A 54,131-nucleotide genomic window follows, 5' to 3' on the forward strand; every position below is an offset into this window, starting at 1 on the left:
CGCTGTTCCTGATCATCGTGCTCATCTGGGTGCAGACCGGTTTCGCGATGGTGATCCTCTCCGCCGCGATCAAGGGCGTTCCCACCGAGCAGATCGAAGCGGCAGAGCTGGACGGCACGAACGGCTGGCAGCGGTTCATCAACGTGATCGTCCCCGGCATCCGCGGATCCCTCATCGTGGTGCTCACGACGATCTCGATCGCCTCGCTGAAGGTGTTCGACATCGTCCGCACGATGACCGCCGGTGCCAACAACACCTCCGTCATCGCCAATGAGATGTACACGCAGCTGCGCAGCTTCGAAGCCGGCCGCTCGGCCGCCTTCGCCGTGGTGCTGTTCGTGCTGGTGCTGCCGCTGGTGGTCTACAACGCCCGGCAGCTCAAGAAGCAGAGGGAGATCCGATGACCGCCTTCACTCCCATCGACCTTCCGGTCGATGAGCAGACCCAGCGGCGACTGCGGCGCGGTGAGCGCAAGATCGAGAAGCAATCCACCGCATCGGGCGCCAAGAAGCGGCTGACATCGCGGTGGGCGACGCTGGCGGCACTCGTCATCGCCGTGCTGTGGACGCTGCCGACCTTCGGCCTGTTCGTCTCGTCGTTCCGGCCGCGCGAGCTCATCCAGACCACCGGCTGGTGGACCGTCTTCTCCAACTGGGGATGGACGCTGGACAACTACGGTGAGGCGCTGCAGGCCGGCAACAGCCAGCTGAACATGGCGGGAGCGTTCGTCAACTCGATCGCCATCACGCTGCCGGCGACCATCATCCCGATCTCCATCGCGCTGCTGGCGGCCTACGCCTTCGCGTGGATGAACTTCCGCGGCAAGAACATCCTGTTCATCCTGGTGTTCGCGCTGCAGATCGTGCCGATCCAGATGGCGCTGATTCCGCTGCTGCAGCTGTTCTCCAACGGCACGCTGTTCGGGTTCCCGGTGATCGACGGGATCGGTCAGGCCGGCTACGCCCAGGTGTGGATCGCGCACACGATCTTCGCGATGCCGCTGACGATCTTCCTGCTGCACAACTTCGTCTCGGAGATCCCGGGCGAAGTCATCGAGGCGGCGCGGGTGGACGGTGCAGGGCACGGGCAGATCTTCTTCCGGATCATCCTGCCGCTGACGATGCCCGCGATCGCGTCGGTGGCGATCTTCCAGTTCCTGTGGGTGTGGAACGACCTGCTCGTGGCGCTCATCTTCGCCGACGGCGCGGTGGGTCCGATCACGAAGCTGCTGGCGGAGATGACCGGAAGCCGCGGTCAGGACTGGTATCTGCTCACGGCGGGCGCGTTCATCGCGATCATCGTGCCGCTGATCGTGTTCCTCGCCCTGCAGCGCTACTTCGTCCGCGGCCTCCTGGCCGGCTCGACGAAGGGCTGACCCGCGCGGCGGCGCCACGCCGCCGACCGCTGAGACGAAAACTGACGGCCGAGATGGTGGGTATCACCCACTGTCTCGGCCGTCGGCATTCGTCTCACGGGGTGTCAGGGGGCGGGGCACCCCAGCCGCTGCTGGGCGGCGGTCATCGCGTCGATCTCGAACAGCTGGGCTTCGCGCATGCGCGCGGCGGCGGCCAGCGTGCGCGGCTCCGAACCGAGCTCCAGCACCGCTTCGGTCATCGGGATCGCCGCCTCGTGGTGGCGGACCATCAGCGACAGGAAGAGACAGTCCGCAGCGGTCCCCTCGGCTTCGGCCAGCGCCGTCAGCTCGGCGGCAGAGGCCATGCCCATCGCCTCGCGCTCCTCTTCGGCGGTGAGCGGCTCGGTACCGGTGAGCCCGTGGTCGTGACCGGCATCGGATGCCGCCATCCACGCCATCGCCGGGCCGCCGGCCTGCGGCAGCCCCCACTTGACCAGCCAGTCGAACATCTCGCCGCGCTGTGCGGCCTGGCCGGTGGCGATGTCGTACGCGAGCGCCCGGATCTCGTCATCGGCGGTCTTGCGGTGGATGGTCATGGCCATGTCGACCGCCTGCTCGTGGTGGTACTGCATGTCGCGGGCGAACCCGGCCTCGGCCGAGTCCGTGGTCGGCAGCGCCGGTCCCGACGCGCCGAACGTGGAGAAGCGCCCGGCGGCGAAGGCGACCGCGGCGACGGCGACCGCGACGAGCAACATCGCGACCCACCGCCGCCGGGGCGCCTCGGTCACGACAGCTTGCCCGGCGCGTCGAAGGCTCCGGCGCACGCGGCGTTGGGCTCGGGCGCGTTGAGGCTGCGCCAGTAGGCGGTGAGGAAGTCATCGAGGCGGGGGTCATCCGCCGAGTCGAGTTTCAGCTGCGCGTTCCAGGCGCTGGCCACGACCGGTGCATCGAGACCCTCGTGGGGCGAGAGGATGACGTAGCTGTTCGGCAGCTTGGCCCGGATGGCGTCGACGGCGGTCTGATCGACGGCAGCCGGGTCGTAGGTGACCCAGACGGCGCCGTGCTCGAGCGAGTGCACCGCGTTGACCTCGGGCACCGGCTCGGCGTAGACGCCGCAGTTCAGCCACATCGCGTTGTGGTCGCCGCCCGCCGGCGGGGTCTGCGGGTAATCCACGTCGCCCTCCACATGGTTGGCGGTGTTCTCGAACGTCGCCACGCCCGAGATCGAGGCGCCGTCGCCGTCGCCGCGCGCGTAGGTGACGGGCTTGGGGGTGAAGATGTAGGAGGCGACGATGGCCGCGACGATCGCGATGCCCGCGGTGCTGCCGACCACCCACCACACGAGCTTGCTGCGACGTCGCTTGGTCAGCTCCCGCTGGTACTGGGCGAGCTTCTCCTGCTTCTGCTGCTCGCGCCGCTGCTTGGCGGTCATCGCGATCTGGGCCTTGGTGGCGGGGTTTCCACTCGCGCGCTTGGCGGAGTCGGGGGGCGTCGGTGTCATGGGGGATCTCGGCTCGGGTTGGGTGCGCGTCGCGCGGGAACCTCCTCAGCGTATGCGTCTGCATGGGTCGTCTACCTGGGAAGACGCTAGACTCGACCGGTTGTCGAATCGTTTCGACGTGACCGCCCGCGACCGCTCTGGATACCGTGCACGAAACTTCTCCCGTCCCCACCGCTCCCGCATCCGCCGCTGCGCGCCCCCATACCGGCGCCATCCGGACCCTCGGCGCGAACCCGACCACTGCCCCGATCGTGCTCCACCCCGGTGACTCGCTGTCGACCGCGCGCCGCGTGATGTACATCATCCTGCTGGGCGCCCTCACGGCGCTCGGGCCGTTCACGATCGACCTTTACCTGCCGGCCTTCCCGGTGCTCGAAGCGGACTTCCAGACCTCTGCGGCCGCGATCCAGCTCACCCTCACCGGCACGATGATCGGCTTCGCGCTGGGGCAGCTTGTCGTCGGCCCGCTGAGCGACAAGGTGGGCAGGCGCGTCCCCCTCATCGTGGTCACGGCGCTGCACGTGCTCGCCAGCGCCGCGGCAGCCTTCGCCCCGACCCTGGAACTGCTCTCGGTCGCCCGCGTGCTGATGGGCGCGGGCGCCGCCGCCGGAGGCGTGGTGGCCGCAGCGATCGTGCGCGACCTGTTCGGCGGACGCCGCCTGGTCGTCATGCTCAGCCGGCTCGCGCTCGTCTCCGGTGTCGCACCGGTCGTCGCCCCGCTCATCGGGTCCGGGCTGCTGGCGGTCATGCCATGGCGGGGACTGTTCCTCGTGCTCGCGCTCTACGGCGCGGTCATGCTCGTGTGCGCGCTCATCTTCCTCCCCGAGACCCTCCCGCGCGCCCGGCGGCAGGAGAAGGGCTCGACCACGGTGTTGCAGCGCTACCGCAGCGTGCTGGGGGACCGTGTCTTCATCGGCGTGCTCATCATCGGCGGCATGACCTTCAGCGGACTCTTCTCCTACCTGTCGGCATCCTCGTTCCTGTTCCAGCAGACGTACGGCTTCGACGCGCAGCAATACGGGCTGCTGTTCGCCATCAACTCCGTGGGCGTCGTCATCGGCGTGCAGACGGCGTCGCGGTTGGCCACGCGCTTCGGCCCGCAGTGGGTGTTGGCGATCTCGACCGGCGTGCTCGTGTTGGCCGCAACCACGATCATCATCGGCGATCTGCTCGGGGCGGGGCTGTGGGGCGTCATCATTCCGCTGTTCGTCTTCATGACGGCCTGTGGGTTCACTTTCCCCTGCGTGCAGGTGCTGGCGCTGGACCGTCACGGCAAGGCGGCCGGCACCGCGCAGTCGCTCATCGGCGCGGTGAACTTCGGTGTCGCCGGTCTCGTCTCACCCGTTGTCGGCTGGGTCGCCGGAGAAGCCGGCATCACCCCGACCACGATGGCGACGGTCATGGTGGGATGCTCGATCATCGCCGTCCTTTCCCTGTGGATCGTGGTGCGGCCGAAGACCGTGGCGCAGCTGGCTCCGTAGCGCCCGCGCATTCCCGGGCGCAAGCCCGGCGCCGCACCCCGCCGCAGGCGTCACAATGTGTTGATGGATGCCCTTCGCCACCCGATCGCGCGCCTGCTCGTGCCGGGCCTCGTGCTCATCGCCTTCGCCTGCGGCCTGGGCGGATGGATTCTGCTGCGCGGGCCGGAGGCGTTCGACCTCGACCAGATGTGGAACACCGCGCTCGCGCACTGGCGGGTCGACGCGCTCGTGTGGATCTCGCAGGCCATGAACTGGCTGGGCGGCGGCATCGTCGGCGTCTTCGTCGTGCCGATCGGCGGCGCACTGCTGCTGGTGCTGTGGCGCCGCTACTTCGGGGCGCTGTTCTTCATCGCGGCATCCATCCTCAGCGCGGCGGGCGTGCAGGCGCTGAAGCACCTGTTCGGCCGTGCGCGGCCGGAGGACATCATCGTCATCAGCGATTACGGCTCGTACCCTTCGGGACACACCGCCAACGCCGCGACGATCGCCGTGGTCGCGGTCGTGCTCTTCCCTCGGCTGTGGGTCGGGCTCGTCGGTGCGGCGTGGGTGCTGCTGATGGCGTTCAGTCGCACGTACCTGCACGCGCACTGGCTGAGCGACACCGTCGGCGGCGCCCTGATCGGCGCCGGCATGGCCCTCGTCGTTGCGGCGGCGTTCGCCACGCGGCTGCGGGCCGAGCAGCAGCGTGTGGGCCGGGCAGTCGCTTCGACGGGCTGATCCGCCGCCCGGCGAAGGCGCCCCGCCCGGGCAGGTGCCCCGCCCGGGCAGGTGCTCGAGGCCGGCCTCGACCCCGAGCACCTGGCGGGCGTCGTCCGCGCCGAGTGCGGCTGCGGCCGTGGCTAGCGGGTCTTGCCCGCGAGCTCGGCAGCGCCGCGGGTGTCGTCGCTGCGGGCGATCAGCGTCGGCATGGTCGAGGTGTCGATGAACGGGTCCTCGACCTGGCGTTCCACGACCGCCTCGGCCTCGGCGGTGGTCTCGACCGTCGGCACCGAGCCCAGCAGCGGGCGCTTGGCGGTCTCGCGCATCGTGAGCATCGCGATGCCGCCGAGCAACGCGAAGAACATGATGTAGAACGCCGGCATGTACGGGTTGCCGGTGAGCTCGATGAGGGCCTGGCTGAACAGCGGCGTCGTGCCGCCGAACAGCGACACCGACACGTTGTACGCGATCGCCATCGCTCCGAAGCGCGACGCCGTCGGGAAGAGGGCGGGCAGGGCCGAAGCCGACACCGCGACGTAGAACGCCACCGGGACGGCCACCATCGTCAGCGCGACGAACACGGCCCACTCCTGGCCGATCTGCATGACCGCGAACGCGGGCAGCATGAGCACGAGGGTGGAGCCCGCCGCGATCAGGTACACCGGGCGACGCCCGATGCGGTCGCTCAGACGCCCGATGAGCGGCAGACAGGCCGACATCACGATCAGGACCGGCACGGTCGCGACGGCCGCGCCCAGGTTCGAGATGCCGACCTCCTGCTCGAGGTAGGTGGGCATGTAGCTCGTCAGCGCGTAGCCGGCGGTGTTGGTGGCGGCCACCAGCGCGATCGCGATGAGTACGGGGCGCCAGTGGTGACGGAAGATGCCGACGACGCCGTGACGGGCCAGGGGGTCGCCGGCGTCGGCCTCGGCGTCTCGTTCGAGCTCGCTCGTGGTCTCATACGCCGGGGTCTCGGGGATGCGCAGTCGGAACCAGATGGCGACGGCGCCGAGCGGGATCGCGATGAGGAACGGGATGCGCCACCCGAAGTCGACCATCGCAGTCGGACCCCAGATGTTCTCGGTGATCAGGGTGGTCAGGGCCACGACCGACGCGCCCACGGCGAAGCCGATGTACGACCCGACGTCGAGCCACGACGACCAGAAGCCACGGCGGCGGTCGGGGGAGAACTCCGCGACGTACGTCGAGGCACCGGCATACTCACCGCCGGTCGAGAACCCCTGCGCCATCTTCAACAGGTACAGCGGCACGATCGCCCAGAGGCCGATCTGCTGCGAGGTCGGCAGCACGCCGATGAGGCCGGTGGCGACGGCCATGAGGGCCATCGTGAAGAACAGCACCTGCTTGCGACCGATGCGGTCGCCGAGCGGTCCCAGCACGAGACCACCGATGGGCCGCACCAGGAACGAGATCGCGAAGCCGAAGAGGGTGACCAGCAACCCCCACGGCTCGGGGAGATCCGCGGTGAACACCACCGCGAGGGTGACGGCCAGGTAGCCGTAGATGCCGAAGTCGAACCATTCCATGAAGTTGCCGACGACCGTTCCGCTGATGGCCGTGCGTACCCGCTTCTTGTCGACGACGATGACGTCGTCCACTTCGAGCCTCGGATGGTCGGTGTCGGAGGTTGCTTTTGCTGTCGTGGTCATGTCTTCCTTCTGATCAGCTGCGCGCCACAGGGCGCAGACAGTCGCCTGGGTCCTGGGACGATACGCGAACTTCGCGCGGGTCGCCTCCGCTTGGCATCCGATCGGCGGGTTTGGTACCGTGCGCGTGCGGGAGCAGCCTGATCTCGCCCAGACTGTGCAGAAGCTGGGGATCCACGTAACGTCGGAGGATGACCCGGCTCACCGCTCCCACCGGTCGCGAAGACGCCCTGCGCGCGCGACCCCGCCCCGACGGCACCGCGCCGCTCGCCCTCGTGCTCGGCGGCACCGGGTACATCGGCGGACGCCTCGTCCCGCGCCTGCGGGCCGCCGGCCACCGCGTGCGGGTGCTCGCACGCGACCCGCAGCGCGCCGCGGCGTTCCCCTGGGGCGACGACGTCGAGATCGTGGCCGGATCCGCCGACGACGCGGCCGTCATGGCCGAGGCCGTGCGCGACGTCGACGTCGTGTACTACCTCGTGCACTCGATGCGGGCCGGCGCCCGCTTCGAGGAGACCGATCTGCGCGCGGCGGAGACCGTGGCGGACGCGGCGGCTGCGGCATCCGTCGGGCGCATCGTGTACCTCGGCGGGCTGCACCCCTCGACGGGGCAGCTCTCGCCGCACCTGCGGTCGCGGGTCGCGGTGGGGGAGACATTCCTCGCATCGGGGGTGCCCACCCTCGTCCTGCAGGCCGGTGTCGTCATCGGCTCGGGCTCGGCGTCGTTCGAGATGGTGCGTCACCTCACCGACGTGCTGCCGTACATGCCGGCGCCGCGGTGGGTGCGCAACCGCATTCAGCCCATCGCCATCCGCGACGTGCTGCACTACCTGCTGGGCGCGGCGCGGGTCGATGCCGATGTCAACCGCGCCGTCGACATCGGCGGGCCCGACGTGCTGCGATACGGACAGATGATGAACGGCTACGCCGTCGCGGCGGGGCTGCCGCAGCGGGCGATCGCGTCGCTGCCGGTGTTCACCCCCGGGCTCGCCTCGCACTGGGTGAACCTCGTCACGCCGATCCCGCGGTCGATCGCCCGGCCGCTCGTGGCGTCGCTGCAGAACGAGTGCGTCATGGACGACCACGCGGTCGACGCGCTCATCCCGCTGCCGGAGAGCGGGCTGATGTCGTACCGTCGCGCCGTGACGCTCGCTCTGGGCCGGGTGGCGGGGGATGACGTGGAGACCAGCTGGCAGGATGCGGAGGTGCTCGACGCCCCGTCGGACCCGCTGCCGTCGGACCCGGAGTGGGCGGGGCGCACGGTGTTCACCGACGAGCGCACCGCGCAGACGCGCGCCACACCGGAGCGGCTGTGGGGTGTGATCGCCGGCATCGGCGGGGCCAACGGCTGGTACTCGACTCCGCTGCTGTGGGCCGTGCGCGGCTGGATGGACAAGATCGCCGGTGGCGTGGGCCTGGCCCGTGGTCGCCGCAACCGCTCGCGCGTCGCGCCCGGCGATGTCATCGACTTCTGGCGGGTGGAGACGGTCGAGGAGGGGCGCGTGCTGCGGCTGCGCGCGGAGATGAAGGTTCCCGGCCAGGCGTGGCTGGAGCTGCGATGCACCCCGACCGACGAGGGCTCGCAGTACGACCAGCGGGCGGTGTTCTTCCCGCGCGGCCTCGCCGGCCGGCTGTACTGGCTCGCCGTGCTGCCGTTCCACGGGTTCGTCTTCCGCGGCATGGCCAACCGCATCACCGCCACGGCCGAGGCCGAGGCGGGTCGCGCCGACCGTGACGCCCGTCGGAATTCAGGCGGGGACGCCGTGGCGGGCGCCGCGAGGGTCGAACACACCGTCGCAGGCTGAATTCCGACAGCTGCGGGCGGTGGGCCGGTGCGGTGCGGGGCCGCCGGGGGCGCGGGCTCGGGGCCGCGGCGGGCGGCCGGGGGCGCGGGCGCGGGGCCGCGGCGGGCTGCCGGGCGGCGCGGCGGGCGGCGCGGCGGGGGTGCCGGGCGCCGCGGCGGGCTGCCGGGCGGCGCGGCGTGGCCGCCGGGCGGTGGTCGGTATTCAGGCGGCGAGGCGCCGGGGTGGCCGTGGCCGACGAAGAACATCGCCACAGCCTGAATTCCGACAGCCCTAGGCTGGGGGCGTGCCTCACACCGCCGTCGTCGTGACCGTCTCGGATCGGTCGGCCGCGGGCGCGCGGCCCGACGCGAGCGGCCCACTCGCCGTCGCGGCACTGCGCGAAGCCGGCTACGCGTGCGCGGATGCGGTGGTGGTCGCCGACGGCGCCGACAGTGTCGAGCGGGCGCTGCGCGCGGCGATGGATGCCGGCGCCCGGCTGATCGTGACCACCGGCGGCACCGGAATCTCACCCCGCGACCAGACCCCCGAGGGCACCGCCCGCGTGATCGAGCGGGACCTCCCCGGCATCGTGGAGGAGCTGCGCCGCCGGGGTGCGGCGGAGAAGCCCGTCGGCATGCTCTCGCGCGGCCGCGCGGGGGTGACCGCCACCGCGCTGATCGTGAACCTCCCCGGCTCCCCGGCCGCCGTGTCCACCGGCATGCCCGTCGTCGTGTCGGTGGCGCGGCACGTCATCGACCAGCTCGCCGGGGGAGATCACGCATGACCGCCGTCCGCCTGGCCCGCATCAGCGCCGATCCCCTCGACCTCGCCGTGCACCTCGCCGCGATCGACGATGACGCAGCCGGCGCCGTCACGACCTTCGTCGGGCGGGTGCGCGATCACGATCCGGATGCCACGGCCGCCGTCGTTGCGCTGGAGTACTCCGCCCATCCCGAGGCCGAGGCCCACCTGCGCGCGATCGCCGAGCGCGCCGTCGGCGACGGCCCCGCCCTCATCGCGGTGAGCCATCGCGTCGGGCGGCTGGCGGTGGGGGATCTCGCCGTCGTGGTCGCCGTCGCCTCCCCCCATCGTGCGGAGGCGTTCGAGGTGTGTCGGGCCGTGATCGAGACGATCAAGACCGACCTCCCGGTGTGGAAGCGTCAGATCGACGCCGACGGCCGCGCGGCGTGGAAGGGCATCGGCGGCTGACCGCTCGCCCCGGCATCCGAGCCCCCTGGCCGCGACGACGATCCCCGACACCCGGGGTGCCCGGCGCCCGGGTCGGATCACCCGCCGGCGAACGGCGGCAGCACGTCGACGAGGTCGTCGTCGCCGAGCGCGGTGTCGTCGCCGACACGCGCACCACCCACCAGCACGGCGCAGCGCGGCAGGATGCCCCCGAGCCCCGGCCGTTCGACGGCGAGTGCGTCGCGCAGGGACCCCAGGGTGCGTTCGGCGCGGTCCTCGGCGGCGCGGCCGGCCATCTCCTCGGCGGCGGCGAAGTAACGCACGTGCGCCATCAGGAGGGGTCCTCGGCCTGCCACTCGCGTGCGAGTTCGGTGACCGCGGCCACGGCGGCGCGGCTGTCGGCGGGGGTGCCGCCGGCGCGACCGGCGACGAGGCCGGCGACGAAGGCGCTGAACGGGGCGGCGGGCCGCGCGACGCCCGCGGCCACGTCGCGCGCGAGGTCGAGGATGAGGGCGATGGGCACGTCGTCGACGGTCAGGTCGAACCGCTCGCGCAGGGCCGCAGACCACGCGTCGAGGGCTTCGGGCGGGAGGGTGCGATCGCTCACGGTGTCTCCTCTTCGGTCGACCGGCGCCGGGCTTGGGTGAGATCCTCCCACGTGTCGACGTCGGCTGTCTCGGTCTCGGGCGCGAGGACCGTCGCGATGGCGAGGTCGTCGAGGAGCCGGTGGACGGGGGCGCCGTGGCCGTGGTCGGGGAGCGCAGCCGACCGCCGGCGCAGCGCGGCGGTGCGGTACAGGCCCACCAACCACTGCGGCCGCGAGCGGGAATCGGCCAGGCACAGACCCTCGGTGTCGGAGGGCAGCAGCACGAGGTCGCGGACGAGTCGGGCGACCGCCGCCTCGGCACCGGGCAGGTCGCAGGCGAGCACAAGGCTCCATTCGGGTGTGGCATCCCACGAATCCAGCGCCGCGACGACGCCGGCGGCGGGCCCGCCGAAGGGCGGCTGCTCCCGCACCCAGGTGACCGTGGTGGGGAGGGATGCCGCAGCGGCCGCGACCTGCGCGGTGGCGTCGGCGCTGGGCTGCGGACCGACGATCGTGAGAGGCGAGGCCCCCGCGGCCGCGGCGGCGTCGACCGCGCGCCGCAGCAGGGTGCGGCCCCCGACCTCGAAGAGTGGTTTCGCCGCCCCGTCGACACGGGTCGCCCGCCCGCCGGCGAGGAGGATCGCGCCGAGCGTGCTCACGCCTCGTCGGGGCGCGTCCACGTGCCCGAGCGCCCGCCCTCCTTCGCGGTGATGCGCACGTTCTGGATCGACGTGGACTTGTCGATCCCCTTCACCATGTCGACGACGGCGAGTGCGGCGACCGTGACGGCCGTCAGCGCCTCCATCTCGACGCCGGTGCGGTCGGCGGTGCGCACGGTGGCTTCGATCTCGACGCCGTCGTCGACGATCGTGAGGTCCACCGCTGCGCCGTGCACGCCGATGACGTGCGCGAGCGGGAGCAGGGCGGGGGTGTGTTTGGCGGCCTGGATGCCGGCGATGCGCGCGACGGCGAGCACGTCGCCCTTGGGCACCGAGCCGTCGCGGAGGGCGGCGACCACCTCGGGTGCGCAGCGCACCGACCCGCGGGCGGTGGCGGAACGCACGGTGGGCTGCTTCGCGGTGACGTCGACCATGCGGGCGTGACCGGTGGCATCCAGGTGCGTGAAGCTCATGACACCAGCATGACATCGACGAGGTCGCCGACGGCGATGGCGTCGACCTCCGCGGGCACCACGGCGTAGGCCTCGGCGCGGCCCAGCGCTCCCGCCAGGTGTGACCCCGAGCCGCCGGCGGTGGCGGGGCGCACGCTCCAGCGGGCGGGGTCGGTGCGGTCGACGACGGCGGGCAGGTACTGCCGGCGTCCGGGCGGGGTGCGCCAGCCCACCGTCGCGGGCAGTCGCAGCAGCGGCCGATGCAGCACCGTGCGCCCCTGCAGCGCGAGCAGTGCCGGACGCACGAACATCTCGAACGAGACGGCGGAGCTCACCGGGTTGCCGGGCAGCCCGAACAGCAGTGGACCGTCGGGCATGCGGCCGAAGCCCTGCGGCTTGCCCGGCTGCATCGCCACCCGGGTGAAGGCCATCACGCCGACGAGTTCGTTCTTGACGACCTCGTACGCCCCGGCGCTCACACCGCCGGAGAAGACCACGACGTCGGCGGGCTCGGGGCCGCGGGTGACGCGGTCGAGCACCAGCCGCAGCGCCGCGCCTTCGTCGTCGACGCTCTCGCGGGCGACGATGCGGGCGCCCGCCTCGACGGCGAGGGCGGCCAGCAGCGTGCTGTTGGACTCGGGGATCTGGCCGCGCCGCAGCGGCGCCCCCGGGGGGAGCAGTTCGGAGCCGGTCGAGACGACCGCCACCCGCGGCGGGCGTGTGACGACGGGCCGGGCGAGGCCGGCCGCGGCGATGGCCGCCAGCTGCAGCGGCCCGAGCAGGATGCCGGCGGGGAGCACCTCGTCGCCGCGGCGGGCGTCTTCGCCGACGCGCCGCACGTGCGCACCGGGCGCGCGGGGTGCGCGGCGCACCACCACGGTGCCGACGGAGTCGCCGAGGCCCCCCACGGTGTCCTCGAACGGCACGATGGCGTCGGCGTCGGTCGGCACGGGGGCGCCGGTCATGATGCGGGCTGCCTCACCTCGGGCCATGGGCGGGTCGTCGGGGGCTCCGGCAGGCAGATCGGCGATGATCCGCAGGGTGACCGGCGTGCCGTCGGCGGCGGCGGCGACGTCGGCGAAGCGCACCGCGAACCCGTCCATCGCGGAGTTGTCGAACGCGGGGATGTCGACGGCGGCGTGCACCGGTTCGCGCAGGGTACGCCCGGCGGCCTGCGCGAGGGCGACGGGTGCGCCGTCGAGCAGGGGGGTGACGGTGAAGATGCCGGCGAGGTGGGCTTCGACGGATTGCAGGGCGCTCACGCGGGCGTCGTCTCGTACGGCCATGCCGCGATGCCGCCGGCGAGCACCGAGGCGTCGACACCCGCCTGGCGCAGCGCCGCGGCGGCGCGCTGAGCCCGGCCACCGGCGGCGCACACCACGATCACGGGCCGGGCTCCGGTGGCGGCTCCGGTCGGGGCGACGAGCAGGTCGGCGAGGGGGATGAGCACGGAACCGGGGATGATGCCGGCGGCCGTCTCGTGCGGCTCCCGCACGTCGAGCAGCGTCGCACCGGCATCCTGCGCCGCGCGGGCCTGCGCGGCGGTGACCTGGGGCGGAGTCGCGGCGGCCGCCGCGGCCGTGGTCTTGTCCGCCCCGGGCGTCGGCCCGCTCGCCCGGGGAGCGGCTGGCGCCGCCACGGCCGCCGCCGGGGCGGCCGCAGCCGCGGCGGTGACGGCCCGCAGCGGCACCTCGGTCTGCCGGCCGCGCAGGGCGTCGATGACGAGCACGCGTCCGAGCAGCGGCTCACCGATGCCGGCGAGGAGTTTGACCGCCTCGATCGCCATGATGCCGCCCACCTGCAGGCAGAGCGCCCCGAGCACCCCCACCTGCGCGCAGGTGGGCACGTCGCCGACGTCGTCGGGAGGGTGCAGGTCTGCCAGGCGCACCCCGGCGACGCCGGGCGGCGGGGCACTCCAGAACACGGTGACCTGGGCGTGGAACTCCTGCAGCACGCCCCACACCAGCGGCACGCCGAGCCGTTCGCACGCGGCGGCGACCGCCGAACGGGTCGGGAACGTGTCGGTGCCGTCGATCACGAGGTGCGCCCCGGCCAGCAGCCGGTCGGCGTTGCCCGGGGTCAGCCGCTCGCGCACCGTCCGCACGGTGGTCGTGGGGGAGAGGTCGGCCGCGCCGCGCGTCGCGGAGTCGACCTTGGGGGCGCCGATGTCGGCGTGGCGGTGCATCACCTGGCGGTGCAGGTTGGAGTGGTCGACGTCGTCGTCGTCGATCACGGTGAGGGTGCCGACGCCGGCGGCGGCGAGGGCGAGGACGACGGGAGAACCGAGGCCCCCGGCACCGACGACGGCGACGTGCGCGGCGGCGAGGCGGCGCTGGCCGAGGTCGCCGAGGCCCGCCAGCGCCCGGTGCCGTGCGGTGCGCGCGGCCTCGGTGGGGGAGAGCGCGGCGACGGGCTCGACCAACGGTGGCAGCGACATGACGCCCAGCGTACGCCCGGCCCTCACCGAGGAGGAGGATGCCGCGGATGCGGCGGAATCACCCTGCCATCGCCGCGGTTGCGGGTGTATCTTCGGCGCCATGGAGAGCTTCCGCATCGCCGAGGCCGCGCGCCTGCTGGGCGTCAGCGACGACACCGTACGCCGCTGGGTGGATCAGGGCACGCTCCCGACCACGGGCGACAGCCCGGCCCGCATCCCCGGTGACGCGCTCGCCGCCCACGCCGTCGAGGTCGCCCGCAGGGTCGCTGATCCGCCCGACGTGCTCAGCAGCGCCCGCAACCGATTCGTGGGGCTCGTGACCCGCGTGCAGATGGACGGCATCATGGCGCAGGTCGACATCCAGGCCGGCCCCCATCGGGTGGTGTCGCTGATGTCGGCCGAAGCGGTGCGCGAACTGGCGCTCGAACCCGGCTCGCTCGCGGTGGCGCTCGTGAAGGCGACCAACGTCATCGTCGAGATCGCGAAGGCCTGACGTGCGCGCCGCGCGTGCGCTGCTGCTCGGGCTCGCCGCGGTGCTCGCGCTCGCCGGGTGCGCCTCGACCGCCGGCAGCGACGTCGACCCCGATGGGGCGGGCGCCGCGCCGTCGGTGATCGGGGAGCAGCTCTCCGGGGAGCTGTCGATCTTCGCGGCGGCGTCGCTGCAGGGGGCGTTCGACGAACTGGCGACGGCGTTCGAGGCGCGGCATCCGTCGCTCGAGGTGCTGCCCATCGGCTACGACGGCTCGTCCACGCTCGCGACGCAGATCGTCGAAGGGGCCGCCGTGGATGTCTTCGCCTCGGCCGACGAACCCACCATGCAGCGGGTGGTGGATGCCGGGCTGGCCGATGCCCCCGCGCCGTTCGCGACCAACACCCTCGCGCTCGTGACCCCTCCCGGCAACCCCGCCGGGGTGGCGGGTCTGGCAGACCTCGCGGACCCCGACCTCATCGTCGTGCTGTGCGACGTCGCGGTGCCGTGCGGCGCGGCATCCATCGCCCTGCTCGACGCGGCCGGAGTGACCGCCGTCGTCGACAGCCACGAGCAGAATGTCACCGCCGTGGTGACCAAGGTCGCCACCGGCGAGGCGGATGCGGGTCTGGTGTACGTGACGGATGCCGCCGCCGCCGATCTCGACACCGTCGCGGTGCCGGGGACGGCGGACGTCGTCAACCGCTACCCGATCGTCGATCTGGCAACGTCCGCCCATCCGGCGGCCGCCGCCGCGTTCGTGGCCTTCGTGCAGAGCGCCGAGGGTCAGCGGGTGCTGGCCGCCCACGGCTTCGGTGCACCGTGACGGCGCCCGGCGCGTCACGGCAGCCCCGTCGCGACGACGCGCGCGTCGGCGCGGGATCGGCCCCGACGCCGCGGCCGGGCCGCACCTCGTACGGCTTCGTGCCGCCTGTGCTGGCGCTTCCCGCCGTCGTCGGGTTGGCGCTGCTGGTCGTGCCGCTGGCGGCTCTCATCGCCCGCGTGGAGTGGTCGACGCTCTGGGCCGACATCACGGCGCCGGCGGCGCTGTCGGCGCTGGGGCTGTCGTTGCAGACCGCGCTGGTGGCCACGGCGCTGTGCCTCGTGCTGGGGGTGCCGCTGGCGCTGGTCATCGCCCGCGCCGGCAGCCGCACGGCCGCAGCGCTCCGGGCGCTGGTGACCGTGCCGCTCGTGCTGCCGCCCATGGTGGGAGGCGTGGCGCTGCTGTTCCTGTTCGGGCGTTCCGGCTGGCTCGGGCCCGTCCTGGCGCAGTGGGGCGTGCAGGTGCCGTTCACGACGACGGCGGTCGTGCTCGCGCAGACGTTCGTCGCCCTGCCGTTCCTCGTCCTGGCGCTGGAGGGGTCGCTGCGCTCCACCGGGGTCGGCTACGAGCAGACCGCCGCCGGTCTCGGCGCGGGCCGGTGGACGACCCTCTGGCGGGTGACCCTGCCGCTGGCGACTCCGGGGCTGGTCGCCGGCACCGTGCTGAGCTTCGCCCGGGCTGTCGGCGAGTTCGGGGCCACCGCGCTGTTCGCGGGCAACGCGCCGGGGGTGACCCAGACGATGCCGCTGGCCATCTACACCGCGTTCAACGGCGCCGGGGTCACCCAGGGCAGCGCCGTGGCCCTGTCGCTGCTGCTGCTGGTGACCGCCGTATCGGTGCTGCTGCTCGTGCGGGCGTGGCGACCGGGGGTGCCGCGATGACCACCGCCCTGCACGTGGACGTCGACGTCGCCCGCCGCGGCTTTCGGCTGCACGCGGCTCTGGACGCGCACGCGGGTGAGACCGTTGCGGTGATGGGGCCGAGTGGGGCGGGCAAGTCCACGCTGCTCGATGTGCTCGCCGGGTTCGTGCGGCCGTCTACGGGCACCATCCGCATCGGCGACCGTGAGGTGTCGGGCCCACGCGTGCACCTCGCCCCGCATCGCCGAGGGGTGGTGCTGCTGGGGCAGGACCCGCGCCTGTTCCCCCACCTGAGCGCCCGCGACAACGTGGCGTTCGGGCTGCGCGCCGGCGGCATGGCGCGCCGTCGCGCGCGGGGCGAGGCCGACGAATGGCTTTGGCGGGTCGGGCTGCCCGGTTCGGGTGGCCACGTCCCGCGCGAACTGTCGGGCGGGCAGCAGCAGCGGGTGGCACTCGCCCGGGCGCTTGCCGCGGCGCCGGACGTGCTGCTGCTGGATGAGCCGTTGACGGCGCTGGATGCCGAAACCGCCGGCGGCATCCGCGCCATGCTGGCCGAGCAGCTCGCCGCGGTGCCCACCACGACCGTGCTCGTCACCCATGACGCGGTGGATGCCGCCGCGCTCGCGCAGCACCTGGTGCTGCTGGAGGACGGCCGGGTGACACAGCAGGGACCCGTGCGCGAGGTGCTGCACCAGCCGGCGACCGGGTTCGGCGCCGTCATCGCGGGACTTAACCGTGTCGTCGGCGAGGTGAGGGACGGCACCTGGCGCTCCGGCGCACTGCTGCTGCCCGCTCCCGGCGCCCCGCGGACGGCGGTCGCGCTCTTCCGCCCGGGCGCCGTGCGTGTCGAGGCTGTCGCCGAGCACACCCTCACCGGCGCGCTGCGGGTCGCGGCGGCCGCGCCCGTGGTGCCGGGGGAGTGGATCGCGCGTGTCGTGCGCCTCGAACAGACGCTCGCCGGCGTGCGCGTGCACACCGAGACCCCCGCCGTCACCGCCGACGTGGCCGTGGAAGAGGTCGCTGCCCTCGGGCTCGGATCGGGCGTGCCGGTGCGGCTGCGCATCGCGGCATCCGATGTGCGGATCGTCGCGGTGTCGGCGGCGGCGACGGCGACGGCGACGGCCGTGACCGCGGCGGGTGGCAGGATGGCGCCATGAGCCGCATCCGCCCCTTCCGCCCCGGCGACGAAGCAGCCCTCGCCCGCGTGTGCCTGCTGACGGCCGATGCCGGCGCGGATGCCACCGGCGTGCTGGTCGACGAGGACCTGTGGGGTGAGGTGTTCGTGCTGCCCTACGTCGCGCGGCATCCGGAGTTCGCGTTCGTGGTCGAGACCGACGACGGCCGTGTCGCCGGTTACGTCGTCGGCGCGCCCGACACGCGGGCGTTCGAGGGGTGGTTCGCGTCCGAGTGGTGGCCGCGGTTCGCCGAGCGGTGGCCGCGGCCCGCCGGGGAGCGCACCCGTCAGGATGGCGTGCTCATCTACGCCTACGGTCGCGGGCCGGGAGTCGAGCCCTACGGCGACACCCACCCCGCACACCTGCACATCGACCTGCTGCCCGAGCTGCAGGGGCAGGGCTGGGGGCGTCGGCTGATCGACACCCTCAGCGACGCGCTCCGCGCCCAAGGCGTGGCGGCGCTGCACCTCGTGGCGTCCGCCGACAACACCGGGGCGCTGGCGTTCTACGACCGGCTCGGGTTCGAGCGGGTGCCGTCGCACGACGGCGTGCAGGTGTTCGCCCGCTCCCTCTGACTCAGAGCGCCTTGACCCGGCCGCGCTCGTCGAGGGTCTGCGCATCGGGGCTGCCGGCGAGGATCACTTCGAGCTTGCGGGTGCCGTCCTCGAGCCAGCCGTGGCGCTCGTAGAAGGCCGCGGCGCGGTCGTTGCCGGCGAGCACCCACAGCTGACCGCGCGCGAAGCCGCCCTCACGCAGCGCCTGTTCCGCCCGGGTGAGCAGGGCGCGTCCGACGCCCGCATCCCAGTGCTCCGGCAGCACGTAGATCGCGTACAGCTGCCCGTCGTCGGAGTCGCCGTCGCCGTCGCCGTCGCCGTCATCGGCATCGAGAGGCGTACCCACCGCCGCCCAGCCCACCGGCTCGTCGTCGACGAAGGCGAGCAGGTCGACGTGGCGGGGGTCGGCATGCGCGACGTCCCAGCGCCGCCGGCGGTTGTCGGCGTCGCGGTGGATGTCGAGGCGGTGAAGCGCGCGCTGCGGGATGAGGCCGGCGTAGGCCGCGCGCCACGTCGTGATCCGGATGGCGGCGATGGCGGGGGCGTCGTCGGCCGTCGCCTCGCGGATGCGGACAGTCATAGGCCCGAACGTAGCGGACGGCCGCGCAGCAGCCATGGCGAAAGCGCGCAATGCGATGGGGAGATCTCCCCATCGCGCGAGCGGCCCCACGATGGTGCACTGGATACCAGGAGGATCGATGACTGCCGCCACTGCGCACGCCTGGGATTCCGTCGCGGCCTGGACGGCGCTGCATCGTACCGAGACGACCCCGCACGAACTGGCGGCCATCGCCGCGGTGCATCCCGACTACGCGGCGCAGATCGCGGCGCATCCGCAGGCTTACCCCGCCCTCGTCGACTGGGCCGAACAGGTCGGCGCGGCGCGCCGCGCCACGCCCGACGATCCGCAGCCGGCGGACGTCATCGACCTCGTCGGCGGCACGCGCCGGGCATCCGGTGCCCATCCACTCGCTTTCTCGGCCGATGCCGCCGCGTGGCGCGCCGCCGTGGCCGGCGTCGTGTCGCCGGCGCAGCCCGGTGCCGGAGCGGGGCAGTCCGGTGCCGGAGCGGCGCAGTCCGGTGGCGGACCGGCGCAGTCCGACGCCGGACCGGGGGAGCCCTGGTGGGTCGGGGTCGACTCCGCCATGCCCGCCGCGTCCGCCCCGACATCGTCGCCGACCGGCTCTGTCGGCGCTCCGCGCCCCGGGCACCGCGCGACGTTCGAGCCCATCGGAGCCCAGCGCGCCGAGGCGATCGCCGTCGGCACAGCCGCGGCCGCGCCGGCCGCGCCGGCCGCGCCATCCGCCGCCCCGCAGGTGCCGGAGCGCCCCGCGCTGCCGCAGCAGAGCGCGGCCGCCGCCGCACGAGCCGCCGGTGCCGCGTACGCCGCGGCATCCGCTGCGGCCGGCGCGACCGCGGTGCAGCCCGCGGGCCCGCCATCGACTCGCCGCGACGGCGAGTCGACCGCCGTCGACACCAGGGCGCTGCTCGCTTTCGTGTTCGCGTTCGTGCTGGCGCCGATGGGGGTCGTGTTCGGGCATCTCGCGCTGCGCGGCATCGCCGCCACCGGCGCCCCCGGCCGTGGCTACGCGGTGGCGGGCCTCATCGTGGGGTACGCGATGATCGCGACCGCCCTCGTCGCGGCGGCGGTCACCGCGCTCACGCTGCTCGGCTGAGCGAGCGGTCAGCGCAGTCGGCCGCTGTCGAGCCGGGCGACGCGGTCGACCAGGCCCGCGGGCACCGACACATGCGAGATCAGCACGACGGCCTGCTCGGGGGAGACCGCCTGCAGCAGATCGGTCAGCAGCGCATCGGATGCCGCGGGGTCGACGCCCGCCGTCGGCTCGTCGAGCACGAGCACGGGGAAGCCGCGCAGGAGGGCCCGAGCCAGCGCGATGCGCTGGGCCTGCCCGCCCGACACCAGTGCGCCGCGCTCACCGACACGCGCGTCGAGGCCACCGCGCTCGGCAAGCCACGGGCCGAGGCCCACGCGCTCGAGCACGGCGACGAGTTCGTCGTCTGTCGCGGTGTCGCGGGCGAACAGCAGGTTCTGGCGGATGTCCTCGTCGAACAGCATCGGCTGCTGCTCGCACAGCCCGACGGTGAGGCGCAGGTCGTCGGGGGCGATGTCCCGCACCGATCGGCCGCCGACCTCGTACGTGCCGCCACACTCGAGGAAGCGCACCAGCACGTGCGCGAGCGTCGACTTGCCGGCACCGCTCGACCCGACCACGAGCAGTCGCTCGCCGGCGCGCACGTCGAGGTCGACGTCGACGAGGGAGGGACGCTCGGCGCCGGGCCAGGTGGCCGAGACGCCGCGCAGCCGCAGACCGTCGCCGAGCGCGGGCGCCTCGCCGGTCGCGGCGGGCGCGTCCCGCACGAGACCGTCGGGGATGCCGCTCGGCACGGAGTCGGCGATGCGCTCGGCGGAGGCGTGCACCTGACGCCACGCCGCGGCGGCCAGCGGCACGGCGCCGAATACCTCGAACACCGCCATCGGCACGAGCACGGCCACCGCCAGCGCGGGACCGCCGAGGGTCGCGGCATCCGGAGCGCTCACGAGCACCGCGAGAATCGAGGCGGCACCGGCCAGCAGCGAAACGATCGCGGTGGTCGCGGCCTGCGCGCCGGCGCGTCGCACGACCGCGCGGCGCACGGCGGCATCGGCGCGCGCGATGCGGGCGCGGCTCTCGGCCTCGGCGCCGTAGGCCTGCAGCACGTCGAGGCTGCCGAGGTGGTCGGTGACCGCGTCGGCCAGCTGTGCCCGCAGCGGCGCGATGGCGCGCTCCGCCCGGCCGCCCGCGACCCAGCCCCATGCCGTCGCGACGAGCGCGGCGACGGCGAGGCAGCCGAGAAGGGTAAGGGCCGCGGGCCACGAGACGAAGCCGACGAACACGACGGCGGCGATCGCGACGACCGCCGAGCCGACGAGCGGCTCCACGACCCGCAGCGGCAGGTTCTGCAGCTCATCGACGTCGTCGACGAGTGCGCCCAGCACCGAGCCGCGCCGCGTGCGGGCCAGGCCGTCGGGGGCGAGGGGGATGAGACGGCGCACGAGCGAGGTGCGGGTGGTGGCGAGTTGGCGCAGCGCCGCATCGTGGGCCGTCAACCGCTCGAGGTAGCGGAACGCCGCGCGCGAGAGCGCGAACGCGCGCACCCCGACGACGGCGGCGGTGAGGTACATGACGGCCGGCTGCTCGCTGGCGCGCACGATGAGCCACGCGCTGACGGCCAGCAGGGCGACGGCAGATGCCTCGGTGGCGAAGCCCGACGCCACGGCGCGCCAGAAGCGGCGCCACGGCGGCATCGCGCCGCGCAGCACATCGGCGGTGGTGGTGACGGTGGGGTAGGGGGCGGTCATGCCGGCACCTCCGCCGGTTCGAGGCGCACGACGCGGTCGGCGTAGGCGCGCGCGGTGGTGCGGTGCGAGATCAGCAGCACCGTCGCACCGTTGTCGGTGAGGCGGCGCAGGCTGCGCCACAGCAGATCCTCGGTGGTGGCATCCAGCGCCGCGCTCGGCTCGTCGAGGGCGATGACCGATGCCGCGCCGCGCAGGTACCGGTAGATCGCGCGGGCGACGGCCACGCGCTGCGCCTGCCCGCCCGACAGTCCCGCACCCTGCACGCCGAGGTCGTGTGCGGCATCGAGCTCGCCGGCGCCGGCGAGATTCAGCGCGCGCGACACCGTCGAGAGATCGGCCTGCACATCGCCGAGGGCGACGTTCTGCGCGACGGTGCCGGCGATGAGGCCCGGGTGCTGGCCCGCCCACGCCAGCCAGCGGTCGGGGGTCAGATCGGCCACCGGAACGCCCCCGAGGGTCGCTTCGCCGTCGAAGGTCGCGGCGCCGCGGAGCGCGGCGAGCACGCTCGACTTGCCGGCGCCGCTGGCGCCCTCCAGCAGCACGAGTTCACCGGCATCCACCGTGAAATCCACCGGTGCCAGCGTGCGGTCGCCGTAGCGCACGCGCAGCCCGCGCACCACGAGCGGCGGGCGGGGGAACGTCGAGCGAGCGGGCACGTCGGGCGTGGCCGCGTGATAGCGGGCCGGACGCGACCGGCGGGCCTCGCGGGCCTCGTCGAGCACGGCGAAGACGTCGTCGGTCGCCGATACGCCCTCGGCGGCGGCATGGAACTGCACGCCCACCTGACGGAGCGGCAGATACGCCTCGGGGGCCAGCAGCAGCACGAACAGGCCCACCAGCAGCGTCAGCTCTCCGTCGAGCAGACGGAAGCCGATCGAGACCGCGATGATCGCCACCGACAGGCTCGCGAGCAGCTCGAGCGCGAAGCCCGAGAGGAACGAGACCCGCAGCACCCGCATGGTCTGCTCACGGTAGCTCTCGGTCACGCGCGTGATCGACGCGACGGCGCGGTGCTGACGACCGAAGATGGTGAGGGTCGACAACCCCCGCACCGTGTCGGCGAACCGCGCGGCCAGTTGGCGCAGCGTCTGCCACTGCCGGTTCTGCACGGCGCGGGTGCTCATGCCGATGAGGATCATGAAGAAGGGAATGAGGGGGATCGTGATCACGACCGTGAGGCCCGAGATCCAATCCATCCACCACATCACCAGCACGATCACCGGCGTCGCGATCACCGTCTGCACGAGCTGGGGGAGGTAGCGCCCGAAGTAGGCGTCGAGGGCGTCGAGCCCGCGACCCGCGGTGACGGCGAGCTGGGCGGAGTTGTGCGACGCAAGCCAGCCGGGACCGAGCACGTCGACGGCATCGACCAGATGGGTGCGCAGCTGCGCCTGCACCCGGGCCGATGCGCGCGCGGTGACGAACTCGCGCAGCCACACCAGGCACGCCCGCGCGGCGACGACACCGGCGAGCGGGGCGAGGATGCCGGCGAGTTCGGGCCACGGCACCCCGTCGATCGCGGCGACGATCGCGCGCGTCAGCAGCCACGCGAACGCGACGATCACGAGGGTCTGAGCGAGCCCGATCGCCCCGAGGGTGACGAAGAACGCCCGCGATGCGCGTGCATATCTCAGCAGTCGAGGGTCGAGGGGTCGGCCGCCCACACGCGGTGGTGCGTCCGCGTCCTGCGAAGCCATGGATCGATCCTCCCATGCGTGCCGACGGCCGATCACTCACCGGCACAACAGACCGCCCCGGTCCGGCGCGCGAATCGCGCGTCCCGCGGCCGGGGCGGCCAGGTCTCAGTGCACTGTTTCGGCAGCCTTCTCGATGTGCGCGCGGGTGACGCGCTTGCGGAACACCCAGTACGTCCAGCCCTGGTACAGCAGCACGAGCGGCAGGAAGATGACCGCCGCCCACGTCATGATCGTGAGGGTGTAATCGGTGCTCGACGCGTTCTCGATCGTGAGGCTGAAGGCCGGGTCGGTGGTGGAGGGCATCACGTTCGGGAACAGCGCGAGCCACAGTGTCAGCACCGCGAACATGACGGTGCCGGCGCCGAACCCGAATGCCCAGCCCTCGCGGTCACGACGGTTGGCGACGATCGAGGCGATCAGCAGCACGGCGGCGACGACGGCGCACGCGATCACGAGCATGAGCAGCGGAGCCCCGCCGCCGGCGGCGTTGGCCACCGTCCACACCAGGAACACCGCCGCGACGACGACCGTGAGGATGCCCGACTTGGCGGCCAGCGCCCGGGCGTCGGTGCGCACCTGGCCGTCGGTCTTCAGCGCGACGAAATACACGCCGTGGGTGAAGAACAGCAGCAGCGTCGTGAGTCCGCCGAGCAGCCCGTAGGGGTTCAGCAGGGTCAGGAGCGATCCGACGAACTCGTGGTCGGCATCCAGCGGCACGCCCTGCACGATGTTGGCCACCGCGACGCCCCAGAGGAACGCCGGCAGTGCCGAGCCGATGACGATCATGCGGTCGAAGTTGCGCTTCCAGCGCAGACTGTCGCGCTGGTGGCGGTACTCGAACGAGACACCGCGGGCGATGAGGGCCAGCAGGATCAGCAGCAGGGCGAGGTAGAACCCGCTGAACAGCGTGGCGTACCACTCCGGGAAGGATGCGAACAGGCACGCCCCGGCGACGATGACCCACGTCTCGTTGAGGTCCCAGACCGGACCGATCGTGTTGATCACCTGGCGGCGGGAGACCTCGTTCTTGCCGAGGAAGGGCAGCGACATGCCGACGCCGAAGTCGAAGCCGTCGAGCACGAAGTAGCCGACGAACAGCACACCGACGATGAAGAACCAGAGATAGGCGAGATCCATGACGTGCTCCTAGTAGACCGTCGTCGGGGTGTCTTCGAGGGCCGTGGACTCGGCGCCCTCGGCATCGGGGTCCGGCAGTGGTTCGGGGCCCTTCTGCGCGGCTTTGAGGATCAACCCGAACTCCACCACCGCCAGCGCGGCATAGATGAGCGTGAAGGCGATCAGCGATATCAGCACCGTCCAGCCCGGCACGTTGGGCGAGACGCCGTCTTCGGTGAACATGAGACCGAACACGATCCAGGGCTGGCGACCCATCTCGGTGAAGACCCAGCCCACGAGGCTGCCGAGCAGCGGCAGCGGCGCCGACCAGATGGCGATCTTCCACATCCAGCCGCGCACGGGGCGGGTGGCCTTCTTGCGGGTGACCCAGAGGCCGGCGATCGAGATCAGCGTGGCGACGCCGCCGAGGGCGATCATCCAGCGGAACGACCAGTAGGTGACCCAGACGATGGGCATGTAGTCGATGCCGGCGCCGAACTGCTCGCTGTACAGCGCCTGCAGATCGTTGAGGCCCTCGACGCAGCCGTCGAGCGAATGCGTCGACAGCAGCGACAGCAGGTAGGGCACGCGCAGCGACCAGATCTCCTCGGAGCCGTCGGGGGTGCCGATGGAGAAGAGCGAGAACGAGGCATCCGCACCGCAGGCGCTGTCCCAGATCGCCTCGGCGGCCGCCATCTTCATAGGCTGCGTCGCGACCATCACGAGACCGAGCTGGTCGCCGGAGAGGAAGACGCCGACGAACGAGACGATCATGAACCACATGCCGAAGCGCAGCGACTTGCGCAGCGTCTCGAGGTGCTGACCGCGGGAGAGGTGCCACGCGCTGACGGCGATGACGACGGCGGCGGCGAACATCCAGGCGGCGAAGATCGTGTGCGGGAACGCCGCCAAGACCACCGGGTTGGTGAGCACCGCCCAGAAGTCGACGAGTTCGGCGCGGCCACCGTCGGCGGCCATCTCGAACCCGACCGGGTTCTGCATGAATGCGTTGGCGGCGAGGATGAAGTACGCCGACAGGGTGGAGCCGATCACCACCATCCAGATCGAGGCGAGGTGCAGGGCCTTGGGGAGCTTGTTCCAGCCGAAGATCCAGACGCCGATGAAGGTGGCCTCGAAGAAGAAGGCCATGAGTCCCTCGAAGGCCAGCGGAGCACCGAAGATGTCACCGACGAAGCGGGAGTAGGCCGACCAGTTCATGCCGAACTGGAACTCCTGCACGATGCCGGTGACCACGCCCATCGCGAAGTTGATGAGGAAGATCTTGCCGAACAGCTGCGTCAGGTGCAGCCAGGCGACGTTGGCGGTGCGGTGCCACGCGGTCTGGAAGATCGCGACGACGAGCGCGAGCCCCAGCGTCAGCGGCACGAACAGGTAGTGGTACAGCGTCGTCAGGCCGAACTGCCAGCGCGCGAGCAGCAGCGGGTCGAGCAGTTCCATTGCAGTCCTTCCGAATGTTTCCGTCAGCCTGAAGGTATCCAGCCGTCACGTCCGCCATATGGGGGACGAGCCGTGAATAATGTCCTCTGTGGTCAGACCACGCCAGACCAATACGAGAGTACCCTCAATCGAGTGGATTGGCATATCGCTCCATGACACCGACGAAGGTGGTCATCGGCCCACGCCCCGAGGGGCTCGCGGGTGGTGCGAACGAGCCCCTGAGTGGACCGCTGGCGGACACCTTCGGGCGGGTGCACCGGGACCTGCGCATCTCGCTCACCGACCGCTGCTCGCTGCGCTGCACCTACTGCATGCCGGAGCAGGGCAACGAATGGCTGGCGCGCTCGGGCATCCTCTCGCTCGACGAGATCGAGCGCGTCGCGCGGGTCGTGGCCGGGGCGGGGATCACCACGTTCCGCCTCACCGGCGGCGAACCGCTGCTGCGGCCCGACATCGTCGAGGTGGTGCGCCGACTCGCCACGATCACCGGGGCTGCGGGCGCGCCGGTCGAACTGGCGATGACCACCAACGGCATCCGTTTGCCCGAGCTGCTGCCGTCGCTCGTGGCCGCGGGGCTTAATCGGCTGAACGTGTCGATCGACACCCTCGATCGCGGCCGGTTCGCCGCGCTCACCCGCCGCGATCGGCTCGACGACGTGCTGGCCGGCATCCGCGCGGCGCAGCAGAGCGGGCTGCGCCCCCTCAAGCTCAACGCCGTGGCCATGCGCGGCGTCAACGATGACGAGATGGTCGACCTCGTGGAGTTCGCCGTCGCCCACGATGCGCAGCTGCGCTTCATCGAGCAGATGCCGCTCGACGCCGGTCACACGTGGGATCGCACCCAGATGGTCACTCGCGAGGAGATCCTCACCGCTCTGCGCGCGCGCTGGGCACTCACGCCGGTGCCGGGGCGCGGGGGAGCGCCGGCCGAGCGATGGGTGCTCGATGACGGACCCCACACCGTCGGGGTGATCGCGTCGGTGACGGCACCGTTCTGCGGCGACTGCGACCGGCTGCGGCTGACGGCCGACGGTCAGCTGCGCAACTGCCTGTTCTCGACCACCGAGTACGACCTCATGCCGCTGCTGCGCCCCACGGGCCCTGCGGCGCCGGCATCGGATGCCGCCATCGAGCAGCTGCTGCGTGCATGCGTGCGCGGCAAGCTGCCCGGACACGCGATCGACGACCCGTCGTTCCTGCAGCCTGAGCGCGGCATGAACGCCATCGGAGGCTGACGCCCCTCCGGGTGAGCGGGCGGATCAGCCCCGGGCGGATCAGCCCCGGGCGGACAGCTGCACGATGCAATCGCGCGGGTCGCACGACGAGCGCATGCCATCGACGGTGAGCGGGCCGCCGGCCTGCGCGATGACGCCCTGCATGAGACCCAGGTGCACCGAGCACAGCATCTGCCGGTGAGCGGACTGCACTTCGGCGTGCGCGCACGGGGTGAGGTCGATCGTGAGGTCCGCCTCGTCGACGATGGGGTCGAAGCCGGCATCCACGAGGTTCTCCACGAGGGCATCCACCTGGTGCAGAGCCTCGGTCGTCAACTCCGGCGGCAGTTCGCTGGGGAGCACGCGGCGCATGAGGTCGCCGCGCTGGGCGGCCTCTTTCACCTTGCGCCGCTGCACGGGGCTCGACGCCTCGGCCCCGTCGGCGACGCTGTAGAGCACGCGGGGCCGGCCACGCGTGGTGCGGTGCTCGATCTCGGACACGACGTAGCCGTCATCGATGAGGCGCTGCAGGTGCTCGCGCACCGTGTTCGCGTGCAGCTTCGTGGCGCTCACGAGTTCGGCGACGGTGCGCGGGGACCGCTCCTGGATGTGATGGAGGATCTCCACTCGGGAGTAGCTGGAAATCGCACTGTAGCCCGCGGTCTTGGTCGTCACGCTCCCATTATTCACGGGATTGCACCGCCGCCTGCACGCGACCATCTGCCGGGGGAGCGGCAGATGCCTGCGACCGGTGCTCCCCGGGGCGGCGGCTGGTGATCGCGGCGCGCATCGGCCAGAGTGGGCGGATGATCGGCATCGTCTTCAATCCCGTCAAAGTCGAGCGTGCGCAGCTCGAGGACGCCCTGGCCACCCGCACCGAACCGGTCGAGGTGCGCTGGTACGAGACGACGCTCGAAGACGCCGGCGAGGGCGTCGCCCGCCGCGCGCTCGAGGACGGCTGCGGCGTCGTGATCGCCGCGGGCGGCGATGGCACGGTGCGTGACGTCGCGGCAGCGCTCGTGGGCACCGAGGTGCCGCTGGGGATCGTGCCCGCCGGCACCGGCAACCTGCTGGCCCGCAATCTCGGCATCCGCCTCGGCGATGCCGCGGCGGCGCTGGCCCGAGCCATCGACGGCGACGACACCCCGCTGGATGTCGGCCGCATCGAACTGGTCGACCGCCGCGAGGAGTTCATCTTCCTCGTGATGGTGGGCTTCGGCATCGACGCGCAGATGCTTGCCGAGACCGACGACGAGGCGAAGGACAAGGCCGGCTGGCTGGCGTATGTCGGAGCGCTCGGGCGGGCGATGGCTGCGACCGACCTCGTGGATGCGACCGTCGTGTTCGACGCCGACGTGCCGGTGACCGAGCCCGCCCACACCGTGCTGATCGGCAACTGCGGGATGGTGCAGGGCGGGTTGCGCATCCTCCCCGACGCCGAACCCGACGACGGGCTGCTCGACATCGTGCTGGTCGGCGGCGAGGGGCCTGAGGGACTGCAGTGGCTGGACGCGCTGAAGTCGGTCGTGTGGGACAACGGCATCCGCCGCGCGGTCGCGCGCGACGACACCGCCGTCGACACCGCGACGACCCGGCACCGGCAGGCGACGTCGGTGCGGGTGACGCTGCCGCGGGCGCAGGCGTTCGAGATCGACGGCGAAGAGGTCGGCGAGACCGCCGACATCCTTGCGACCGTGCAGCCCGGCGCGCTGCGCGTGCGGCGCTGACGCGCGGCATCCGACGCGTTCCGCGTGCCGTCGCGCTTCTGGCATCCGGCGCGTTGCCGGCATCCGTCGCGTTACCGGCATCCGTCGCGTTACCGGCATCCGTCGCCTGCCCGGTGCAGGAGATCTCACCGGAACAGGACGATTCCGGACGAGGCGTCCTGTATCGGTGAGATCTCCTGTTCTGGAGGCTGCCGCTGCCGCCCCTACGCTGGAGCGCATGGCCGAACCCGAATCCGCCGCCGCTTTCTGGCGCCGGCGCCGCACCGAGCTGCCCGAGCTGCCCGAGGAGCTGCCCGAGGTGTGGGGGTTCGGGGCGATCCCGGCGCACGCCGACGAGCTGCTGCAGCTCGTGCTCGCCGGGGTGAAGACCGGCACCGCGTCGTCGCTGTGGGACTACGAGGCCACCGGTGACGCGCTGCCCGAAGTCGGCGACTACAGCGTCATCCTCGACGGCGCAGGCGCACCGCGCGCCATCATCCAGACCACCGCGCTGGAGGTCGTCCCGTTCGATCAGGTGGATGCCGAGCACGCGCGGGCCGAGGGTGAGGACGACCGCACCCTGGCGCAGTGGCGCGAGGTGCACGAGCGGTACTGGCGCACCTACTCCGAGAACCCGCGCGGCTACGAGCCCGACATGCCGGTGCTGTGCGAGCGGTTCCGCCTGGTGTACCCCGTCGGCTGATACTCGCCGACCCTGTCGGAATTCAGGCTGTGCGCACCGCAGCCGGTCCTCGCCGGGCGCTCACGACCCCTGAGCCTGAATTCCGACAGCCGCGGGGACCGGCCGGTGGTCGCTGCGGTGAGCGGTGCGCGACGCCGGTGCGCGGGGAGGCATCCGCTCGCGAGCGGTCCGAGGCTGCGAGACATCGGTTCCCGGGTGAGACACCACGCGGCGCGGTGTGTCCCACCCGGGAAGTGGCGTTTCAGGGCGCGTCGTCGGTGGTCGTGGCGGCGGCGGTGGTCGGCTTCCAGCCCAGCGACGGGGCGACGTGCGTCGCGAACGACTCGATGACGCGCAGGTTGAACTCCACACCCAGCTGGCTGGGGATGGTCAGCATGAGCGTGTCGGCGCTCGCGATGGCGGCATCCTGCTGCAGCTGCTCGACGAGCACGTCGGGGGATGCCGCGTAGGTCTTGCCGAACGTCGAGCGGATGCCGTCGATGTAGCCGACGCCCTCGCCCTCGGACGAGTGGCCGAAGTACAGCTCGTCCTCGGCGGTGGTGATGGGGAAGATCGAACGGCTCACCGACACCCGGGGGTCGCCCGGGTGGCCGGCCTCGCGCCACGCCTGGCGGAACGCATCGATCTGCTCGGCCTGCAGCACGTCGAACGGCACACCGCGGTCTTCGGTGAGCAGGGTCGACGACATGAGGTTCACGCCCATCGTGCCCGCCCATGCGGCGCTGTCGCGGTTGCCGGCGCCCCACCACACGCGCGAGCGCAGGCCGGGGGAGTGCGGCTCGATCCGCTGCCTGCCGGTGCCGCCGCCGAAGGGGCTCGCGGGGTCGCGCTCGGCGAGCCCCTCACCGTCGATCGCGCGCAGGAACAGGTCGAAGTGCTCACGGGCGATGTCGGCGCCGCGCGGGTCGGTTGACCCGGTGTAGCCGAACGCCTCGTAGCCGCGCACGACGGTCTCGGGTGAACCGCGGCTGACGCCGAGGGCGAGTCGGCCGTCGCTGATGAGGTCGACCGCCGCGGCCTCTTCGGCCAGGTGCAGCGGGTTCTCGTACCGCATGTCGATGACGCCGGTGCCGACCTCGATGCGCTTCGTGGTGGCGGCGATGGCGGCCAGCAGCGGCAGGGGCGACGCCTGCTGGCGGGCGAAATGATGCACGCGGAAGTAGGCGCCGTTGACTCCCAGGTCATCCATTCCCTGGGCGAGGTCGATCGCCTGGCGCATCGAGTCGCCCGCGGTCAGTTCCCTGCCGCGGCCGAGGGGGCCGTAGTGGCCGAAGGACAGCGTTCCGAAGCGTTGCATGACTGGTGAAACGGATGCCGCGGGGCATCTATTCCGCTGAATGCAACGACGGCCTCCCGCGCCGAGCTCGCGTGATCAGCGCCGCGATGACGCGCCAGCCCACGAGCATGAGCAGCAGCGTGACGGTCGCGACGACGATGAACGGCACCGCGGTGCCCTGGCCGCTGAGCGCGCGCAGCACCATTCCGCCGGCGACGGTGAGCACCCAGATGCCGAGGCCCGTCCGCACGGGGGCGGCCGGCGCCCGCCAGGCGCGCGTGGCAAGCCAGCCGGCCCCGACGGCGACCAGAAACGGCCACGCCGTGGTGACGAGCCCGAGACCGAAGGCGGCGGAGTCGTGGCTCGCGCGCCCGATCGCGGCGAACGCGACGACGAGCACGGCATCGAGGGCGAACGCGGCGATCACGGTGCGGGTCATGCCCCCATTGTCGGCGATCGAGGTCGAACGGATGCCGGGGCGCGCTGCCGTCGCGGTCAGGGGGCGGTGGGCTCGGCGGGCAGGGCCGCGGCGTCCGCGGCGGCCGCTGCCTCGGCGTCTTCCGCGGCGAGCTCCCGCACGATCTGCCGCCACCGCAGCAGGAACGCCGGCTCGTCCAGTCGCCGCCGCCGCATCCAGGAGGTCACCTCGCCGTTGCTCTTGCTGGCGTTGCACGACCGGCATGCGGGCACGACATTGTCGATCGTGTAGCGGCCGCCGCGGGAGATGGGCAGCACGCAGTCGCGCTGCAGTGCCGCGCCGTCGCCGCCGCAGTACGCGCACGCCGCCCACGCGTCGAGGATGCGCCGCCACTGCGCCTCGGTGAGGTCGCTGCCCGACGCCGCCACCCGCTTCACGCGGCGACGCTGCGCCCGCGCGCGACGGGTCTGACGGACGGCCATGGCGCCAGGGTATCCGGCGGCGGACGACGGATGCCGGTGGCGCGCGGCCCGCCGGCGACCCGTGGCCGGCAGTGCCACCCCGCTAGCGTGGGGCCATGACCACTCAGGCCCAGCGCGCCCAGAACCTGTCCGAGCTGCACGCGGCATCCGAGATCCTCCGCGTCGTGAACGTGTGGGATGTGGTCTCGGCGCAGGCGATCATCGCCCTCCCCGAGACGAAGGCCCTGGCCACCGCCGGCCACTCGATCGCAGCGACGTTCGGATACGCCGACGGCGAGAACATCCCGCTGGAGGTCATGCTCGACATGGTGGGCCGCATCGTCACGGTCGCCGGCGACCTGCCGGTCTCGGCCGATCTCGACGCCGGTTACGGCGACCCGGGCGAGACGACGCGCCGAGCGATCGGGGTGGGTGTCGTCGGCGCCAACGTCGAGGACCGGCTGCAGCCGCTGGCCGAGTCCGTCGCCGCCGTCGAGGCGGTCATCGCCGCCGGAGAGGCCGAGGGGGTGCCCTTCGCGCTCAACGCCCGCACCGACGCGTTCGTGCGTGCCGGTGCCCGACCGCTCGACGAGTCGATCGCCGACGCGATCGAACGCGGCCGGGCCTATCTCGACGCCGGTGCCGACATCGTCTTCGTCCCCGGCCCGCTCGACGTCGACACCACGCGGCGACTGGTCGACGGCATCGGCGAGCGCAAGGTGAGTGTCATCGGCCTGCCCGGTGCGCTGACCGCCGCGGAGTACGAGGGGCTGGGCGTCGCCCGCATCTCCTACGGCCCGATGACGCAGCGCGTGGCTCTGACGGCGCTGCAGGATGTCGCCGTCGGCCTCTACGCCGACGGCGTCATCCCCGCCGCCACCCGCGCGCTCAACTGACCGCGGGGATCGGAGCCGGTCGGAGCGACCGGGGTCGCCCCGTAGGATCGAGGACGGCGTTGCGTACGGCGCCGCAGGGAGGTCGCAGTGGGCGACGCGCAGGGCGCATGGGTGCTGGTCGACGGCGAGAACATCGACGCGACCCTCGGTGGATCGATCCTCGGTCGCCGGCCGCAGCCCGATGAGCGACCTCGCTGGGATCGCATCCTCTCGTTCGTCGAGAAGACGTGGCAGCAGCCGACCCAGGGCCTGTTCTTCCTGAACGCGACCACGAACCTGCCGATGACGTTCGTGCAGGCGCTCGTCGCGCTCGGCTACAAGCCGGTCCCGCTGTCGGGTCCCTCCGACGAGAAGATCGTCGACATCGCCATCCAGCGCACATTGCAGGCGCTGCGCGACCGCGACGAAGACGTCATGCTCGTCAGCCACGACGGCGACTTCGCCGACGACATGCGTGCACTCGCCGGCGGCCGCCGGCGCCTCGGCGTGCTGGCATTCGGGGAGTTCCGTAACACCGGCTTCATCACCATCCCGGGGCTGGAGACCTACGACCTCGAGTTCGACGCCGGCGCCTTCGATGCCCCGCTGCCGCGCGTGCGCGTCATCCCCATCGACGAGTTCGACCCCACGCAGTTCCTGCGCTGACGCGCCGACTGCGCTGACCCGCAGCGCGCGCCCGCGGATCGCACGGCGCGCGCCGGGTTGTCAACCCGTGCCCGCTCACGCGCGGTCCCCCCGAGACTGGACAGACCCGGCCGGCGAGCAGGAGCCATGCGTGACCTGTCAGCAGGCCACGGCTTCGCATGCCGGCTCGGGCTGCGGCATCTCGTCGACGGAAACGTCGACGAGAGCGGCGGATGCTTCGCGCTCCCCGCGGCCGCAGACCGCCCACGAGAGAGGAGACACCATGTCCCGCGATCAGTACAGTTTCACCGACCCGACGAAGCTCTACGCCGACATCGACCCGCAGAAGCAGGAGATGGCCGAACCGGGGTTGGATGCCGAGCTGACGCCGAAGGCCGACCTCGGTGAGGACACCTACCGCGGCAGCGGACGACTGACCGGCCGCAAGGCGCTCATCACCGGCGGCGACTCCGGCATCGGCGCGGCCACGGCCATCGCCTTCGCCCGGGAGGGCGCCGACGTGGCGCTGTCGTACCTGCCCGAAGAGGAAGAAGACGCCCAGCGCGTCGTCGGCATCCTGCGCGAGGCCGGCGCGACCGTCGTCGCGTTCCCCGGCGACCTCAAGGACCCGCAGTACTGCCGCGAACTCGTCGCACAGACCGTCGAGGGCCTCGGCGGGCTCGACATCCTCGTCAACAACGGCGGCAAGCAGATCTACAACGAGGATCTGACGACGCTGACCGACGAGCAGTTCGACGACACGTTCAAGACGAACGTCTACGCGATGTTCTGGATCACCAAGGCGGCCCTGCCTCATCTGCCGGCGGGCTCGGCGATCATCAACACGACGTCGATCCAGGCGTATTCCCCGTCCGGCATCCTCGTGGACTACGCCTCGACGAAGGCGACGATCAATGCGTTCACGAAGGGCCTGGCCGAGCAGCTGGCACCGAGGGGCATCCGCGTGAACGCCGTCGCCCCCGGCCCAATCTGGACCCCGCTGCAGCCGACCGGCGGTCAGCCGCAGTCGAAGCTCGACGAGTTCGGCACACAGACCCCGCTCGGGCGCATGGGGCAGCCGGCCGAGCTCGCACCCGCCTACGTCTTCCTTGCGTCGGCCGAGTCGAGCTACGTCGTGGGAGAGACGCTCAACGTCAACGGAGGCATGCCGACGCCCTGACATCCCCCGCATGACGAAAGCCCGTCCGACGGACCGGACGGGCTTTCGTGTTTCCTGCGCGAGAGGATCAACGCTTCGGCGTGCGATTCTCCGCGCTCACCATCCACGAGAGCTGCTCCAGCCGCTCGAGGACGGCGTGCAGGATGTCGGCGCTCGTGGGGTCTTCCTCATCGACGTCGTCGTGCACCTCGCGGCACGTGGTGCAGACGTCGTCGAGACGCTCGGTGATGAGGTCGATGACCTCGGTGGTGTCGATCTCGCCCTGCGGGAACTCGGGCAGCGTCGTGGTCTGGGCGACGATGTCACTGCGACCGTCGGGGAGGGCGTGCAGGGCCCGCATGCGCTCGGCGATGGTGTCGGAGAACTCGCGCGCGGCGTCGATTACCTCGTCCAGCTGCAGGTGGGTGTCGCGGAAGTTGCGGCCTACGACGTTCCAGTGGGCCTGCTTGCCCTGCAGCGACAGCTCGATGAGGTCGACGAGCACCTTCTGCAGGTTCTCGCCGAGCTGAGCCGACGCAGTGAACCCCTTCTCGGCGTTCTCCTCCTTCGTCAGCTTCGCACCGGTGCCGCCCGGGGCGGTGCGACGCTTGTTCTTGGGTTCGGTCGTCGAGGTGCTCTTGTTCTTCGTGGACGATGCCATGTCTGCTCCTGTTCGATCGGGATGGTCCGACGCTAGGTCGGTCGGGCGCACGGGGGCAGGTGCTTGCACTCCCACGCGCGCAGTGGTACCCGCCCGGGCCCACTGCGCGAACCGACGGCGCCTGCCGCCGCAGGGTCGCACGCCCGCGCTACGCTCGCGCCATGACGCACGACGCCGTGCCCGCCGCCGACACCTCGCTGCGGCGCACCTACCGCTACCTGCGACTGGGGGTCGCCGGCACCGCCGTGGTGATCGTGGTCGCCGTGACGCTGGTCATGACGCAGCTGGGCATGCTGGAGTCGATCAGCGCGGCGTACTACACCCCCGCCCGCGACGCCTTGGTGGGTGCGCTGATCGCGGCATCGCTGGGTCTGCTGTCCCTGTCGGGTCGGGGCGCGCAACGGGGCCTGCTGGATGCCGCGGCGCTGCTGGCGCCGCTCGTCGCGGTCGTCCCGACGCCGGTCATCACGATCGCGGGTGTGGAGATGTGCGGTGGCGAGGCGTGCGTGCCGGTTTCGGTCCACGCGGCCGTCGACACGTCGGTGGCGACCTATCTCGTCGTGGGCGCGCTCGCCGTGGCGGTCGCGGTGGGGCTCGGCCTGCGGCCCGATGCCGGGCGTGCGGCGCTCGGGCGCATCTGGCCGTCGATCGTGCTGGCCGTCGGCGTGCTCGCGGCGGTGTGGGGCTGGTGGGGACTGGGCCGGGAGTCGTTCTTCGGGTTCGCGCATTTCGTGGCGACGGTGGGGTTCTTCGCGATCCTCGCGATCGTCTCACTGCTCGACGCGCTGCGCACCGACTGGTCGCCGGAGCCGGCGCCCTCGCGCGCCGTACGCAGGGCGTATGCCGTGATCGCGGGGCTGCTGACGCTGGACCTCATCGCGCTGACAGCGTTCGTCGCCGTCGGCGGGCCCGCCGCGACGACCTTCCCCGTGGTGTTCGGGTGCGAACTCGTCGCGCTCGCGTTGTTCTGCCTGTACTGGGTGCTGCAGACCGTGAACACGTGGAACCAGGCAGATCCCACCCTCGTCGGCGGCCTCGGGCAGCCCGGCCGGCTCAGCCGTCGCTGAGGCGGCCGTGCAGCGCGGCGGTCGCGTCGTTCATGCCGACGAGCTCCACCGTGGCGCCTCGCTGGGCGTACTTGGTGACGATCGCATCCAGCGCGGCGACCGTGGAGGCATCCCACACGTGCGAGCGGGTCATGTCGATCACGATGCGGCTGGGGTCGGCGGCGTAGTCGAACTGCGTGGTGAGGTCGTTGCTCGAGGCGAAGAACAGCTCGCCGTCGACGGTGTAGCACGCGACGGCGCCGTCGTCGGTGAGGGTGCGGCTGACGGTGGTGAAGTGCGCGACGCGGCGGGCGAAGGCGACCATCGCGGCGAGTACGCCCACAGCGACCCCGACCGCGAGGTTGTGGGTCCATACGGTGGCGGCGACCGTGACGAGCATGACGAGGGTCTCGCTGCGCGGCATCCGTTTCAGGGTCGAGGGTCGGATGCTGTGCCAGTCGAAGGTCGCGACCGAGACGAGCACCATGACCGCCACGAGCGCGGCCATCGGGATGATCGCGACGACGTCGCCGAGCGCCACGACGAGGACGAGCAGGAACACTCCCGCCAGGAACGTCGAGATGCGGGTGCGGGCGCCCGAGGCCTTCACGTTGATCATCGTCTGGCCGATCATGGCGCAGCCGCCCATGCCGCCGAACAGGCCCGACGCGACGTTGGCGACGCCCTGGCCCCACGCCTCACGGGTCTTGCGGGAGGGGGTGCCGGTGATGTCGTCGACGAGCTTGGCGGTCATGAGCGACTCCAGCAGCCCCACCACCGCCATCGCCAGGGCGTACGGCGCGATGATCTGCAGCGTCTCCCACTCCAGCGGCACGTGCGGGATGAACAGCTGGGGAAGGCTCTGCGGCAGCGCGCCCTGATCGCCGACCGTCGGCACGGCGATGCCGAACACCACCACGACGACGGTGAGCACGACGATCGCGACCAGCGGCGCCGGCACGGCCTTGGTCAGGCGCGGCCAGAGATACAGGATGCCGAGCCCCGCCAGCACGAGCGGGTACACCGCCCACGGCACGTCGATGAGCTGCGGCATCTGCGAGAGGAACACCAGGATCGCCAGCGCGTTGACGAAGCCGACCATGACGCTGCGCGGGATGAAGCGCATGAGCCTCGCCACCCCGAGCACGGCGAAGATGATCTGCAGCACCCCCGCCAGCAGCACCGTCGCGATGAGGTAGTCGAAGCCGTGCTCGCGGGCGACGGGGGCGACGACGAGGGCGACCGCCCCGGTGGCGGCGCTGATCATCGCGGGGCGGCCGCCGGTGAAGGCGATGACGACCGCCATGACGAACGACGAGAAGAGCCCCACGCGCGGGTCGACGCCCACGATGAGTGAGAAGGCGATCGACTCGGGGATGAGTGCGATGGCCACGACGACACCCGCGAGGGCCTCACGGGTCAGCAGCCGGGGGCTGCGCAGGGCCTGCAGGACGGTGGGCTCGATGCGGTGGCGGGCGGCGACGGACACACGAACTCCTGATCGGGGGATGCCGCGACGGCGACTCGTCGATTCTACGTTCGCCGCCGCCCCTAGGCTCGACGGGTGATCTCACGCACCTTCGACGACGGCGCGCTACTGCGCGCCGCCCGCCCGGGCGACGAACCCGGCATCCTCGCCCGCATCGTGGACCTCGCCGTCTACGAACGGGAGCCCGATGCGGTGGCGAACACGGCGCCGGCGTTGACCGAATCGCTCTTCGGTGCCGAGCCGCGCGTGTTCGCACACGTCGTGGAACGCGAGGGGGAGATCCTCGGCATCGCGATCTGGTTCCTCACCTACTCGACGTGGACCGGTCGCCACGGCATCTGGCTCGAGGACCTCTACGTGCACGAGCAGCACCGGGGGAGCGGCTACGGCAAGGCGCTCATCGCCTCGCTCGCGCAGCTGTGCCTCGAGCGCGAGTACTCGCGGCTGGAGTGGACGGTGCTGGATTGGAACGCGCCGTCGATCGCGTTCTACCGTGCGATCGGGGCGGAGCCGCTCGAGGAGTGGACGACGCAGCGGCTCACCGGCGACGCGCTGGTGCGCCTCGGGGACTCCGCGCGGGGATAACAGACGTGTCTGCGGCGGGCAACCCCTTCGGGCTCGACGCCCGGGCGTTACACGATGGGTGTCCATCATCTCGTTCGGAGAAAGGAACGCCCCATGGCCCGCATCACCGAGAGCATCGATGTCAACGTCCCCGTGACGGTCGCCTACAACCAGTGGACGCAGTTCGAATCGTTCCCGCAGTTCCTCGAGTTCGTCGACTCGATCACGCAGGGCGACGACCAGACCACGCTGTGGAAGGTGAGCGTTGCCGGTGTCGAGCACGAGTTCACCGCCAAGATCACCGAGCAGCACCCGGATGAGCGCGTCGCGTGGAACAGCATCACGGGAGATGTGAATCACGCCGGCGTCGTGACGTTCCACCGCCTGGACGACAACACCACGCGTGTGACGGTGCAGCTGGACTGGGAGCCCGAAGGGTTCCGCGAGAAGGTCGGCGCGGCCATCGGCTGGGACGACCACGCCGTGAAGAAGGACCTGCGCAAGTTCAAGGAGTTCATCGAGTCGCGCGGCACCGAGACCGGCGCCTGGCGCGGCGACATCAGCTGACCCGCAGTCTTCGAGACCCCGCCGCGCCCCTCCGGGACGGCGGGGTCTTCGCGTCGGGGCGTGCGCGCGGCATCCGCTCTCGGCGCCTCCGTAAGCTGGAACCCGTGCCCTCCGTCCTCAACGTCTCGGCGTACCTGTTCACGCGGATCGACGACCGCGACCGGCTGCGGCCGTTGCTGCTCGGTCGCGCGGATGCCGCGGGGCTGAAGGGCACGATCATCCTCGCCGAGGAGGGGATCAACCTGTTCCTCGCCGGCGCGGCCGACACCGTGCGCGGGTTCATCGACGTGCTGCGTGCCGACGCGCGGTTCGCCGCGCTCACGGTGAAGGAGAGCTGGTCCGACGAGCAGCCGTTCGGCAAGATGCTGGTCAAGCTCAAGCGCGAGATCATCCGCATGGACCGCCCGACCATCCGGCCCGAGGCCGGACGCGCCCCCGCCGTCGCCCCCGCGATGCTGCGGCGCTGGCTCGACCAGGGGCACGACGACGACGGCCGGCCGGTCGTGCTGCTGGACACCCGCAACGCGTTCGAAGTCGACTACGGCACGTTCGCCGATGCCGTCGACTGGCGCATCGAGCGGTTCACGCAGTTCCCGGATGCCGCGGCGTCGCATCGCGACGATCTCGCGGGCAAGACGGTCGTGAGCTTCTGCACCGGCGGGATCCGGTGCGAGAAGGCGGCCATCCACCTGCGCGAACAGGGCGTGGCGGCGTTCCAGCTCGACGGCGGCATCCTCGGCTACTTCGAGCAGGTCGGCGGCGCCCACTGGGAGGGCGAGTGCTTCGTGTTCGACGAGCGCGAGGCGCTGTCCCCGGATCTCGCCCCGCGCCCCTGACCGCGCGCGCCTGAGCCGCGCGCCCCTCCGCCCCCGGGCGGCCTGCCGGCCTGCGGCATCCGTCGCCCGCGTCGCGCATACCCATCCCGCGAGAAACCAGAACTCGGTTGACACATCACGCGGTGCGGTGTGTCTCAACCGAGAAGTGGTTTCTCGCGGGGGTGGGCGCGGGCGCGGCGGAGGGTGGGCGCGGGACGCGGACTGGGGCTGACAGGCCCCTCATAGGCGATGCGCGGTATCCTGGAAGACGTGCGTCTGCAGCAAGCGGCGCACGAAACGGTGCATCTACCTGCTGGAAAGGCAAGGCGGCACATTCCCCCGCCCCGCTGAACGAGGTGTTCCACCATGTCCGCACGTGCCGCCGACGACCGATCGTTGATCGCCCACACCGGCCGGTGGTACTTCCCGATCGCGTTCGTCGCGCGCCTGCCGTTCGCGATGATGGTCGTCGGGGTGCTGACCTTCGTCGTCTCGGTGACCGGCTCCGTCGCGCTCGGCGGCCTCACCTCGGCCGCTGTGGGCGTCGGCACCGTCATCGCCGGTCCGCTGATCGGCGATGCCGTCGACCGTCACGGGCAGCGGCGCGTGTTGGTGCCGCTGGGGCTCGCGAACAGCGCACTGCTGGCCACCTTCCCCTTCGTCGTCACCGCCGGGGCCCCCGACTGGCTCATGCTGCTGGCAGCTTTCGGCATCGGCGTCTCCGCTCCGCAGGCCGCAGCGATGTCGCGCAGCCGCCTCATGGCGATCATCGGCCAGCGGCTGTCGCCGCAACGCCGCGAGCGTACCTTCTCGCGCACGATGGCCTACGAATCGGCGGCCGACGAAACCGCGTTCGTCATCGGGCCGGTCGTGGTCGGCCTCCTCGCCGCCCTCATCGCCCCGTGGGCGCCCATCGCGGGCGCCGCGGCGCTGAGTTTCGTGTTCGTGACGGCGTTCGCGCTGCACCCGACCTCACGGGTCGGTGCGGCCGCGGGTGACGAGCCGGCAGAGATCGCCCCCGCCCGTGAGCTGCTGCGCGCGCCCGTGCTGGTGCTCGTGGCCGCGACGTTCTCGGTGGGCATGTTCTTCGGCGCGACGCTGACCTCGCTCACGGCGTTCATGGCGTCGCAGGGCGATGTGGATTCCGCTTCGCTTCTGTACGGGCTGATGGGCATCGGGTCGGCGGTGCTGGCACTGTCGGTCGCGCTCCTGCCCGCGCGCTTCGCGCTGCGCTGGCGCTGGATGCTGTTCGCCGGTGTGCTCGCCGTCGCCACCCTCGGCTTCACGCTCAGCGGCACGGTATCGGGGGTCACCGTCATGTTGTGCCTCATGGGCCTCGGTGTCGGGCCGACGCTCGTGACGCTGTTCAGTCTCGCCGGCACCCGCAGCCCGCTGGGCCGTTCGGCGACGGTCATGACGGTGCTCGGGTCGGCGATGGCGCTGGCACAGTCCGTCGCCGCGGCCGTCACGGGTGCCGTGGCCGAGAACGTCGGCGTCGGGGTTGCGATGGTGCTGCCGTTGGTGGCGGCGGCGCTCGTGCTCGTCTTCGGCGTCATGAACCTCTTCGTCGAGCGGCGCGGGCGGGCGGCGACGGCCGGTGCGGCATCCGTCCCCGCCGCGCGCCTGCTGCCCGTCGGCGATCGGGCCTAGTCCCGCGTCACGACGCCGGCGGCGCGGGGTAGGGGCGCTCCTTCAGGAGTGTGGCCAGGTGGGCGGCGTGGCGCGCGAGTGTCCGGGTCGTGGTCGCGACCTTCTCGGGCGTCTCGTCGAGGTCGTTGTAGTCGGTCGAGTGCATGGCCTCGCCGTTCCAGTACACCCCGCCCTGCGACGGGACGGTGAAGCCGACGTCGTTGAGGCCCTGGAAGGCATCGGCGATGATCGCGTGCGCACCATCCTCGTTGCCGACCACGGCCACGACCGCGACCTTTCCGGCCAGGAGCGGGCGGCCGTCGTCGTCGGTCTCGGAGATGTCGGCATCGAGGCGTTCGAGCACGCGCTGCGCGACAGAGGACATGTGTCCCATCCACGTGGGCGTCGCGAAGACGAGGATGTCGGCTGCCAGCACGCGCCCGCGGATGGTCGGCCATTCGTCGCCGTCGCCCATGTCGGCCTCGACGCCGGGCTTGACGTCGTGATCGACGACGCGGATGCTCTCACCCTGCACGTCATGGGAGGCGAGGGCGTCGAGCACCTGCTGGGCGAGCAGCTGGCTGCTGGATTCGGCGGGAGAGGGCTTGAGGGTGCAGTTGAGTACGAGTGCGCGGAGCATGGGGGTCCTTTCCGTTTCACCCCACGCTAAGAAACCATCCGCGCCGGTGCGCAGGGGTTGACAGCCTCAGCCGTCCCTGCGAGTGCTCACTCGCGCCAGGTGATGTCGGCGGCGGCGATGCGACGGGCGGCCTCTTCGGCGGGCACATGCTCGCCGACGTCGGCGCCGCGGCCGAGCGAGACGGGGGAATGGACCACCGTGTCGGCGTACACGTGCACGAGGTTGTATCCCTGCGCGGCGTCCTGGCCACGGGTGGAGCCCACGACGCCGGCGAGATCCTGGCCGTACGCGCTCGAGGATGCCACGGCCACCGGGATCCCCGCGAACGTCCCGAAGGAGGGGTGGTGCACGTGACCGGAGAGGATCGCGCGCACGTCCGAACCGCGCAGCACCTCCGCGAGTGCGGCCTGTCCCCGCAGCTCCACGGTGACCGCGAGGTCGAGAACGGTCGGCAGCGGCGGGTGATGCACGACGAGGAGGCTTCCCTCGGGGGCCGGCCGCGACAGCTCGTCGCGCAGCCACGCCGCCTGTTCCGGGCCGATCTCGCCCCAGTGTGCGCCGGGCACGGTCGAATCGAGCACCAGCACGCGCAGTCCGCCGAACCACCGGGCGAAGCAGACGGGCGATCTCGGGTCGGCGGCGTCGTCCAGCGGCAGCTCCGCGCGCATCGCGGCGCGGTCGTCGTGGTTGCCCGGCGCCCACACGACCTCGGCTCCGAGCCGCTCGGCGATCGGCTCCACGAGCGCGCGCAGGCGCCGGTACGCCGACCGATCGCCGCGATCGACCAGATCGCCCGCCAGCAGCAGCGCGTCGGGGCGCAGTCCGCTCGATTCGATCCGTTCCAGCAGCAGCGCCAGGTGTCCGTCGGCGTCGGCCGCGCCGTACAAGAGGGAGCGCTCGCCGGGCAGATGCGTGTCGGCCAGATGCACGAAGGTCTTCGCGGGCCGCGGGTGTTCGCTGAGGATCATCGGGTCGTTCCTTGAAGGGAGTCTCGGGTCGGGTGAGGGTGCGTCGCGGGAGCAGCCGGCGCGGGTCGCGTCACAGCAGCACAGCGGCGGTCGTGCCGGCGACGAGCGGCCCGGCATACGAGCGGCGCACCAGGTCGTCGGAGTCGGAATCGGTGTCGAGCAGGTGCTGCATGGCGGCGACGGTCTCGCGCGCCACCGCTTCCACCGGGACGCGCACCGTCGTGAGCCCCAGCAGGTCGGCGCCGGGCAGGATGCCGTCGCACCCGGTGACGCTGAAGTCTGCGGGAACCCTCATGCCGGCATCCCGCGCCGCGCGCAGCACGGCGAGCTGCCGGTAGTCCGACGGGCACATGACGGCGGTGACCCGGCCGGCGGATGCCAGGGCGAGCGCGGCGTCCACGCCCTCGGCGGGTCCCGCCCCCACCGCGATGGGGGTGACCTCGACCCCGGCGGACTCCAGGTGCTCGCGCATCGCGGTGACGCGCACATGCTCGGGGAAGGATGCCGCGGGGTCGGTGGCCAGCACCGCGACACGGCGGTGGCCGAGGCTGTGGACGTGCGCCGCGAGCAGCGCGCCGTGGGACTGCTCGTCGTAGGCGACGGAGTGCACGCGGTCGCCTGTGGCATCCCTGCCCGCGCGGATGATCGGCACCTGGTCGGCGAACGGTTCGAGCTGCGCGTTGGTCACGCCGCCCGTTGCGACGATGAGGCCGGCGACACGCATGCCCAGCAGACGCTGCAGCGCCGTGACCTGCTTCGTGCCGCCGCTGTCGGCGCCGATCGTCACGGTGACGAGGTCCAGCCCGCATCGGTTGGCTTCGTCCTGCAGGCACGAGAACAGCAGGCCGTATGCCGGGTTGCTCGCGTCGCGCAGCAGCAGACCGACCGTGCCGGTGCGTCCCGCTGCGAGTTCCGCAGCCATCGTGTTCGGCACGTAGCCGAGGCGTTCGCTGATGTCGAGGATGCGTGCGCGGGTCTGTTCCGCGAAGCGTCCCTCGCCCTTGAGCGCGCGGGTCGCCGTGGCACGGGACACCCCCGCCGCCGCGGCGACGTCGCTGATGGTCACCCGCAGTGGGGGACGATCAGGCGCATCGGTCATGCGCGTTCCCTCCCGCCACGCCGTGCCGATCGGGACGGGCGCCGCGGTCCGCCGGCGCGCGAGCCCCGACCGTACACGAAGTACATCACGAGACCCATGATGACCATGAGCAGCACGGTGTACACGAACGTGATCGGCATCGCGTCGAGGTTGTTCTCGCCGCGCGTGCTCTCTTGGATCGCCACACCCAGCGGCTTGTACAGCGGGTGGTAAAGGAAGATCGCCGCGTCGTAGTCGTCGAGCAGGCTGTTGAAGTTCAGCGCGGTGATCGCCGCTGCGGTGGGCAGCACGAGCGGGATGATGACCCGGCGGAACGCGGTGAGCGACTTGGCTCCCAGGATGCGCGAGGCATCTTCGAGCGAGTCGGGCACCGACGCGAACGCCGCCTTGAGCAGACGCAGTGTGAACGGGATCTTGATGATGATGTAGGCCATCAGCAGCAGCACCGGGGTGCCGGTGAGCACCGCGTTGCCGACCCAGGGGTTGGGCTTGTCGAACGTCATCACGAGTCCGAGCGCGATGAGCACCGTGGGGAGGATCCACGGGATGTGCAGCACGTACTCGATGAGCGAGGTCAGCGGGTTGCGGTAGCGCTGCAGCACGCGGGCGACGAACAGCAGCCCGCCCACGACGACGATCGCCGCGACGGCGCTGTAGACCACGCTGACGACGAACGGACGGATCGCGTCGGGCGTGGTGAACACGGTGATGTAGTTGTCGAGCGTGAAGCTGTCGAGCGTGATGCTGCCGGCGAGGATGCTGCGGGCATCCACGAAGGAGAACAGCACGATCAGCACGACGGGGATCAGGTAGATCAGCCAGACGAGGTACGCCAGCACGTGCACGACGGCGTTGGCGACCGGGTTCGGGATGGTCTGCTTCTGGATGGGGGTGGCGACCTTCGCGACCGAGAAGTAGACGCCGCTCTTCTCGGCCCGATTCATGATCGCCAGCAGGATGATCGTCGCGACGCCCAGCACGATGGCCAGCAGCGCCGCGATGTCGCGGGTGACCGGGCTGCGGGAGAGGTCGACGATGAGCGGTGCCACCGTCTGGAAGTCGGGCCCGCCGAGCACGAGCGGGGCGGTCAGCGCACCGAGCCCGATGAGGAAGGTGAGCACCGTCACGGCGAAGAGCATGGGGCGCATGACCGGCAGCACGATGCGCCGCAGGATCGTCCACGTCGACGCGCCCATGAGCTTGGCGGCCTCGATCGAGGCGAAGTCGATCTTCGCCAGCGACGACGACAGGAACAGCATGTGGTTCGTGGTCGTGGCGAACGTCATCACGAACACCACGGCGAAGTACCCGGAGAACCAGTTGCGGTCGAGGTCGGGCCAGATGTTCAGGGCGAGGTTCGTGACGAAGCCGTACTGGCCGTAGATGAAGTTGTAGCCGGCGGCCAGCACGATGCCGCCGTAGATGAGGGTGGTGGCGTAGCCGAGCCACAGCAGCCGCGATCCGCGGATGCGGAAGTACTGGGTGACCAGCACGATGAACACGCCGACGACGTTGACGGTGATCGACAGCGTGATCGCCAGCAGAAAGCTGTTGCCGAGGGTGCGCATCGCCCGCTCGCTGCCGAGGAGCTTGTCCACCGCGCGCAGGCTGAACTGCCCATCGGGGAAGAACGTGGCACCGAGCAGGGTCAGGTTGGGCAGCACCAGGAAGGCGGCGGCGAACCACAGCACCGCGACCCCGGTGATCCACACCATGGGCGAGCGCAGCATGGCACGGGCCTGCCCGGCCCGGCGTCGCCGGCTACGGGGCGACGGCAGGGCGGCCGCGGCGGCGGGCAGTTCGTCGGCCTCGGGCGGCGGGGGAGTGGTCAGCGCCATGTCAGCTCCCCGGGTACTGCAGCACCCAGCGCGGATCCATCCCCAGCGTCACCCGCGTCCCGGGTTCCCACCGCTTCGCGGCGGCGGTGCCGGGCACGCTCACGCGCAGCTTCGCGTCGTCCACCGCGACGGTGTAGACGCTGTGGCTGCCGTGGTAGGTGCGCCCTTCGACGGTGCCATCGACGCTCAGCGTGCCCCGGGCGGCTCCCGACACGGGGGCGTCCACCGTGACCGATACCTTCTCGGGGCGCACGTAGCTCTCCGCATCCTCAGCGAGGAGGGGAAGATCGAATGCCGCACCGCTCGTCGCCGCGCTCTCGCGCAGCCGGCGCAGCACGGTCGGGGTGAGGCGGTTGCTCTCCCCGATGAACCGGCAGACGAACGAGGTCGCACTGCGGTCGTAGATCTCCTCGGGGGTGCCGACCTGCTGCAGCTCACCGGCATCCAGCACGGCGATGCGGTCACTGAGGGTCAGCGCCTCCTCCTGATCGTGCGTGACGTAGACAGTAGTCACACCGACCTCGTGCTGCAGTTGCTTGAGCTGCTCGCGCAGCTGCACCCGCAGCTTCGCGTCGAGGTTCGACAGCGGTTCGTCCAGCAGCAGGATCTTCGGGGTCAGCACCAGCGCGCGGGCGATCGCCACGCGCTGCTGCTGACCACCGGAGAGTTCCGCCACGTTCTTGTCCAGCTGTGCGGATGCGAGGCCGGTGCGCTCGGCCACCTCGTCGACCAGCCTGCGCTGCTCGGCCTTCGGGGTCTTGCGCACCGCCAGCCCGAAGGCGATGTTCTCCCGCACATTCATGCTCGGGAACAGGGCGTAGTTCTGGAAGACCATCCCCACGCCGCGCTTCTCGCTCGCGACGTTCGTGACGTCGCGGTCGCCGATGAAGATGCGTCCGCGCGACGGCTGGATGAAGCCGGCGAGCGATCGCAGCGCTGTCGTCTTGCCGCATCCCGACGGGCCGAGCAGGGTGAAGAATTCGCCCTCGCGGATCTCGAGGTCGAGACCTCGCACCGCGTGGTGCTCGCCGAAGGTGACGTCGACGTCGTCGAAGCGGATCACTGTCTGTTCCCGTCGCCTTCTCAGCCGATGTACTCGAGTGTGACCTTCTCGACCCAGTCGCCAAGGTGCTCACTGACGAAACCGAAATCGATCTCCTGGCGGGGCAGTTCGTCGAGCAGTGCGACGACCTCGGGGTCGGCCTCGGCGACGGCGCCCTCGTTGACGGGCATCGCGTTGAACTCGGCGGCGAAGGCACCCTGCACCTCGGCGCTGCCGAGCCAGTCGATGAACTCCTGTGCGCGCTGCTCGTTCGCGGAGCCGTTGATCACCGATACCTGCTCGGTGACGTAGGGCACGCCGTACTCGGGCACGATCATGCCGGTCGTGGTGCCGTACTCCTCGTCACGTGCGGCGATACCGCTGGAGGGCAGCACGCCGTAGTCCACCTCGCCACGGCTGATGCGGGCGTAGAGATCGGTGCCTTCCACCACGGGCGATCCGTTGGCGTAGTAAGCCTCCACGAGCTCCCAGCCATCGTCGCTGACGCCCAGGTCGCCGTCCTCATCGAGGTGGCGCGTGAGCATGCTCGCGAGCACCAGCTGCGGGGTGGCCTGACCGAGTGCGGGGTTGACCTCGTAGCGACCGGCGTAGGCGGAATCGGTGGCGAGGTCATCGGTGTCGCTGGGCGCGTCGGTGACGGTGTTCTCGTCGTAGACCGTCACGATCGCCTGCTGCACGAGCGGCCAGTAGACGCCGTCTGCCGGGTCTCCGGCGTCGGCGGGCACCTCGTCGCTCCAGCTCGGCTCGTATGCGGCGATGGCATCCTCTGCCTTGAGCTGCTCGAAGAACATGTTGTTCAACCCGAACACCACGTCGCCGACGGGGTTGTTCTTCTCCGCGATGATGCGGTTGGTCAGGTCGGCGCCGCCGAGGCCCACGATCTCGATGTCGAAGCCGGCCTCTTCGGCCTGGGCCTGCAACCACTCGCCGCGGCCGTCGGAGTTGGAGTTGGTGTAGACGATGAGGGTCGCATCCGACGCCCCGGCACCGGCATCGCCGGTGTCGGCATCGGTGTCGCCGCCGGCGCAGCCGCTGAGGGCGAGCACGGCTACCGCCGTTGCGCCCGCGATCGCCAATTTCTTCTTACCTGCTCCGAACATGCTGTGCCTCTCGCTCGTCGTTGAGGTGGATCCCACCATGGGGACACTACTCCACCTTTTGTGTTGATCGCACAACCAAATCGTTCTTTCGTGAGTGCGGTCGCGCGTTCGCAGCCACGCTAGAGCGGCGGCATGAACGAGAAGCGTGAGCCAGATGAACGATTCGCCACGTGCGAATAAGGCGACCCGCCCCGCAGTGTCAAGCCCTGCCGACCGGGTGCGGCCGTCGACGAAGGTGGAAGCCGATCGAAGGAGCGTGACATGACCGACGAACGACACCGCCCGCACGGAGCCGCGCAGGTCCCCGACGAGCAGCCGATGCCCGCGGCCCCCGACCCTGCGCAAGACCCGAACCTCCCTGCGGGTTCCGCGTCGCGCTGGCTCGTTCCGGCCGGCATCCTGGGGGCTGTCGCGATCGTGCTGTACGTGATCGCGTTCACGACCGACCAGATCGTCCTGCCGCTGGTGGGGATCGTGTGGGCGGTGGCGCTGTGGGCAGTGATGTTCGTCAGCGGTCGCCGCGAGTCCGACTCCGCCGGACGGGGGCGGCGGCTCACCCTGCTCCTGGCCGTGATGGCGGTGGGCATCGTGCTGGCCTTCGTCGGCATTTACCTGGTCGCCACGCTCGGCACGGCCTGAGGGTCGCCCGCAGTGACCACGAACCTGCTGCTGATCTCCGATACGCACATCCCCGGCCGCGCCCGGCGCCTGCCCGATGCCGTGCTGCGCGCCGCGGATGCCGCGGATCTGGTGATCCACGCGGGCGACTGGGTCTCGGCTGCCGTGCTCGATGAGTTGTCCGAGCATGCCGAGGTGCTCGGCGTCTACGGGAACAACGACGGGCCCGACCTGCGGGCGCGTCTGCCCGAGGTCGCGCGCCGCGAGATCGAGGGCGTGCGATTCGCCGTCGTGCACGACACCGGTGACGCGCGCGGACGCGAGGTGCGGATGCCGCAGGCGTACCCCGACGTCGATGTGCTCGTGTTCGGGCACAGTCACATCCCGTGGGACACCACGGCTCCCGGAGGGCTGCGGCTACTCAATCCCGGCTCGCCCACCGACCGACGCCGGCAGCCGCGGCACACGATGATGACGGTGCTCGTGGATGCCGGCGAGTTGCGGGACGTGCGGTTGATCCCGCTCTGACATTCCAGCGCACGCCGGCGTTTGCCACGCTCCGCGGGGATGCGCAACCCCCGGGCATCGGGTGCGCGGGCGGACCACACTGGTCAACCGACAAGGAGGACACATGAAAGCGATGACCTACCGCGGGCCCTACAAAGTGCGCGTGGAAGACAAGCCCGACCCCACCATCCATCACCCCAACGACGCGATCGTGCGCGTCGAGCTGGCCGCCATCTGCGGCTCCGACCTGCACCTCTACCACGGGATGCTCCCCGACACCCGGGTCGGGCACACGTTCGGCCACGAGTTCATCGGCCGCGTCGAGCAGGTCGGATCGTCGGTGCAGAACCTGAAGGTCGGCGACCGCGTGATGGTGCCCTTCAACATCTTCTGCGGCAGCTGCTTCTTCTGTGCGCGAGGGCTGTTCTCCAACTGCCACAACGTCAACGCCAACGCCACCGCCGTCGGCGGCATCTATGGCTACTCCCACACCGCCGGAGGCTACGACGGCGGTCAGGCCGAGCTCGTGCGCGTGCCGTTCGCCGATGTGGGTCCCGCCGTGATCCCCGACGGCGTCAACCCCGAGGACGCGCTGCTGCTGACCGATGCCTTCTCCACGGGGTACTTCGGCGCCCAGCTGGCCGACATCGTCGAGGGCGACACCGCCGTGGTCTTCGGGGCCGGTCCGATCGGGCTGGCTGCCGCCCGCTCTGCGTGGCTCATGGGCGCCGGGCGCGTCATCGTCGTCGACTACCTCGACTACCGGCTGCGCAAGGCGGAGGAGTTCGCCTTCGCGGAGACCATCAACTTCGGTCAGGTGAACGACATCGTGCGCGAGGTCAAGAAGCGCACCGGCGGCCTGGGCGCGGACGTCGTGATCGAGGCCGTGGGCGCCGAAGCCGACGGGCACGTCCTGCAGCACGTGACCTCGGCGAAGCTCAAGCTCCAGGGCGGGTCGCCGGTCGCGCTGAACTGGGCGATCGACTCGGTGCGCAAAGCCGGCACCATCTCGGTGGTGGGCGCCTACGGGCCGCTGTTCAGTGCCGTGAAGTTCGGCGATGCCATGAACAAGGGCGTCACGATGCGCATGAACCAGGCGCCGGTCAAGCGCCAGTGGCCGCGGCTGCTGGAGCACATCGCCGCCGGCCACATCGCGCCGAGCGAGATGGTCACCCATCGCATCCCGTTGGAGCACATCGCCGAGGGTTACCACATCTTCTCGTCGAAGCTCGACGACATCATCAAGCCCGTCATCACGGTGGCCTGAGCGCCGCTCGTAAGGAGACCGACATGCCGTACACCGCAGACAAGCCCGGTTCCACCCCCGACACCGACGCTCTGCGCGCCCGCATCCCGGGATGGGGAGCCGACCTCGACCCCGCCGATCGTCCCGCGTTCCCCCGCGAGCAGCCCGACATCGTCACCGGCGCGCATTGGGAGCTGCCCGAGCAGCAGCCAGGTGGCGAGGGACGCGAGCGCTCGATCGAGCATGAGCGGCTCACCCCCGTCTTCGGCACCGCTCAGCCGCTGCACGGCGTGTCCGGCGCCGTGCGCCGCTTCGCCTACGACCGCTTCAGCGAGGGGCAGACCGCGCACTGGCTGCTGTTGGTGCTCGGAGATCGGGTGGATGCCGTCGGGTCGCACGCGGCGTCACTGTTCAGCCGGCGACCCGACGATCCCCTCACCCAGTCGGGCGTGACGGGTGAAGTCGCCCACCACCCCCTTGCATCGCGCGTCGGGCGGGGCCGCATCGACCTCAAGCACGCCTGGCTCGATCCGATCCTCGTGGTGGGTCCGTGGGTGCTGGCATCCGTGGTCGTGGTCAAGCTGGCGCGGGCCGCGTTCCTGCCTGCCGCGAAGCGCCGCACGCACGGGTAGTCACGCCCCACCCGCAACGACCGGGCGCAGGACAGCACGATCACCGCCGCTTCGATCCGCGGCCGGCCGTGCTGCCTGCGCCCGGTACCGCCCTCACCCTCCCGAGGGGTTGTCCACCGGCTTGCCCTGCTCGTCGGTGGTGTCGGGGGTCGTGGGCTCATCGGGGGATCCGCCCGAGGCGGTGTCGGCCTCGAGATCGCCGTCTGGGGTGCCCTGGGTGTTGTGCGCGTCGGTCATGATGGCCTCCGGTCGTGGGTCGATGAGGTGCCAGTGAAGCACCCTCGCCCCGGCCGCGCCCGGGCATTGCGCGTGGGCGAGGGATGTGTCAGTGGGCTCGCGCGTCGGGTCGCTCCAGGCGAACCCGGGCGACGACGATGCCGGCGACCACCGCACCGAGGGCCCCGACGGCCATGTCGCCGATGGTGTCCTGGTAGGTCACGAAGATCTCATCGGTGATGAAGGCGTAGCCGACCCACTCGATCATCTCCCACACCGCGCTCGCGGCGAGGCCCAGTGCGGGCACCACGACGAGCGGCGTGCGGGCGAGCGAGCCGGGCGCCTGCGGGTCGGCGACGATGGCGAAGCGCACCAGCACGAGATAGGCCATCGCCGCGAGCACGGCGGTGCACGAGAAATGCAGGATCAGATCCCAGTTGTCGACGGTGCGGTACAGGTCGATGACGTTGCTCCAGGCCGCCACCAGCACCGTCACCGAGTACACGATGTCGAACGCCGCTCGGGCGCCGATGAAGCGGGGAACCATGAGGGCGGGCAACGCCAGTGCGAGGATGCCGGCGTCGGTCGCCGTGCTCCAGATCGCCGCACCGATGACGCTCAGCACGCCGATCGTGCGCAGCAGGTCGGCGATGATCTCGAGGGCCCCCGACGGCGGCCGCAGGAAGTTCTTCTTCACGGCAGACTCTCCATTCGCGGCACCCGCAGCACGGTCTGCACCGCGAGGTGGTCCGATGGCCAGCCGCCGAGCATCCGCTGCGCGTTGATCCCCGCACTGCGCACGTCCACGTCGGGGGTCACCACGATCCAGTCGATGCGGTCACGTTCGCGTCGCGGCTCACGGTACCCACCGTACGTGCCCCACTCCGCCGTGACGCGCTCACCGGCGGCGCGCCAGGCGTCGACCAGCACTCCGTCGCGCAGCAGGCCGGCGACGGCGGGGGAGTCGGGGCCGGCGTTGAGGTCACCCATGACGACCGCCGGCAGTCGCAGATCGACGACCTGCCGGCGTATCTCTTCCGCGCCGCGCACGCGGGCGCGGCCGGAGAAGACGTCGAGGTGTGTGTTGAACGCAGCGAACGTCGCATCTGTCGCCCGGTCGCGCAGCACCGCTCGCACGAGCACCCGTGGGATCAGATTGCCCCAGGATGCCGAGCCCGGCCGGTCGGGCTCATCCGAGAGCGCCGTCTGGGTCCAGTCGACCAGCTCGAGTCGTGCGGCGTCGAAGAACATCGGGCACGCCTCGCCCCGCGGTCCCCGCTGACGGCCGTGACCGATGCGGCGGTACTCCGCGCCGAGCGCGGTGCCGATCGTGTCGGCCTGGTCGGGGAGGGCCTCTTGCACGCCCAGCAGCGCGGGGTGTTCGCCGCGCAGCAGGGTTCGCACACGCGCGCGGCGGATGCGCCAGCTGTCGGCGGGACGGCCGAGCAGCCGCGGCATCCGTCGGCGCACGTTGAGCGTCATCACGTGCAGGTCGGGCGCCGCGACGGCACCGAACAGTGGCGCCGTCATCGGAGGCCGGCCTCAGCGCGGACCGCGCGGGCAGCGCGCCAGCGCTGCCGCAGGCGCAGATAGAGGATCTTCTGCCACCGCACCGGCGGAAAATCCGCCGGCCAGTGCGCGACCACGGTGCGCGAGCCGCGCCGCATCCGGCGAGCGAACCCGGCGTCGGGGCCGAACGGTCGCATCGAGACCCCCACGCGGGCGTCGCGCAGGTAGCGGAGGCGGTGGCGCTCACCCAGGTGGAAGGCCAGGTCGAAGTCGTCGTGCATCTCGGGGTCGTCGCGGTGCACGCGATCGCGCACCGCCCGCCAGGCGCCGGCGCGCATGGCCAGGTTCGACCCGAAAAGCGGCAGATGCCCGAGCGCGGGCACCGCGACGGCGAGGTAGGCGCCGAGATAGATCAGCGCCAGCGGGGTGCGCAGCGCCCGCGGGCCGTCGATGAACCGTGCACCGGCGGTGTACGCCGCGACGTCGGGGCGCGCGATGAGGGCACCGGCCATCGCCTCGACCCAGTGGTGGCCAGGGCGGGAGTCGGCATCCAGCCGCAGGATGAGGTCGCCGGAGGTGGCGTCGTAGCCGGCGGTGGCGGCGGCGGGAATGCCGGGGGCGTCGCACCGCACCACCTGCGCGCCCGCCGCGCGCGCGACGTCGGCGGAGTCGTCGACGGAGGCGTTGTCGACCACGACGATCTCGTCGGGCAGGCGGGTCTGCATCGCCAGTGCGTGGAGGCACTGCCGCAGGTGTCGGGCGTCGTCCTTCACCGGGATCACCACCGACACGGTCGGTGTCGTCGGGGTGGGGGCGGCGGTCACGGCATCTCCTCGGTGCGGGTGGCATCCACGCTACCGACCTGGCACGTCACCCCCGGCGACTTGACGCGGCGGGGGCACTCGGATACCGCCGTCTGTCATCCGCGCCGGGCCGGCGGATGCCGTGGGGTCTGCGCCCCGCGACGACGAACCGGCCGCGCCGGACCCGGGTGGGTCGGCGCGGGCGGGGGGGGGTGAGGTGTGGCACCGGGGGGCAGGACGACGAGCGGGCGCTCTCCGATCCGCTCTCGGGAGCGGTGCGGTCGCGGTCGCCGCGGGTGTTGCTGTCGGACTCGGTGCTGTCGGACTCGCTGTCGCCGTCGGACTTGCTGCTGTCGGAGTTGCGGTCGCTGTCCTCAGGTGCGGTGGTGTCGTCCTGCGTCTGGTCGTCCTGCAGATCGTCGCCGGGGCGCTGGCTGTCGCCGAACCCGCGGTCGTGCATGCCGCCGCCCGGGCCGGGACGGGTGAACTCGCCGTCCTGGTCGGTCTCGTCCTGCTGCCAGCGGCCGGGTCCGCCGTCCTGCCCGATCTCGGCGTCGGCGGTGTTGCCGGCCAGGGCGGGCTCGACGGCGTCTGACACGGCCCAGCCGGCGCCGAAGCCCACCCCGAGCAGCACGACACCGGCGACAGCGGCGCCGGTGGCCCTGACCCAGGTGCGCTGCATGAACGGCTTCTTCTCCGCGTCGGTCGTCGGCTGCGTCGGGTGGACGGGCTCGGCGGGCGCGGCGGGCGCTGCGGCCTCGGCCGTCGGCGCATGGGCGGGCTCTGCCGGTGCCGCGGGCTCGGGCGAGTCGAGGGGTGTCGTCGCGGCCGTCGGGGTGGCCGTCGGCAGCGGCGGCGGGGTGGGGATGGTCTCTTTCTCGGTGTCGGGGGTGGTGTTCTCAGGCATGCTGACACTGTCGCGCGCGCGTTCCAAGATGACTCCAAGAGTCGCGCCGATGCGGCAACTCCATAGGTTCCTGATCGAACGATGTCAGGCTGGCCGCGCGGAGCGTCGTGCCTTGGGGAGCCGCAGCACGAACACCGTGCCCTGCGGCGACGTGCTCTCCACCGCCACGTCGCCGCCGAAGCGCACGGCGATGTCGCGCACGAGCGAGAGGCCGAGGCCGAAGCCGTGCGGGCGCCCCTCGGCGGGAGCCGCCGCCCGGGTGAAGCGCTCGAAGAGCCGCTCGGGATCGATCCCGGTGATGCCGGGGCCCTGGTCTGCCACCCGGATGCGCACCCGGCGGCCCGCCGTGTCGGCGTGGATGACCACGGTGCCGCCCGGCGGTGAATGGCGCACCGCGTTGTCGAGCAGCGCGATGAGCGCCCGACCCAGCGCAGCC

61 protein-coding genes (2 of these 61 running past the window's edge) are annotated in these 54,131 nt (G+C 71.6%); 28 read left to right on the top strand and 33 right to left on the bottom strand.

Translation table 11 applies throughout. The annotated features are described in order from the left end of the window. Window positions 1-404, top strand: partial view of a carbohydrate ABC transporter permease gene (locus H9651_RS00840; RefSeq protein ID WP_191717210.1) — the 3' end only. It extends 730 nt beyond the left edge of the window; 404 of the gene's 1,134 nt are visible here — the last part of the coding sequence; the start codon falls outside the window, past its left edge; its stop codon occupies window positions 402-404. Beyond that, the gene (locus H9651_RS00845; protein ID WP_191717211.1) at window positions 401-1,375 is read left to right on the top strand and encodes a carbohydrate ABC transporter permease; all 975 of its coding nucleotides are present in this window, start codon (window positions 401-403) and stop codon (window positions 1,373-1,375) included. Before H9651_RS00840 ends, H9651_RS00845 begins: the two co-directional genes overlap by 4 nt. A gap of 104 nt (window positions 1,376-1,479) precedes the next feature. Here the strand turns inward: H9651_RS00845 and H9651_RS00850 are convergent, their stop codons facing one another. Both H9651_RS00850 and H9651_RS00855 read right to left on the bottom strand, forming a co-directional pair. After that, entirely contained in the window at window positions 1,480-2,142 is a 663-nt protein-coding gene (locus H9651_RS00850; protein ID WP_318244705.1) for a DUF305 domain-containing protein, read from the bottom strand. After that, window positions 2,139-2,855: a DUF3105 domain-containing protein gene (locus H9651_RS00855; protein WP_191717212.1), complete on the bottom strand. Its 717-nt coding sequence runs from the start codon at window positions 2,853-2,855 to the stop codon at window positions 2,139-2,141. The genes H9651_RS00850 and H9651_RS00855 overlap by 4 nt, the downstream gene beginning before the upstream one ends. Before the next feature lie 293 nt (window positions 2,856-3,148). On the opposite strand from H9651_RS00855, the gene H9651_RS00860 reads away from it, so the two are divergent. Together H9651_RS00860 and H9651_RS00865 are read left to right on the top strand one after the other, a co-directional pair. Next, a complete protein-coding gene (locus H9651_RS00860) occupies window positions 3,149-4,336 on the top strand; it encodes a multidrug effflux MFS transporter (RefSeq protein ID WP_225216249.1) in 1,188 nt (395 codons plus the stop codon). 63 nt (window positions 4,337-4,399) lie between these two features. After that, on the top strand, window positions 4,400-5,053 hold the full coding sequence (locus H9651_RS00865; RefSeq protein WP_191717214.1) for a phosphatase PAP2 family protein: 654 nt from the start codon (window positions 4,400-4,402) through the stop codon (window positions 5,051-5,053). A gap of 122 nt (window positions 5,054-5,175) precedes the next feature. Here the strand turns inward: H9651_RS00865 and H9651_RS00870 are convergent, their stop codons facing one another. Beyond that, window positions 5,176-6,705, bottom strand: a complete 1,530-nt coding sequence (locus H9651_RS00870; protein ID WP_191717215.1) for an MFS transporter — start codon at window positions 6,703-6,705, stop codon at window positions 5,176-5,178. Window positions 6,706-6,893: 188 nt separating this feature from the next. Between H9651_RS00870 and H9651_RS00875 the strand changes: the two genes are divergently transcribed. The 3 genes from H9651_RS00875 to H9651_RS00885 all read left to right on the top strand — a co-directional run bounded on the left by H9651_RS00875 (window position 6,894) and on the right by H9651_RS00885 (window position 9,695). Beyond that, the gene (locus H9651_RS00875) at window positions 6,894-8,507 is read left to right on the top strand and encodes an SDR family oxidoreductase (protein WP_191717216.1); all 1,614 of its coding nucleotides are present in this window, start codon (window positions 6,894-6,896) and stop codon (window positions 8,505-8,507) included. 283 nt (window positions 8,508-8,790) lie between these two features. Further along, on the top strand, window positions 8,791-9,270 hold the full coding sequence (locus H9651_RS00880; protein WP_191717217.1) for a MogA/MoaB family molybdenum cofactor biosynthesis protein: 480 nt from the start codon (window positions 8,791-8,793) through the stop codon (window positions 9,268-9,270). Further along, the gene (locus H9651_RS00885) at window positions 9,267-9,695 is read left to right on the top strand and encodes a molybdenum cofactor biosynthesis protein MoaE (RefSeq protein ID WP_191717218.1); all 429 of its coding nucleotides are present in this window, start codon (window positions 9,267-9,269) and stop codon (window positions 9,693-9,695) included. Before H9651_RS00880 ends, H9651_RS00885 begins: the two co-directional genes overlap by 4 nt. A gap of 77 nt (window positions 9,696-9,772) precedes the next feature. Here the strand turns inward: H9651_RS00885 and H9651_RS00890 are convergent, their stop codons facing one another. From H9651_RS00890 to H9651_RS00915, 6 genes are read right to left on the bottom strand one after another with little or no spacing between them, the layout of a single operon-like run. After that, entirely contained in the window at window positions 9,773-10,006 is a 234-nt protein-coding gene (locus H9651_RS00890; protein ID WP_191717219.1) for a MoaD/ThiS family protein, read from the bottom strand. Then, window positions 10,006-10,281 (bottom strand): DUF6457 domain-containing protein, encoded by a 276-nt coding sequence (locus tag H9651_RS00895; RefSeq protein WP_191717220.1) that lies wholly within the window; start codon window positions 10,279-10,281, stop codon window positions 10,006-10,008. Before H9651_RS00895 ends, H9651_RS00890 begins: the two co-directional genes overlap by 1 nt. Beyond that, complete coding sequence (gene mobA, locus H9651_RS00900) at window positions 10,278-10,919, bottom strand: molybdenum cofactor guanylyltransferase (RefSeq protein ID WP_191717221.1); 642 nt, start codon at window positions 10,917-10,919, stop codon at window positions 10,278-10,280. The genes H9651_RS00895 and mobA overlap by 4 nt, the downstream gene beginning before the upstream one ends. After that, window positions 10,916-11,392, bottom strand: a complete 477-nt coding sequence (gene moaC, locus H9651_RS00905; RefSeq protein ID WP_191717222.1) for a cyclic pyranopterin monophosphate synthase MoaC — start codon at window positions 11,390-11,392, stop codon at window positions 10,916-10,918. Before moaC ends, mobA begins: the two co-directional genes overlap by 4 nt. Continuing rightward, window positions 11,389-12,657: a molybdopterin molybdotransferase MoeA gene (locus H9651_RS00910; protein WP_191717223.1), complete on the bottom strand. Its 1,269-nt coding sequence runs from the start codon at window positions 12,655-12,657 to the stop codon at window positions 11,389-11,391. The genes moaC and H9651_RS00910 overlap by 4 nt, the downstream gene beginning before the upstream one ends. Continuing rightward, on the bottom strand, window positions 12,630-13,808 hold the full coding sequence (locus tag H9651_RS00915; protein WP_191717224.1) for a ThiF family adenylyltransferase: 1,179 nt from the start codon (window positions 13,806-13,808) through the stop codon (window positions 12,630-12,632). The genes H9651_RS00910 and H9651_RS00915 overlap by 28 nt, the downstream gene beginning before the upstream one ends. Before the next feature lie 100 nt (window positions 13,809-13,908). On the opposite strand from H9651_RS00915, the gene H9651_RS00920 reads away from it, so the two are divergent. From H9651_RS00920 to H9651_RS00940, 5 genes are read left to right on the top strand one after another with little or no spacing between them, the layout of a single operon-like run. Next, the gene (locus H9651_RS00920) at window positions 13,909-14,301 is read left to right on the top strand and encodes a TOBE domain-containing protein (RefSeq protein ID WP_191717225.1); all 393 of its coding nucleotides are present in this window, start codon (window positions 13,909-13,911) and stop codon (window positions 14,299-14,301) included. A 1-nt stretch (window position 14,302) separates the two neighbouring features. Further along, a complete protein-coding gene (modA, locus tag H9651_RS00925) occupies window positions 14,303-15,103 on the top strand; it encodes a molybdate ABC transporter substrate-binding protein (protein WP_191717226.1) in 801 nt (266 codons plus the stop codon). After that, window positions 15,100-15,981, top strand: coding sequence for an ABC transporter permease (locus tag H9651_RS00930; RefSeq protein ID WP_404802976.1), 882 nt, complete (start codon window positions 15,100-15,102; stop codon window positions 15,979-15,981). The genes modA and H9651_RS00930 overlap by 4 nt, the downstream gene beginning before the upstream one ends. Then, a complete protein-coding gene (locus H9651_RS00935) occupies window positions 15,978-17,117 on the top strand; it encodes a sulfate/molybdate ABC transporter ATP-binding protein (protein ID WP_191717227.1) in 1,140 nt (379 codons plus the stop codon). Before H9651_RS00930 ends, H9651_RS00935 begins: the two co-directional genes overlap by 4 nt. Further along, window positions 17,114-17,710 (top strand): GNAT family N-acetyltransferase, encoded by a 597-nt coding sequence (locus tag H9651_RS00940; RefSeq protein WP_191717228.1) that lies wholly within the window; start codon window positions 17,114-17,116, stop codon window positions 17,708-17,710. Before H9651_RS00935 ends, H9651_RS00940 begins: the two co-directional genes overlap by 4 nt. A 1-nt stretch (window position 17,711) precedes the next feature. Here H9651_RS00940 and H9651_RS00945 read toward each other — a convergent pair whose 3' ends face one another. Continuing rightward, entirely contained in the window at window positions 17,712-18,269 is a 558-nt protein-coding gene (locus H9651_RS00945) for a GNAT family N-acetyltransferase (RefSeq protein WP_191717229.1), read from the bottom strand. Window positions 18,270-18,387: 118 nt separating this feature from the next. Here H9651_RS00945 and H9651_RS00950 point away from each other — a divergent pair, with 118 nt between their 5' ends. Continuing rightward, window positions 18,388-19,365, top strand: a complete 978-nt coding sequence (locus tag H9651_RS00950; protein ID WP_191717230.1) for a DUF4190 domain-containing protein — start codon at window positions 18,388-18,390, stop codon at window positions 19,363-19,365. Between the two features lie 8 nt (window positions 19,366-19,373). Here H9651_RS00950 and cydC read toward each other — a convergent pair whose 3' ends face one another. The 4 genes from cydC to H9651_RS00970 form a co-directional block, all read right to left on the bottom strand. Next, a complete protein-coding gene (gene cydC / locus H9651_RS00955; RefSeq protein WP_191717231.1) occupies window positions 19,374-21,050 on the bottom strand; it encodes a thiol reductant ABC exporter subunit CydC in 1,677 nt (558 codons plus the stop codon). Continuing rightward, entirely contained in the window at window positions 21,047-22,747 is a 1,701-nt protein-coding gene (cydD, locus tag H9651_RS00960; protein ID WP_191717232.1) for a thiol reductant ABC exporter subunit CydD, read from the bottom strand. Before cydD ends, cydC begins: the two co-directional genes overlap by 4 nt. Window positions 22,748-22,852: 105 nt before the next feature. Then, entirely contained in the window at window positions 22,853-23,884 is a 1,032-nt protein-coding gene (gene cydB, locus H9651_RS00965) for a cytochrome d ubiquinol oxidase subunit II (protein WP_191717233.1), read from the bottom strand. Between the two features lie 9 nt (window positions 23,885-23,893). Further along, the gene (locus H9651_RS00970; RefSeq protein ID WP_191717234.1) at window positions 23,894-25,321 is read right to left on the bottom strand and encodes a cytochrome ubiquinol oxidase subunit I; all 1,428 of its coding nucleotides are present in this window, start codon (window positions 25,319-25,321) and stop codon (window positions 23,894-23,896) included. 152 nt (window positions 25,322-25,473) lie between these two features. Here H9651_RS00970 and moaA point away from each other — a divergent pair, with 152 nt between their 5' ends. Beyond that, window positions 25,474-26,556: a GTP 3',8-cyclase MoaA gene (gene moaA, locus H9651_RS00975; RefSeq protein ID WP_191717235.1), complete on the top strand. Its 1,083-nt coding sequence runs from the start codon at window positions 25,474-25,476 to the stop codon at window positions 26,554-26,556. 39 nt (window positions 26,557-26,595) lie between these two features. Here moaA and H9651_RS00980 read toward each other — a convergent pair whose 3' ends face one another. Beyond that, window positions 26,596-27,210, bottom strand: a complete 615-nt coding sequence (locus H9651_RS00980) for a helix-turn-helix transcriptional regulator (protein WP_318244706.1) — start codon at window positions 27,208-27,210, stop codon at window positions 26,596-26,598. A 131-nt stretch (window positions 27,211-27,341) separates the two neighbouring features. On the opposite strand from H9651_RS00980, the gene H9651_RS00985 reads away from it, so the two are divergent. Then, window positions 27,342-28,262 (top strand): diacylglycerol/lipid kinase family protein, encoded by a 921-nt coding sequence (locus H9651_RS00985; protein ID WP_191717237.1) that lies wholly within the window; start codon window positions 27,342-27,344, stop codon window positions 28,260-28,262. Between the two features lie 217 nt (window positions 28,263-28,479). Then, entirely contained in the window at window positions 28,480-28,944 is a 465-nt protein-coding gene (locus H9651_RS00990) for an ASCH domain-containing protein (RefSeq protein ID WP_191717238.1), read from the top strand. 241 nt (window positions 28,945-29,185) lie between these two features. Here H9651_RS00990 and H9651_RS00995 read toward each other — a convergent pair whose 3' ends face one another. From H9651_RS00995 to H9651_RS01005, 3 genes are read right to left on the bottom strand one after another with little or no spacing between them, the layout of a single operon-like run. Next, complete coding sequence (locus tag H9651_RS00995; protein WP_191717239.1) at window positions 29,186-30,241, bottom strand: LLM class flavin-dependent oxidoreductase; 1,056 nt, start codon at window positions 30,239-30,241, stop codon at window positions 29,186-29,188. A gap of 28 nt (window positions 30,242-30,269) precedes the next feature. Next, window positions 30,270-30,659, bottom strand: a complete 390-nt coding sequence (locus tag H9651_RS01000; protein ID WP_191717240.1) for a DUF3054 domain-containing protein — start codon at window positions 30,657-30,659, stop codon at window positions 30,270-30,272. 56 nt (window positions 30,660-30,715) lie between these two features. Next, window positions 30,716-31,120 carry an HNH endonuclease gene (locus H9651_RS01005; protein WP_191717241.1) on the bottom strand — a complete coding sequence of 135 codons (405 nt, stop codon included), beginning with the start codon at window positions 31,118-31,120 and terminating at the stop codon, window positions 30,716-30,718. Window positions 31,121-31,215: 95 nt separating this feature from the next. Between H9651_RS01005 and H9651_RS01010 the strand changes: the two genes are divergently transcribed. Beyond that, window positions 31,216-31,995, top strand: a complete 780-nt coding sequence (locus tag H9651_RS01010; protein WP_191717242.1) for an isocitrate lyase/PEP mutase family protein — start codon at window positions 31,216-31,218, stop codon at window positions 31,993-31,995. A gap of 87 nt (window positions 31,996-32,082) precedes the next feature. Further along, entirely contained in the window at window positions 32,083-32,640 is a 558-nt protein-coding gene (locus H9651_RS01015) for an NYN domain-containing protein (RefSeq protein WP_191717243.1), read from the top strand. 138 nt (window positions 32,641-32,778) lie between these two features. Here the strand turns inward: H9651_RS01015 and H9651_RS14845 are convergent, their stop codons facing one another. Further along, window positions 32,779-32,904 carry a hypothetical protein gene (locus H9651_RS14845; RefSeq protein ID WP_263598628.1) on the bottom strand — a complete coding sequence of 42 codons (126 nt, stop codon included), beginning with the start codon at window positions 32,902-32,904 and terminating at the stop codon, window positions 32,779-32,781. Here H9651_RS14845 and H9651_RS01020 point away from each other — a divergent pair. After that, complete coding sequence (locus tag H9651_RS01020; protein WP_191717244.1) at window positions 32,903-33,799, top strand: SDR family oxidoreductase; 897 nt, start codon at window positions 32,903-32,905, stop codon at window positions 33,797-33,799. The two genes, H9651_RS14845 and H9651_RS01020, sit on opposite strands and share 2 nt — an antisense overlap. A 67-nt stretch (window positions 33,800-33,866) precedes the next feature. Here the strand turns inward: H9651_RS01020 and H9651_RS01025 are convergent, their stop codons facing one another. Further along, window positions 33,867-34,439, bottom strand: a complete 573-nt coding sequence (locus H9651_RS01025; RefSeq protein WP_191717245.1) for a Dps family protein — start codon at window positions 34,437-34,439, stop codon at window positions 33,867-33,869. A 161-nt stretch (window positions 34,440-34,600) separates the two neighbouring features. On the opposite strand from H9651_RS01025, the gene H9651_RS01030 reads away from it, so the two are divergent. Beyond that, entirely contained in the window at window positions 34,601-35,506 is a 906-nt protein-coding gene (locus tag H9651_RS01030) for a hypothetical protein (protein WP_191717246.1), read from the top strand. On the opposite strand, the gene H9651_RS01035 is transcribed toward H9651_RS01030, so the two are convergent. Beyond that, complete coding sequence (locus H9651_RS01035; protein ID WP_318244707.1) at window positions 35,493-36,974, bottom strand: SulP family inorganic anion transporter; 1,482 nt, start codon at window positions 36,972-36,974, stop codon at window positions 35,493-35,495. The genes H9651_RS01030 and H9651_RS01035 overlap by 14 nt on opposite strands. Window positions 36,975-37,052: 78 nt before the next feature. Between H9651_RS01035 and H9651_RS01040 the strand changes: the two genes are divergently transcribed. The 4 genes from H9651_RS01040 (at window position 37,053) to H9651_RS01055 (ending at window position 40,570) form a co-directional block, all read left to right on the top strand. Next, the gene (locus H9651_RS01040; RefSeq protein ID WP_404802981.1) at window positions 37,053-37,559 is read left to right on the top strand and encodes a GNAT family N-acetyltransferase; all 507 of its coding nucleotides are present in this window, start codon (window positions 37,053-37,055) and stop codon (window positions 37,557-37,559) included. A 93-nt stretch (window positions 37,560-37,652) separates the two neighbouring features. After that, a complete protein-coding gene (locus H9651_RS01045; protein ID WP_191717248.1) occupies window positions 37,653-38,105 on the top strand; it encodes an SRPBCC family protein in 453 nt (150 codons plus the stop codon). 104 nt (window positions 38,106-38,209) lie between these two features. Then, window positions 38,210-38,941, top strand: coding sequence for a sulfurtransferase (locus tag H9651_RS01050; protein WP_191717249.1), 732 nt, complete (start codon window positions 38,210-38,212; stop codon window positions 38,939-38,941). A 345-nt stretch (window positions 38,942-39,286) separates the two neighbouring features. Then, window positions 39,287-40,570, top strand: coding sequence for an MFS transporter (locus H9651_RS01055; RefSeq protein WP_191717250.1), 1,284 nt, complete (start codon window positions 39,287-39,289; stop codon window positions 40,568-40,570). 7 nt (window positions 40,571-40,577) lie between these two features. Here H9651_RS01055 and H9651_RS01060 read toward each other — a convergent pair whose 3' ends face one another. The 6 genes from H9651_RS01060 to H9651_RS01085 all read right to left on the bottom strand — a co-directional run bounded on the left by H9651_RS01060 (window position 40,578) and on the right by H9651_RS01085 (window position 47,257). Next, window positions 40,578-41,189: a flavodoxin family protein gene (locus tag H9651_RS01060; RefSeq protein WP_191717251.1), complete on the bottom strand. Its 612-nt coding sequence runs from the start codon at window positions 41,187-41,189 to the stop codon at window positions 40,578-40,580. 86 nt (window positions 41,190-41,275) lie between these two features. Continuing rightward, window positions 41,276-42,157 (bottom strand): metallophosphoesterase, encoded by an 882-nt coding sequence (locus H9651_RS01065; protein WP_191717252.1) that lies wholly within the window; start codon window positions 42,155-42,157, stop codon window positions 41,276-41,278. A 70-nt stretch (window positions 42,158-42,227) separates the two neighbouring features. Continuing rightward, entirely contained in the window at window positions 42,228-43,256 is a 1,029-nt protein-coding gene (locus H9651_RS01070) for a LacI family DNA-binding transcriptional regulator (RefSeq protein WP_191717253.1), read from the bottom strand. Further along, the gene (locus tag H9651_RS01075) at window positions 43,253-45,094 is read right to left on the bottom strand and encodes an ABC transporter permease (RefSeq protein ID WP_318244708.1); all 1,842 of its coding nucleotides are present in this window, start codon (window positions 45,092-45,094) and stop codon (window positions 43,253-43,255) included. The genes H9651_RS01070 and H9651_RS01075 overlap by 4 nt, the downstream gene beginning before the upstream one ends. 1 nt (window position 45,095) lies before the next feature. Next, a complete protein-coding gene (locus tag H9651_RS01080) occupies window positions 45,096-46,157 on the bottom strand; it encodes an ABC transporter ATP-binding protein (protein ID WP_191717254.1) in 1,062 nt (353 codons plus the stop codon). A gap of 20 nt (window positions 46,158-46,177) precedes the next feature. Next, the gene (locus H9651_RS01085; RefSeq protein ID WP_191717255.1) at window positions 46,178-47,257 is read right to left on the bottom strand and encodes an extracellular solute-binding protein; all 1,080 of its coding nucleotides are present in this window, start codon (window positions 47,255-47,257) and stop codon (window positions 46,178-46,180) included. Between the two features lie 261 nt (window positions 47,258-47,518). Here H9651_RS01085 and H9651_RS01090 point away from each other — a divergent pair, with 261 nt between their 5' ends. The 4 genes from H9651_RS01090 (at window position 47,519) to H9651_RS01105 (ending at window position 50,260) form a co-directional block, all read left to right on the top strand. Next, complete coding sequence (locus H9651_RS01090) at window positions 47,519-47,896, top strand: hypothetical protein (RefSeq protein ID WP_191717256.1); 378 nt, start codon at window positions 47,519-47,521, stop codon at window positions 47,894-47,896. 12 nt (window positions 47,897-47,908) lie between these two features. Beyond that, window positions 47,909-48,403 (top strand): metallophosphoesterase family protein, encoded by a 495-nt coding sequence (locus H9651_RS01095; protein ID WP_191717257.1) that lies wholly within the window; start codon window positions 47,909-47,911, stop codon window positions 48,401-48,403. 103 nt (window positions 48,404-48,506) lie between these two features. Further along, window positions 48,507-49,649 carry a zinc-dependent alcohol dehydrogenase gene (locus H9651_RS01100; protein WP_191717258.1) on the top strand — a complete coding sequence of 381 codons (1,143 nt, stop codon included), beginning with the start codon at window positions 48,507-48,509 and terminating at the stop codon, window positions 49,647-49,649. A 23-nt stretch (window positions 49,650-49,672) separates the two neighbouring features. Further along, window positions 49,673-50,260, top strand: coding sequence for a hypothetical protein (locus H9651_RS01105; protein WP_191717259.1), 588 nt, complete (start codon window positions 49,673-49,675; stop codon window positions 50,258-50,260). A gap of 93 nt (window positions 50,261-50,353) precedes the next feature. Here H9651_RS01105 and H9651_RS01110 read toward each other — a convergent pair whose 3' ends face one another. From H9651_RS01110 to H9651_RS01135, 6 genes are all read right to left on the bottom strand, one after another. Then, window positions 50,354-50,497, bottom strand: coding sequence for a hypothetical protein (locus H9651_RS01110; protein ID WP_191717260.1), 144 nt, complete (start codon window positions 50,495-50,497; stop codon window positions 50,354-50,356). 88 nt (window positions 50,498-50,585) lie between these two features. After that, window positions 50,586-51,173, bottom strand: coding sequence for a DUF2238 domain-containing protein (locus H9651_RS01115; RefSeq protein ID WP_191717261.1), 588 nt, complete (start codon window positions 51,171-51,173; stop codon window positions 50,586-50,588). Further along, on the bottom strand, window positions 51,170-52,006 hold the full coding sequence (locus tag H9651_RS01120; protein ID WP_191717262.1) for an endonuclease/exonuclease/phosphatase family protein: 837 nt from the start codon (window positions 52,004-52,006) through the stop codon (window positions 51,170-51,172). The genes H9651_RS01115 and H9651_RS01120 overlap by 4 nt, the downstream gene beginning before the upstream one ends. Continuing rightward, the gene (locus H9651_RS01125; protein WP_191717263.1) at window positions 52,003-52,809 is read right to left on the bottom strand and encodes a glycosyltransferase family A protein; all 807 of its coding nucleotides are present in this window, start codon (window positions 52,807-52,809) and stop codon (window positions 52,003-52,005) included. The genes H9651_RS01120 and H9651_RS01125 overlap by 4 nt, the downstream gene beginning before the upstream one ends. A gap of 46 nt (window positions 52,810-52,855) precedes the next feature. Beyond that, window positions 52,856-53,695 carry a hypothetical protein gene (locus H9651_RS01130; protein WP_191717264.1) on the bottom strand — a complete coding sequence of 280 codons (840 nt, stop codon included), beginning with the start codon at window positions 53,693-53,695 and terminating at the stop codon, window positions 52,856-52,858. An 84-nt stretch (window positions 53,696-53,779) separates the two neighbouring features. Beyond that, window positions 53,780-54,131, bottom strand: partial view of a sensor histidine kinase gene (locus H9651_RS01135; protein ID WP_191717265.1) — the 3' portion only. 659 nt of this gene lie beyond the right edge of the window; the window shows 352 of its 1,011 coding nt (coding positions 660-1,011); the start codon falls outside the window, past its right edge; its stop codon occupies window positions 53,780-53,782.

The sequence above is a fragment of the Microbacterium pullorum genome, from assembly GCF_014836535.1.
Classification (GTDB): domain Bacteria; phylum Actinomycetota; class Actinomycetes; order Actinomycetales; family Microbacteriaceae; genus Microbacterium; species Microbacterium pullorum.

Excerpts from the sequence above, each read along its gene's own strand:
- H9651_RS01085 (WP_191717255.1), bottom strand. The coding sequence starts at position 47,257 with ATGTTCGGAGCAGGTAAGAAGAAATTGGCGATCGCGGGCGCAACGGCG.
- H9651_RS01120 (WP_191717262.1), bottom strand. The coding sequence starts at position 52,006 with ATGACGGCGCCACTGTTCGGTGCCGTCGCGGCGCCCGACCTGCACGTG.
- cydD (WP_191717232.1), bottom strand. The coding sequence starts at position 22,747 with ATGGCTTCGCAGGACGCGGACGCACCACCGCGTGTGGGCGGCCGACCC.
- H9651_RS01105 (WP_191717259.1), top strand. The coding sequence starts at position 49,673 with ATGCCGTACACCGCAGACAAGCCCGGTTCCACCCCCGACACCGACGCT.
- H9651_RS01065 (WP_191717252.1), bottom strand. The coding sequence starts at position 42,157 with ATGATCCTCAGCGAACACCCGCGGCCCGCGAAGACCTTCGTGCATCTG.
- H9651_RS00985 (WP_191717237.1), top strand. The coding sequence starts at position 27,342 with ATGATCGGCATCGTCTTCAATCCCGTCAAAGTCGAGCGTGCGCAGCTC.
- H9651_RS00970 (WP_191717234.1), bottom strand. The coding sequence starts at position 25,321 with ATGGAACTGCTCGACCCGCTGCTGCTCGCGCGCTGGCAGTTCGGCCTG.
- cydB (WP_191717233.1), bottom strand. The coding sequence starts at position 23,884 with ATGGATCTCGCCTATCTCTGGTTCTTCATCGTCGGTGTGCTGTTCGTC.
- H9651_RS00995 (WP_191717239.1), bottom strand. The coding sequence starts at position 30,241 with ATGCAACGCTTCGGAACGCTGTCCTTCGGCCACTACGGCCCCCTCGGC.
- H9651_RS00945 (WP_191717229.1), bottom strand. The coding sequence starts at position 18,269 with ATGACTGTCCGCATCCGCGAGGCGACGGCCGACGACGCCCCCGCCATC.
- H9651_RS00865 (WP_191717214.1), top strand. The coding sequence starts at position 4,400 with ATGGATGCCCTTCGCCACCCGATCGCGCGCCTGCTCGTGCCGGGCCTC.
- H9651_RS01060 (WP_191717251.1), bottom strand. The coding sequence starts at position 41,189 with ATGCTCCGCGCACTCGTACTCAACTGCACCCTCAAGCCCTCTCCCGCC.
- moaA (WP_191717235.1), top strand. The coding sequence starts at position 25,474 with ATGACACCGACGAAGGTGGTCATCGGCCCACGCCCCGAGGGGCTCGCG.
- H9651_RS01020 (WP_191717244.1), top strand. The coding sequence starts at position 32,903 with ATGTCCCGCGATCAGTACAGTTTCACCGACCCGACGAAGCTCTACGCC.
- H9651_RS00990 (WP_191717238.1), top strand. The coding sequence starts at position 28,480 with ATGGCCGAACCCGAATCCGCCGCCGCTTTCTGGCGCCGGCGCCGCACC.
- H9651_RS01055 (WP_191717250.1), top strand. The coding sequence starts at position 39,287 with ATGTCCGCACGTGCCGCCGACGACCGATCGTTGATCGCCCACACCGGC.
- H9651_RS00950 (WP_191717230.1), top strand. The coding sequence starts at position 18,388 with ATGACTGCCGCCACTGCGCACGCCTGGGATTCCGTCGCGGCCTGGACG.
- H9651_RS00890 (WP_191717219.1), bottom strand. The coding sequence starts at position 10,006 with ATGGCGCACGTGCGTTACTTCGCCGCCGCCGAGGAGATGGCCGGCCGC.
- moaC (WP_191717222.1), bottom strand. The coding sequence starts at position 11,392 with ATGAGCTTCACGCACCTGGATGCCACCGGTCACGCCCGCATGGTCGAC.
- H9651_RS00940 (WP_191717228.1), top strand. The coding sequence starts at position 17,114 with ATGAGCCGCATCCGCCCCTTCCGCCCCGGCGACGAAGCAGCCCTCGCC.
- H9651_RS01045 (WP_191717248.1), top strand. The coding sequence starts at position 37,653 with ATGGCCCGCATCACCGAGAGCATCGATGTCAACGTCCCCGTGACGGTC.
- cydC (WP_191717231.1), bottom strand. The coding sequence starts at position 21,050 with ATGACCGCCCCCTACCCCACCGTCACCACCACCGCCGATGTGCTGCGC.
- H9651_RS00855 (WP_191717212.1), bottom strand. The coding sequence starts at position 2,855 with ATGACACCGACGCCCCCCGACTCCGCCAAGCGCGCGAGTGGAAACCCC.
- H9651_RS01110 (WP_191717260.1), bottom strand. The coding sequence starts at position 50,497 with ATGACCGACGCGCACAACACCCAGGGCACCCCAGACGGCGATCTCGAG.
- H9651_RS01010 (WP_191717242.1), top strand. The coding sequence starts at position 31,216 with ATGACCACTCAGGCCCAGCGCGCCCAGAACCTGTCCGAGCTGCACGCG.
- H9651_RS00885 (WP_191717218.1), top strand. The coding sequence starts at position 9,267 with ATGACCGCCGTCCGCCTGGCCCGCATCAGCGCCGATCCCCTCGACCTC.
- H9651_RS00860 (WP_225216249.1), top strand. The coding sequence starts at position 3,149 with ATGTACATCATCCTGCTGGGCGCCCTCACGGCGCTCGGGCCGTTCACG.
- H9651_RS01005 (WP_191717241.1), bottom strand. The coding sequence starts at position 31,120 with ATGGCCGTCCGTCAGACCCGTCGCGCGCGGGCGCAGCGTCGCCGCGTG.
- H9651_RS01000 (WP_191717240.1), bottom strand. The coding sequence starts at position 30,659 with ATGACCCGCACCGTGATCGCCGCGTTCGCCCTCGATGCCGTGCTCGTC.
- H9651_RS00915 (WP_191717224.1), bottom strand. The coding sequence starts at position 13,808 with ATGTCGCTGCCACCGTTGGTCGAGCCCGTCGCCGCGCTCTCCCCCACC.
- H9651_RS01100 (WP_191717258.1), top strand. The coding sequence starts at position 48,507 with ATGAAAGCGATGACCTACCGCGGGCCCTACAAAGTGCGCGTGGAAGAC.
- H9651_RS01030 (WP_191717246.1), top strand. The coding sequence starts at position 34,601 with ATGACGCACGACGCCGTGCCCGCCGCCGACACCTCGCTGCGGCGCACC.
- H9651_RS01070 (WP_191717253.1), bottom strand. The coding sequence starts at position 43,256 with ATGACCGATGCGCCTGATCGTCCCCCACTGCGGGTGACCATCAGCGAC.
- H9651_RS14845 (WP_263598628.1), bottom strand. The coding sequence starts at position 32,904 with ATGGTGTCTCCTCTCTCGTGGGCGGTCTGCGGCCGCGGGGAGCGCGAA.
- H9651_RS01090 (WP_191717256.1), top strand. The coding sequence starts at position 47,519 with ATGACCGACGAACGACACCGCCCGCACGGAGCCGCGCAGGTCCCCGAC.
- H9651_RS00920 (WP_191717225.1), top strand. The coding sequence starts at position 13,909 with ATGGAGAGCTTCCGCATCGCCGAGGCCGCGCGCCTGCTGGGCGTCAGC.
- H9651_RS01130 (WP_191717264.1), bottom strand. The coding sequence starts at position 53,695 with ATGCCTGAGAACACCACCCCCGACACCGAGAAAGAGACCATCCCCACC.
- H9651_RS00845 (WP_191717211.1), top strand. The coding sequence starts at position 401 with ATGACCGCCTTCACTCCCATCGACCTTCCGGTCGATGAGCAGACCCAG.
- H9651_RS00935 (WP_191717227.1), top strand. The coding sequence starts at position 15,978 with ATGACCACCGCCCTGCACGTGGACGTCGACGTCGCCCGCCGCGGCTTT.
- H9651_RS00910 (WP_191717223.1), bottom strand. The coding sequence starts at position 12,657 with ATGGCCGTACGAGACGACGCCCGCGTGAGCGCCCTGCAATCCGTCGAA.
- H9651_RS00870 (WP_191717215.1), bottom strand. The coding sequence starts at position 6,705 with ATGACCACGACAGCAAAAGCAACCTCCGACACCGACCATCCGAGGCTC.
- H9651_RS01075 (WP_318244708.1), bottom strand. The coding sequence starts at position 45,094 with ATGGCGCTGACCACTCCCCCGCCGCCCGAGGCCGACGAACTGCCCGCC.
- H9651_RS01025 (WP_191717245.1), bottom strand. The coding sequence starts at position 34,439 with ATGGCATCGTCCACGAAGAACAAGAGCACCTCGACGACCGAACCCAAG.
- H9651_RS00875 (WP_191717216.1), top strand. The coding sequence starts at position 6,894 with ATGACCCGGCTCACCGCTCCCACCGGTCGCGAAGACGCCCTGCGCGCG.